This window comes from Providencia sp. PROV076 (genome assembly GCF_028483405.1).
Classification (GTDB): Bacteria; Pseudomonadota; Gammaproteobacteria; order Enterobacterales; family Enterobacteriaceae; genus Providencia; species Providencia huaxiensis.
This window is the reverse complement of sequence record NZ_JAMPRR010000016.1, coordinates 115344-173014: the sequence shown is the minus strand read 5'-3', so window position 1 is coordinate 173014 and position 57671 is coordinate 115344. Positions and strand designations below refer to the sequence as shown.

At 40.7% G+C, this 57671-nt stretch carries 52 protein-coding genes and 1 other annotated feature (2 of these 53 cut by a window edge); of the genes, 21 read left to right on the top strand and 31 right to left on the bottom strand.

Features of this window, described 5'->3' with window-relative positions:
- Both PSF67_RS10845 and PSF67_RS10840 read right to left on the bottom strand, forming a co-directional pair.
- Positions 1-314 carry the start of a hypothetical protein gene (locus tag PSF67_RS10845; RefSeq protein WP_231068652.1) on the bottom strand. It extends 367 nt beyond the left edge of the window, so the window shows 314 of its 681 coding nt (coding positions 1-314); its start codon is at positions 312-314; the stop codon falls past the left edge of the window.
- Between the two features lie 185 nt (positions 315-499).
- Positions 500-2083 carry a TerC family protein gene (locus tag PSF67_RS10840; RefSeq protein WP_210848349.1) on the bottom strand — a complete coding sequence of 528 codons (1584 nt, stop codon included), beginning with the start codon at positions 2081-2083 and terminating at the stop codon, positions 500-502.
- 242 nt (positions 2084-2325) lie between these two features.
- Between PSF67_RS10840 and gndA the strand changes: the two genes are divergently transcribed.
- Together gndA and PSF67_RS10830 are read left to right on the top strand one after the other, a co-directional pair.
- Positions 2326-3732: an NADP-dependent phosphogluconate dehydrogenase gene (gene gndA / locus PSF67_RS10835; RefSeq protein WP_166266453.1), complete on the top strand. Its 1407-nt coding sequence runs from the start codon at positions 2326-2328 to the stop codon at positions 3730-3732.
- Between the two features lie 191 nt (positions 3733-3923).
- Complete coding sequence (locus PSF67_RS10830) at positions 3924-5120, top strand: multidrug effflux MFS transporter (protein WP_166266456.1); 1197 nt, start codon at positions 3924-3926, stop codon at positions 5118-5120.
- A gap of 72 nt (positions 5121-5192) precedes the next feature.
- Here the strand turns inward: PSF67_RS10830 and PSF67_RS10825 are convergent, their stop codons facing one another.
- Positions 5193-8342 (bottom strand): M66 family metalloprotease, encoded by a 3150-nt coding sequence (locus PSF67_RS10825; protein ID WP_272676899.1) that lies wholly within the window; start codon positions 8340-8342, stop codon positions 5193-5195.
- A gap of 301 nt (positions 8343-8643) precedes the next feature.
- On the opposite strand from PSF67_RS10825, the gene PSF67_RS10820 reads away from it, so the two are divergent.
- Positions 8644-9285 (top strand): CatB-related O-acetyltransferase, encoded by a 642-nt coding sequence (locus PSF67_RS10820; protein WP_102138410.1) that lies wholly within the window; start codon positions 8644-8646, stop codon positions 9283-9285.
- Between the two features lie 48 nt (positions 9286-9333).
- Here PSF67_RS10820 and PSF67_RS10815 read toward each other — a convergent pair whose 3' ends face one another.
- Positions 9334-9831 (bottom strand): YbaK/prolyl-tRNA synthetase associated domain-containing protein, encoded by a 498-nt coding sequence (locus tag PSF67_RS10815; protein ID WP_166266462.1) that lies wholly within the window; start codon positions 9829-9831, stop codon positions 9334-9336.
- A gap of 332 nt (positions 9832-10163) precedes the next feature.
- Between PSF67_RS10815 and PSF67_RS10810 the strand changes: the two genes are divergently transcribed.
- Together PSF67_RS10810 and PSF67_RS10805 are read left to right on the top strand one after the other, a co-directional pair.
- Positions 10164-12341: a TonB-dependent receptor gene (locus tag PSF67_RS10810; protein ID WP_272676898.1), complete on the top strand. Its 2178-nt coding sequence runs from the start codon at positions 10164-10166 to the stop codon at positions 12339-12341.
- A gap of 63 nt (positions 12342-12404) precedes the next feature.
- On the top strand, positions 12405-13391 hold the full coding sequence (locus PSF67_RS10805) for an ABC transporter substrate-binding protein (RefSeq protein ID WP_272676897.1): 987 nt from the start codon (positions 12405-12407) through the stop codon (positions 13389-13391).
- A gap of 34 nt (positions 13392-13425) precedes the next feature.
- Here the strand turns inward: PSF67_RS10805 and hisIE are convergent, their stop codons facing one another.
- Genes hisIE through hisG form a run of 8 tightly spaced genes read right to left on the bottom strand, consistent with a single transcriptional unit; the run spans position 13426 to position 20502 of the window.
- Positions 13426-14037 carry a bifunctional phosphoribosyl-AMP cyclohydrolase/phosphoribosyl-ATP diphosphatase HisIE gene (gene hisIE, locus PSF67_RS10800; protein ID WP_166266470.1) on the bottom strand — a complete coding sequence of 204 codons (612 nt, stop codon included), beginning with the start codon at positions 14035-14037 and terminating at the stop codon, positions 13426-13428.
- The gene (gene hisF / locus PSF67_RS10795; RefSeq protein WP_004909328.1) at positions 14031-14807 is read right to left on the bottom strand and encodes an imidazole glycerol phosphate synthase subunit HisF; all 777 of its coding nucleotides are present in this window, start codon (positions 14805-14807) and stop codon (positions 14031-14033) included. Before hisF ends, hisIE begins: the two co-directional genes overlap by 7 nt.
- Entirely contained in the window at positions 14789-15526 is a 738-nt protein-coding gene (hisA, locus tag PSF67_RS10790) for a 1-(5-phosphoribosyl)-5-[(5-phosphoribosylamino)methylideneamino]imidazole-4-carboxamide isomerase (protein WP_272676896.1), read from the bottom strand. The genes hisF and hisA overlap by 19 nt, the downstream gene beginning before the upstream one ends.
- 5 nt (positions 15527-15531) lie before the next feature.
- Positions 15532-16125, bottom strand: coding sequence for an imidazole glycerol phosphate synthase subunit HisH (gene hisH, locus PSF67_RS10785; RefSeq protein WP_102138416.1), 594 nt, complete (start codon positions 16123-16125; stop codon positions 15532-15534).
- Positions 16125-17192 carry a bifunctional histidinol-phosphatase/imidazoleglycerol-phosphate dehydratase HisB gene (gene hisB / locus PSF67_RS10780; RefSeq protein WP_166266474.1) on the bottom strand — a complete coding sequence of 356 codons (1068 nt, stop codon included), beginning with the start codon at positions 17190-17192 and terminating at the stop codon, positions 16125-16127. Before hisB ends, hisH begins: the two co-directional genes overlap by 1 nt.
- Positions 17193-17205: 13 nt before the next feature.
- Positions 17206-18276 (bottom strand): histidinol-phosphate transaminase, encoded by a 1071-nt coding sequence (gene hisC, locus PSF67_RS10775; RefSeq protein WP_102138418.1) that lies wholly within the window; start codon positions 18274-18276, stop codon positions 17206-17208.
- A gap of 3 nt (positions 18277-18279) precedes the next feature.
- Positions 18280-19596, bottom strand: a complete 1317-nt coding sequence (hisD, locus tag PSF67_RS10770; RefSeq protein ID WP_166266478.1) for a histidinol dehydrogenase — start codon at positions 19594-19596, stop codon at positions 18280-18282.
- A 6-nt stretch (positions 19597-19602) separates the two neighbouring features.
- Positions 19603-20502 carry an ATP phosphoribosyltransferase gene (gene hisG, locus PSF67_RS10765; protein ID WP_004256451.1) on the bottom strand — a complete coding sequence of 300 codons (900 nt, stop codon included), beginning with the start codon at positions 20500-20502 and terminating at the stop codon, positions 19603-19605.
- A gap of 53 nt (positions 20503-20555) precedes the next feature.
- Positions 20556-20683 (bottom strand) — a sequence feature (His leader region).
- A gap of 268 nt (positions 20684-20951) precedes the next feature.
- Here hisG and PSF67_RS10760 point away from each other — a divergent pair.
- Positions 20952-21779, top strand: coding sequence for an SDR family oxidoreductase (locus PSF67_RS10760; RefSeq protein ID WP_272676895.1), 828 nt, complete (start codon positions 20952-20954; stop codon positions 21777-21779).
- Here PSF67_RS10760 and PSF67_RS10755 read toward each other — a convergent pair whose 3' ends face one another.
- Positions 21780-22403 carry a glutathione S-transferase family protein gene (locus tag PSF67_RS10755; protein ID WP_102138422.1) on the bottom strand — a complete coding sequence of 208 codons (624 nt, stop codon included), beginning with the start codon at positions 22401-22403 and terminating at the stop codon, positions 21780-21782.
- 217 nt (positions 22404-22620) lie between these two features.
- On the opposite strand from PSF67_RS10755, the gene PSF67_RS10750 reads away from it, so the two are divergent.
- Positions 22621-23826 (top strand): serine hydrolase, encoded by a 1206-nt coding sequence (locus PSF67_RS10750; protein WP_102138423.1) that lies wholly within the window; start codon positions 22621-22623, stop codon positions 23824-23826.
- Between the two features lie 81 nt (positions 23827-23907).
- On the opposite strand, the gene PSF67_RS10745 is transcribed toward PSF67_RS10750, so the two are convergent.
- From PSF67_RS10745 to ybjG, 3 genes are all read right to left on the bottom strand, one after another.
- A complete protein-coding gene (locus tag PSF67_RS10745; RefSeq protein WP_102138424.1) occupies positions 23908-25275 on the bottom strand; it encodes an L-serine ammonia-lyase in 1368 nt (455 codons plus the stop codon).
- A 74-nt stretch (positions 25276-25349) separates the two neighbouring features.
- Positions 25350-26666, bottom strand: a complete 1317-nt coding sequence (locus PSF67_RS10740) for a serine/threonine transporter (RefSeq protein ID WP_102138425.1) — start codon at positions 26664-26666, stop codon at positions 25350-25352.
- Between the two features lie 852 nt (positions 26667-27518).
- Positions 27519-28127: an undecaprenyl-diphosphate phosphatase gene (gene ybjG, locus PSF67_RS10735; protein WP_102138426.1), complete on the bottom strand. Its 609-nt coding sequence runs from the start codon at positions 28125-28127 to the stop codon at positions 27519-27521.
- A 196-nt stretch (positions 28128-28323) separates the two neighbouring features.
- On the opposite strand from ybjG, the gene PSF67_RS10730 reads away from it, so the two are divergent.
- Entirely contained in the window at positions 28324-28752 is a 429-nt protein-coding gene (locus PSF67_RS10730; protein ID WP_102138427.1) for a secondary thiamine-phosphate synthase enzyme YjbQ, read from the top strand.
- A 247-nt stretch (positions 28753-28999) separates the two neighbouring features.
- Here the strand turns inward: PSF67_RS10730 and PSF67_RS10725 are convergent, their stop codons facing one another.
- Positions 29000-29263: a GrxA family glutaredoxin gene (locus PSF67_RS10725; RefSeq protein ID WP_272676894.1), complete on the bottom strand. Its 264-nt coding sequence runs from the start codon at positions 29261-29263 to the stop codon at positions 29000-29002.
- A gap of 160 nt (positions 29264-29423) precedes the next feature.
- Here PSF67_RS10725 and PSF67_RS10720 point away from each other — a divergent pair, with 160 nt between their 5' ends.
- The 3 genes from PSF67_RS10720 (at position 29424) to rlmC (ending at position 31548) form a co-directional block, all read left to right on the top strand.
- Positions 29424-29750, top strand: coding sequence for a YbjC family protein (locus PSF67_RS10720; protein ID WP_102138429.1), 327 nt, complete (start codon positions 29424-29426; stop codon positions 29748-29750).
- A gap of 139 nt (positions 29751-29889) precedes the next feature.
- Positions 29890-30405, top strand: coding sequence for a YbjN domain-containing protein (locus tag PSF67_RS10715; RefSeq protein ID WP_102138430.1), 516 nt, complete (start codon positions 29890-29892; stop codon positions 30403-30405).
- 9 nt (positions 30406-30414) lie between these two features.
- The gene (gene rlmC, locus PSF67_RS10710; RefSeq protein ID WP_272676893.1) at positions 30415-31548 is read left to right on the top strand and encodes a 23S rRNA (uracil(747)-C(5))-methyltransferase RlmC; all 1134 of its coding nucleotides are present in this window, start codon (positions 30415-30417) and stop codon (positions 31546-31548) included.
- Between the two features lie 71 nt (positions 31549-31619).
- Here rlmC and artM read toward each other — a convergent pair whose 3' ends face one another.
- From artM to PSF67_RS10680, 6 genes are all read right to left on the bottom strand, one after another.
- The gene (gene artM / locus PSF67_RS10705; protein ID WP_102138433.1) at positions 31620-32288 is read right to left on the bottom strand and encodes an arginine ABC transporter permease ArtM; all 669 of its coding nucleotides are present in this window, start codon (positions 32286-32288) and stop codon (positions 31620-31622) included.
- On the bottom strand, positions 32285-33025 hold the full coding sequence (gene artQ, locus PSF67_RS10700) for an arginine ABC transporter permease ArtQ (protein ID WP_272676892.1): 741 nt from the start codon (positions 33023-33025) through the stop codon (positions 32285-32287). Before artQ ends, artM begins: the two co-directional genes overlap by 4 nt.
- A gap of 12 nt (positions 33026-33037) precedes the next feature.
- Complete coding sequence (gene artJ, locus PSF67_RS10695; RefSeq protein ID WP_272676891.1) at positions 33038-33781, bottom strand: arginine ABC transporter substrate-binding protein; 744 nt, start codon at positions 33779-33781, stop codon at positions 33038-33040.
- A gap of 18 nt (positions 33782-33799) precedes the next feature.
- Positions 33800-34528, bottom strand: coding sequence for an arginine ABC transporter ATP-binding protein ArtP (artP, locus tag PSF67_RS10690; RefSeq protein ID WP_004256404.1), 729 nt, complete (start codon positions 34526-34528; stop codon positions 33800-33802).
- Between the two features lie 98 nt (positions 34529-34626).
- Entirely contained in the window at positions 34627-36108 is a 1482-nt protein-coding gene (locus tag PSF67_RS10685; RefSeq protein WP_272676890.1) for a DUF2867 domain-containing protein, read from the bottom strand.
- A 51-nt stretch (positions 36109-36159) separates the two neighbouring features.
- Positions 36160-37059: a lysine exporter LysO family protein gene (locus PSF67_RS10680; protein WP_210843624.1), complete on the bottom strand. Its 900-nt coding sequence runs from the start codon at positions 37057-37059 to the stop codon at positions 36160-36162.
- A gap of 405 nt (positions 37060-37464) precedes the next feature.
- Between PSF67_RS10680 and PSF67_RS10675 the strand changes: the two genes are divergently transcribed.
- The 3 genes from PSF67_RS10675 to macB all read left to right on the top strand — a co-directional run bounded on the left by PSF67_RS10675 (position 37465) and on the right by macB (position 42385).
- Positions 37465-39129: an ATP-dependent nuclease gene (locus tag PSF67_RS10675; protein WP_272676889.1), complete on the top strand. Its 1665-nt coding sequence runs from the start codon at positions 37465-37467 to the stop codon at positions 39127-39129.
- Between the two features lie 203 nt (positions 39130-39332).
- A complete protein-coding gene (macA, locus tag PSF67_RS10670) occupies positions 39333-40439 on the top strand; it encodes a macrolide transporter subunit MacA (RefSeq protein WP_166266496.1) in 1107 nt (368 codons plus the stop codon).
- 2 nt (positions 40440-40441) lie between these two features.
- Positions 40442-42385, top strand: a complete 1944-nt coding sequence (gene macB / locus PSF67_RS10665) for a macrolide ABC transporter ATP-binding protein/permease MacB (RefSeq protein ID WP_272676888.1) — start codon at positions 40442-40444, stop codon at positions 42383-42385.
- A 63-nt stretch (positions 42386-42448) separates the two neighbouring features.
- Here the strand turns inward: macB and PSF67_RS10660 are convergent, their stop codons facing one another.
- The 3 genes from PSF67_RS10660 to PSF67_RS10650 form a co-directional block, all read right to left on the bottom strand.
- Entirely contained in the window at positions 42449-43513 is a 1065-nt protein-coding gene (locus tag PSF67_RS10660) for a mannonate dehydratase (protein ID WP_195698390.1), read from the bottom strand.
- A 29-nt stretch (positions 43514-43542) separates the two neighbouring features.
- Positions 43543-44805 carry an MFS transporter gene (locus tag PSF67_RS10655; RefSeq protein WP_166266502.1) on the bottom strand — a complete coding sequence of 421 codons (1263 nt, stop codon included), beginning with the start codon at positions 44803-44805 and terminating at the stop codon, positions 43543-43545.
- 67 nt (positions 44806-44872) lie between these two features.
- A complete protein-coding gene (locus tag PSF67_RS10650; protein WP_239979190.1) occupies positions 44873-45556 on the bottom strand; it encodes an RraA family protein in 684 nt (227 codons plus the stop codon).
- A 199-nt stretch (positions 45557-45755) separates the two neighbouring features.
- On the opposite strand from PSF67_RS10650, the gene PSF67_RS10645 reads away from it, so the two are divergent.
- The 5 genes from PSF67_RS10645 (at position 45756) to PSF67_RS10625 (ending at position 51006) form a co-directional block, all read left to right on the top strand.
- Entirely contained in the window at positions 45756-46451 is a 696-nt protein-coding gene (locus tag PSF67_RS10645) for a FadR/GntR family transcriptional regulator (RefSeq protein WP_166266506.1), read from the top strand.
- Positions 46452-46885: 434 nt separating this feature from the next.
- Positions 46886-48232, top strand: a complete 1347-nt coding sequence (locus tag PSF67_RS10640) for a purine-cytosine permease family protein (RefSeq protein WP_102138442.1) — start codon at positions 46886-46888, stop codon at positions 48230-48232.
- Between the two features lie 10 nt (positions 48233-48242).
- Positions 48243-49076, top strand: a complete 834-nt coding sequence (locus PSF67_RS10635; RefSeq protein WP_102138443.1) for a nitrilase-related carbon-nitrogen hydrolase — start codon at positions 48243-48245, stop codon at positions 49074-49076.
- Positions 49073-49831 carry an IclR family transcriptional regulator gene (locus PSF67_RS10630; RefSeq protein WP_102138444.1) on the top strand — a complete coding sequence of 253 codons (759 nt, stop codon included), beginning with the start codon at positions 49073-49075 and terminating at the stop codon, positions 49829-49831. Before PSF67_RS10635 ends, PSF67_RS10630 begins: the two co-directional genes overlap by 4 nt.
- A 236-nt stretch (positions 49832-50067) precedes the next feature.
- Positions 50068-51006: a DUF1177 domain-containing protein gene (locus PSF67_RS10625; RefSeq protein WP_272676887.1), complete on the top strand. Its 939-nt coding sequence runs from the start codon at positions 50068-50070 to the stop codon at positions 51004-51006.
- 82 nt (positions 51007-51088) lie between these two features.
- Here PSF67_RS10625 and cspD read toward each other — a convergent pair whose 3' ends face one another.
- Positions 51089-51331 (bottom strand): cold shock domain-containing protein CspD, encoded by a 243-nt coding sequence (gene cspD, locus PSF67_RS10620; RefSeq protein WP_102138446.1) that lies wholly within the window; start codon positions 51329-51331, stop codon positions 51089-51091.
- Positions 51332-51724: 393 nt separating this feature from the next.
- Between cspD and clpS the strand changes: the two genes are divergently transcribed.
- Positions 51725-52045, top strand: coding sequence for an ATP-dependent Clp protease adapter ClpS (clpS, locus tag PSF67_RS10615; protein WP_102138447.1), 321 nt, complete (start codon positions 51725-51727; stop codon positions 52043-52045).
- A gap of 31 nt (positions 52046-52076) precedes the next feature.
- Positions 52077-54359, top strand: a complete 2283-nt coding sequence (clpA, locus tag PSF67_RS10610; protein WP_102138448.1) for an ATP-dependent Clp protease ATP-binding subunit ClpA — start codon at positions 52077-52079, stop codon at positions 54357-54359.
- A 60-nt stretch (positions 54360-54419) separates the two neighbouring features.
- Here clpA and infA read toward each other — a convergent pair whose 3' ends face one another.
- The 4 genes from infA to cydD form a co-directional block, all read right to left on the bottom strand.
- Positions 54420-54638, bottom strand: a complete 219-nt coding sequence (gene infA / locus PSF67_RS10605; RefSeq protein WP_004244560.1) for a translation initiation factor IF-1 — start codon at positions 54636-54638, stop codon at positions 54420-54422.
- A 140-nt stretch (positions 54639-54778) separates the two neighbouring features.
- Positions 54779-55480: a leucyl/phenylalanyl-tRNA--protein transferase gene (aat, locus tag PSF67_RS10600; RefSeq protein WP_272676886.1), complete on the bottom strand. Its 702-nt coding sequence runs from the start codon at positions 55478-55480 to the stop codon at positions 54779-54781.
- A gap of 7 nt (positions 55481-55487) precedes the next feature.
- Positions 55488-57230 (bottom strand): heme ABC transporter ATP-binding protein/permease CydC, encoded by a 1743-nt coding sequence (cydC, locus tag PSF67_RS10595; RefSeq protein WP_272676885.1) that lies wholly within the window; start codon positions 57228-57230, stop codon positions 55488-55490.
- A 2-nt stretch (positions 57231-57232) separates the two neighbouring features.
- Positions 57233-57671 carry the final stretch of a heme ABC transporter permease/ATP-binding protein CydD gene (gene cydD / locus PSF67_RS10590; RefSeq protein WP_272676884.1) on the bottom strand. It continues 1328 nt past the right edge of the window, so 439 of the gene's 1767 nt are visible here — the last part of the coding sequence; the start codon falls outside the window, past its right edge; it ends in the stop codon at positions 57233-57235.

The window sequence follows — 57671 nt, the reverse complement described above, 5'->3', positions numbered from 1 at the left end:
GTATCACTTCTCAAGTTTTTTATCTTATCAGTGGTGACAGTTTTTTCAGATGTGTTTGGTAATTTCTTTCCAGTTAAAACATCAACCTTATTAGCTTTTGATATTTCTTTAGGTTCAATGCTACCATCGAACACTTTTACTTGCCTGACGTCTGAAAAGCAGACTTTCTTTTTAGAGGTTACTGGGCATTGTTCCGCATTATTTTGAATGCGACTTGCTGTAACTGCAATTTTTCCTGATGATTTATCAGCACTTTTATTAATATTTGATGTTTTTAATGTATTTACATTTAGAGGCGGGGTATTTACTCGCATAGCATGACCTTTATTAGAGTTTGGGTGTATTTAATTGCTATGAATTATTCAGCATTTCAATGTTTATTTCTTTTAAAAAACGATGGCAGTTTTTTATTTACAGTTATTAAATCGTCATTTTTCTCTAAGAAAAAGACAAAAAAATACCGACGCAGAGGCCGGCATTTTTGTATTAGTGCTAAAGGTTAGTCATCTTCAAACTCATAACCATCCCCTTCAGGGGCTGGTGGAGTGATTAGCACTTTATTGACTCGGTGGCTGTTAACCTCAAGAGGTTGGAAGATACAACCATTGATGGTGACTTGTTCCCCTACTTCTGGAACGCGCTGTAAGTGCTCCATTAAAAGACCTGCGATAGTTTCATATTCACGCTTATCGTCTAATTCCATAGGGATAAACATGATCAAGTCTTCAAGTGGCATAAAACCATTGGCAATCCAGGTACCGTCATCCAGTTTTTGAATGTCGTGGCGAGAGTCATTTTCTTCATCACCCACTGGCAAGTTACCTGCGATGGTTTCCATTACGTCGGTCAATGTCACGATACCTTCGATAGAACCAAACTCATCGACAACGAAGGCAAAGTGAGTATGCGCCTTACGGAACTGCTCTAACGCTTTTAATAGTGATAACCCTTCAGGGAATATTAATGGTTGGGTAATTAGCGCACGTAAGTTTAATGGCTGGCCTTTTAATTGCTGCTTAACCAAATCCATCACATGCACAACACCGACAGGTTCATCGCTGATAGTTTCATCGATGACAACTAAACGTGAGTGTGGGTTCTTCTCCATTAATTGCAGTAAATCTGCAGAAGATTTATTAATGTCGAGATAGTCCACATCATGGCGCGAAGTCATGATGCTTTCAACGTTGCGCTGGGCCATGCCAAGTACGCGAGCAATCATCAAACGTTCTTGAGGGTCAAAAACCGATTGATTATCTGCGATAAGGTTTGAGGTGTGAGGGTCTAATTCCCCACGCTCATTATTACCGCTAAGAATACGTAATACTGCTTCTGCCGTACGTTCACGTAGTGGGCGAGAGCCTGTTAGGAACTTACGACGGTTAAATTGGGCAAATTGGTTTAAGACTTCAATCATGATAGAGAAGCCAATTGCAGCGTATAGATAACCTTTAGGAATGGCATAACCAAAACCTTCGGCAACTAAGCTGAAACCAATCATTAGTAAGAAGCTTAAACACAGTATGACAATGGTTGGGTGCTGGTTAACAAAGCTAGTTAACGGTTTACTTGCCCAAATCATTAATACCATTGCAATGGTTACAGCAGCAATCATTACACCGATATGGTCAACCATACCGACAGCGGTGATCACAGAGTCCAATGAGAATACGGCATCAAGAACAATAATTTGTGCAACAACAGCCCAGAAATTCGATGTCTTTCTTTGGGTATTGGTGTGTTCGTCTTTCCCCTCCAAGCGCTCGTTTAACTCCATTGTGGCTTTAAACAAGAGGAATAAACCACCCACTAACATGATCAAGTCTCGAGCACTAAAGGCGTGATCAAAGAGAGTTAATATTGGTTTCGTGAGGGTAATGAGCCATGACAGGCTAAATAGAAGAACTACACGCATAATCAGGGCTAATAAAAGTCCAGTTACACGGGCTCTATCACGCAGCTTTGGCGGGAGCTTATCGGCCAGAATGGCGATGAAGACGAGGTTATCAATACCAAGAACGATTTCTAGAACGATAAGGGTAGCGAGGCCCGCCCAAATCGAAGGATCTGCGATCCATTCCATACAGTTTGTTTTACCTTCTGATATGACGGCTTATACCGACGAATGAATAATGCGGTTTGTTGAATGAAATATCAATAAAAAATCACGTTAATTGGACAATTCTTGACAAAAATGGCCTTGTATACGTCATCGATTGCATCAATAACTACCATGCTGTCCAATCCTAGGTTAATATGTGATCCCGTTAACAGAATGTCAGCACGGTCGAGGCTGACTTAGTCCTAATCAGACAGGAGTTGTTCATGTCAAAGCAGCAGATTGGTGTTGTCGGAATGGCAGTCATGGGGCGTAACCTTGCGCTCAATATTGAAAGCCGTGGTTACTCAGTGTCTATCTTTAATCGTTCTAAAGATAAAACAGACGAAGTGATTGCCGAAAATCCAGGGAAAAAATTAGTTCCCAACTATACGATTGAAGAGTTTGTTGACTCTCTGGAAAAACCTCGCCGCATCTTGTTGATGGTAAAAGCGGGTGAAGCAACGGACAAAACAATTGCCTCGCTGACTCCTCATCTGGACAAAGGGGATATCTTAATTGACGGTGGTAATACCTTATTCACTGATACTATCCGTCGTAATCGTGAATTATCCGAGCAAGGTTTTAATTTCATCGGTACTGGTGTTTCTGGTGGTGAAGAAGGCGCACTGAAAGGCCCTTCAATTATGCCAGGTGGCCAAAAAGAAGCTTATGAATTAGTTGCGCCAATCTTAAGAGAAATTGCAGCGCAAGCGGAAGGCGAACCTTGTGTGACCTACATTGGTGCAGACGGTGCGGGCCACTATGTGAAAATGGTTCACAATGGTATCGAATATGGTGACATGCAGTTAATCGCAGAAGCCTATTCATTGCTAAAAGGGTCATTGAACCTCAGTAACGAAGAATTAGCGGGCATCTTTGCTGAGTGGAACAAAGGTGAACTGAGCAGCTATTTAATTGAAATCACTGCAGATATCTTCAAGAAAAAAGATGAAGAGGGGAAATATCTGGTTGACGTGATCCTCGATGAAGCTGCTAATAAAGGTACTGGTAAATGGACTAGCCAGAGTGCGCTGGATTTAGGTATCCCTCTAACTTTAATTACTGAATCTGTCTTTGCGCGTTATATTTCTTTCTTAAAAGATCAGCGTGTTGCGGCATCCAAAGTATTAACGGGTCCAACCTTGAAAGCCGTTGAAGGCGATAAAAAAGACTTTATTGAAAAAGTTCGCCGTGCGCTGTATTTAGGTAAAATTGTGTCTTATGCACAAGGCTTCCAACAGCTGAAAGCGGCATCGGAAGAATATAACTGGGATTTAAACTACGGTGAAATTGCAAAAATCTTCCGTGCAGGTTGTATTATTCGTGCGCAGTTCCTGCAAAAAATTACGGACGCGTATAACCAAGATGCGAAAATTGCCAATTTACTGTTAGCGCCATACTTCAAACAAATTGCTGATGAATATCAGCAAGCACTGCGTGATGTTGTTTGCTACGGCGTACAAAATGGTATCCCAACACCAACATTCTCCGCGGCTATTTCTTATTATGATAGCTACCGTTCAGCGGTATTGCCTGCAAACTTAATCCAAGCACAGCGTGACTACTTCGGTGCTCACACTTATAAGCGTACTGATAAAGACGGTGTTTTCCATACTGAGTGGATGGAATAAAATTCGTTATCATTAATTTTTGATAACCCAAAGGGCGCTAGGTTTAGCGCCTTTTTTCACTTTTGAAGAGCCGTAAAATGTTTAATTTATAATTATAAGTAACTCATTAATTATACGGTGATTTTTGTTTTTTTATTATTTATTACATCTAATATTTTCTAAACTACATTTATCGAGTCTAGGCATGGTTTATGCGTAATTTTCTTATCTTAGTACTTTTATTAGTATTACTTGGCCCATTAGGGATTGATTTATATTTGCCTACAATACCTGATATTGCGAAGGATTTAGGAAGCCGTGAGTCGGTGATCCAATCTACAATTGCCTTGTTTATTTTAGTTTTAGGCTTAGGGCAGTTAATTTCAGGCCCATTAGTGGATAGGTATGGCCGAAAACCTATCGCGATTTTGGGTATAGTGCTGTACATCATTGGGGCAGGTGTTGCTATTGCAGCAACAACCCCCGTGGTATTTATTGCCTCGCGTTTATTGCAAGGGGTTGCAGTCTGTTGTACTTCGGTAGTGGCATTTAGTTGTGTGCGTGACCGTATGAATGGCACGGAAGCGGCTCGTGCTTTCGGTTTTTTGAATGGAACATTGAATATTGTTCCTGCGTTAGCTCCGTTGCTCGGAGGCCTGTTAGCAGAAGCGTGGGGCTGGCGAGCACCGTTCTGGTTTCTTGCTTTGTATGCGTTAGTCATATTAGTGCTGATTGTTGCCTTTTTACCTGAAACTCGCCCGGCTAATTTGCCAAAAGCAAAAGTTATCCCGCTGAAAACCTATGGCCGAATTTTGGGGGATCGCCACTTTATGGTGTTTGCCTTAGTCAATGCGGGTACGATGGGAATGGCGTTGACTTATGTTTCTCTTGCACCTACTGTGCTGATGGGGGATGCCCAGTTAACTCCGCTCGCGTTTTCTATTGTATTTGGTATTAATGGTTTTTGGATCATGTTTGCCAGTTATATCGCTAATTATTTTATTCATAAAATAGGGCGACCAACTTGTTTATTAGTTGGTAGTTCAATGATGGCATTTGGCTGCTTAGGGTTATTGCTAGGTTTTGTCGTATTACCGATAGAAATACAAAGCCATTGGTTAGTTTATATGTTACCTGTCGCTTGCGCTTGTACAGGGCTGGCCTTTATGATGGGAACGGCAACCAGTTATGCTTTAGAGCCGTTTGGTAATGAAGCAGGCACCGCATCCGCCTTAGTGGGGTTTGTTCAAATGGCAGGGGGAGCGACACTGGGACTTTGCGCTATCGGTTTGCCTATCGCGCCAAAAATGTCATTGGCGTTAGTTATGTTAGTTGGATGTTTATTCGGTTTACTTGCAAGAAAAACGAGCTTATTGCTTGCTAAATCAGCCTCGACGAGAACAATTTAATATTGTTATTTCAATATGTTATATGTAGTTATCACTAATTGACTTAGATAATTAGTGATAACTTGGATAATATTATACAATCTCGCCATTAATCGTTGTCAGTAATCTGTTCTTTTTGATTTCAATTTCTCTAGAATGCACAATTTTATTATCAATATAAAGATTAGCTTTTATAGGGTTTAAACTTCGTTCAATATTAATATGGAATTTATTCATCATATCCTCATTTGAACGGAAGTTATGAAGTTGGTACTGGCTTGTTGTCCCATCTTCAAAAATAACCTCTAAATATGGAATGCGAGTATTTATTTCTTTATCGCAGTTATAAACCATGCCATATGATCCATATAATGAAGGATAGATATAGCTATCAATGACTTTTTTAGGGTCATAAAAGCCCATTAAGGTTACTACAGGTACTCCTTGTTTATAGGGAACTTTGTAGAGGATTGTTTTATTGTTATCGTTTCGATTCCAAGTGTAGCCATCTGAAATATAACATATTGAATCATTTTTCTTGATTGATTCAATTTGGTTGTTAATATGAATTTCACTATCCCAATCTGCAGATGATTGTATTCTTAAAACAGAATTCCTATTATTTTTATCTGCGAGTGGAATGTTAATTTTCGGGGCGTGATAACCATTCCCATTATAAATATTAACATTACTGCTTTTTTCTAATAGTGAATTTAAATCATTAATTTTAATGTCTGAACCATTTACTGCAGTAAACTCGATGGCGTTAAATTGTGAAAGTTCTAAATATGCATCTACCATCTCTTTTGTCTTTGGGTCCCATTTTTTATACCCTGTTTTTGATTCAGGACTAAATATATAGTTATTTTCCAATCTATTTTGAATTGCAATAAAGGAGTTAGGGGTGTAAGCAGTGTAAGCGTTGTAACGAGTATCATAAGCTTCACCTCCACTCATTGCATCATGGTTTAATGTACCATCTTGATATGTATTTGGAATAAAATAGTTATTATCTGAATCCCACAGCCAAGTTGAATTTTTTTTATTTGCGGTTGTATGGGAGCCGCCTTCATCTCCCCCATAATAATCACTTAAGCCAAAATTGTGGCCGAATTCATGACTAAGCTCGTTATTATCTGTCCTATTTAACGTCGCTTTACCTCCACCACCAGACCAGCCGTGGACGACTCTACCATTTTTATACATTCCAACAGAGTTATAGGCAGTTATCTGGGATGTTGGAACAAAAGAATCAGAATCTGGAGCCGAGCTATTTACACCATAATTTGCCATATTAACGCCATTAGCATAAAAGTCTTTAGTGATCGACTCCCTCATGCTACCACTATGGCCTCCTCCTTCATCGGGGGCTTTATCTGTAAAAACTTGACCGTCAGGCATAACCACTTTTAATAAATGGATAGGTTCGTAACGAGAAACAATGAGTTTTTTGACTGGGATCGTTTGATAATATTGACGATTCAGTTCAAATTTATCTAGAAAAAGAAGTGTGTCTCTTGGTGGTGTAAGCAACCCAATATCAAAAGTATTAATGAGTAACTCATTTGGCGCACCTACATCAATGTGAGATAACATGCTTTTTTGACCTTGATAAATAAATTCAAGTTTTATCTCTGGATGGATATATTCCTTGGGGACTGTAGTAGACCATGTATTTTCGATATATTCTAAGTTATTAATAAAACTTTCTTTACTATTTTGATTAATAGGAACCCATTTTTTATCTAAGTCATAGACAAAAAGGATGCTTTCACCTGTTTGTAACTGTAAGGTGTTTTTTCCATAATGAATGTAGCTGCTATATGATGCATTCGAGCTAAACAGTATTTTTTTATTATGAAATGCATCATTTTTATCAAGAGTGAAGTCATGGCTCCAATTACCATCACTCGTTGATATTTTCATCGAATTATTGTTTTTTATTAATTGGTTGAAATGTTTTTGATTTTTAGAAATTTCAATAATCGCTTTATTTTCATCTAGAGTGATAGCGAATTTACTAGGGTGTGAGTTGTTAATTCTTGATTTGTTATCAGTAATTGAAATGTTTTTCCATACTCCATTTAAATCACAATGGAATAGTAATAACCCGTCTTTTTTTAGCTCATAAACTTTATTTTTAGTTTGGATGAACGTGGATTCTTCAGCTTTTGATGTAAATATGATTTTTTTAGATGCAAAATTTTTATTCTGCGATAGTGTGAATTTTTTGATTCTATCATAATCCATTTTAGTTATTTTTATGGTGGAGTTTTTTTCTAAGATATCCTCAAAGAACTCTGCATCTATTTTTTCTCTATCTATGTCGGGTAGATTACCAATTTCAAAATCGGTAACTGGAAGCGTATTTGGGTGTGCCTTTTTAGGAGGGCTGTAATATTTTATTTTTTTTACATCATTTTTTGTTAGCCAATATCCATTTTCATCGCAGATAAAACGAGTGGCTGATTTTGCCGGTAGTGTTAAGGTGTTATTACCATAGTTAACTTCAACTTCATTATTATTAGTATTGTGTAATGCTATAGTTTTACCTTTATAGCTGATATTGTTATGAAGAATAAATGGTTTTTCTATACTGTTATGGTTGAGCTTTAAATTTATTTTATTATTATTTAATATCGTTTCATGTAAGTGGTTTTGATTTTTCGATATTTCAATTAATTCACTATTAGACCTAATGATGAGGTCAAATTTTACCGATGATTTAAAATCATGAGATGATAAATTAGTTTCTCTTATGCTGTTATTGGCTACTTTGGGTAGTTTGGAAGGAGGGGATAATGGCTTGTTCATTATTAAATAATTATTTTTATCATAAATGTTTAATTGAATATCATTAGCCTCAGGGATGTATGCATGTGGCTTAAACATAATTAAAGTTTTTCGTTCTTTAACTAATTTAGGTTTACAGTCCCCTTCGATATGGATCTTGGCTGGAAGAATATTAGCTTGAGCGAAAAATACATTTCCTTTTAACTCCCCCTTTACATCACTAGTATGTCGGTTGTTATTGAAATAATGTTTTGTTTTTTCACTTTGTAAAAATGAGAGGTTATCGAAGGATTTATTTATCTCGGATATTAAATGAAAGTAATCGATAATAGAATTAAATTCATTTTTAGTATCTGTAAATGAATAATTGTCTTTAATTGATGGTGTGTAGTTATTTAAGCTATTAATAAATAATAAAGGAGAGGCGGGGCTTAAGTGTTTATTCAGCATGCAATATTATCTTCTCTATCTATTGTTTCGTGGAAGCAGCTAGAAGTTGTAATTGATGGTAAAATAAAATATCTTTAAAAAAAAGATTAATTGCTTAATAGTTACTCCTAAATGATACTCTAAGCATTGGAAGGCTAACCATTAGTTAGAAAACTAAATTTATTAAAATTAGTGAGGTTAAAATGAATAACTCATTACTAAAAAAACCAATGATTACTCAGTGTGATGTGTTTTGAACGCGGATACATCACCATAGAAAGCGTTCTATGGTAACGATAAACAAATTAAGGGTTTTATTACCATGAATCAAAAACATTGGTCAAAATATCAACTGCTACACGAAGTCGTACAAAATCCTAACATTCATGTTAAAGGCCAACATAGCTACTATAGTGACTGCTGGGATGGTGGGTTTGAAAATTCAGTTGTGCGCTATTTACAGGGGGACGAACAAAGTCGAGATTGGCAATTAGCGTGGGATGTCGACCAACTCTATATTGGTGATTACGTTTGTATTGGTAGCGAAGCTGTTATTTTAATGGGGGGAAACCATACACATCGCATGGATTGGTTTTGTTTGTATCCATTTCTTGAATATATTGAGGAAGCTTATATAGGAAAAGGGGATACAATCATTGGTGATGGGGTATGGGTAGGCATGCGTGCCTTTATTATGCCTGGTGTTAAAATTGGTGAAGGCGCAGTTATCGCAACGAATAGCGTGGTAATTAAAGATGTTGAGCCTTATTGCATCGTCGGTGGAAACCCTGCAAAGGTAATAAAACATCGTTTTTCGCCAGATATTATTACTGAATTACTTGCATTGAAAATTTATGGTTGGCCAGAAGAGAAATTTATTGCACTAAAGCGGTTTATTTGTGGTTCCGATTTTGTGGCATTAAAAAATGCCAGTCAGGAATATGATCAGCGATTGATTAGTTAGTTTTTTTATTGAAGGGTATTCTGTGGAATACCCTTTTTTAATACAAAACTAATTTTCTTCTGTGCGAATAAACTCAACTAAAGTCGGTGTGGCTATTCTTTGATAATCTTCTGTATTTAAAATAATAGAGCGCTCTAATGTACCTGCATTAAAGGCGAGTTCTTCAAAACGTTCAAATAATAGCGGGTCAGCAATTAATTTTAAGTTGGGGTGAAAACTAAAAGGTGGAATAGCCCCGAACACACATTGAGTGAGCTCATCGACTTCCTTTGGGCTTGCTAAAGATGCGCGGGTTCCACCAATTGCTGTGGCAACCTTACTTAAATCAGCTTGTTTATCAGCAGGTAAAATTGCCAATACGTGTTGGCGGATCCCATTTCCTTTTACATGGCATACTAGCCCCTTTGCCCCTTGCCCAAGTTGCGTACCGCGTATTTTTGCCACTTCTTCTGATTTACCTGCCGTAGGATGCTCCATCACCCGATATTTTGCATTATTTTTATCAAGTAATTGTGTGAGTTGCAAAAAAATAGAATTTTCAGACACCGTTTTTTCCCTTTAAAACCACATCAATAGAAGGGAATGATATCAAGTTCATTGAGAGATACAATCGTAAAAAGAAATGAACTAAAAATCATAGGGTTGGGAAATTTTTTAAATTGCACATCAGATACTGTTTTAATCTGTATTGCTATCTGAATGGTGATTTTATCTATTGGATATTCTGTCTGCTATTTTATTTTTAATAAATTCAAATAATTATAAAACAATATTTCAATAGGATAATGAGAATACATATTGTTAAGAATTGAGTTTGATCATTTACGGTGCATTTTATTCTCGGTAATATAAAGTTTTATATAACGAAAACAGATAACATGAAACGTAAAATAAATTTATATATTCTAATACCTCTTATTGCAGGGATCGCCCCATCAATTGTTGCTGCGCAAGTCTCTGAGCAGCTTACAAGCTCCAAGCAAGACAAAATGTTGGTGACAGCGGCTTCAGGGGATGTCACAACAGAAGCTCAAGCCGGAGCGGGCTTCTTTACCTCTCAAATTGATTTAGGCCCGTTAGGGGATTTGGATTGGATTGATACTCCCTATTCCACAACAACAATCAGTCGTGAAATGATTGATAATCAGCAAGCGAAAAGTATCAGTGAATTACTTAAATATGCCCCGAGTACCCAAATGCAAGCACGTGGGGGTATGGATGTGGGACGTCCACAAAGCCGTGGGATGCAAGGAAGTGTCGTAGCTAATAGTCGGTTAGATGGCTTGTATGTCGTCTCAACGACGGCATTTCCGGTTGAAATGTTGGATAGGGTGGACATTATTAATAGTCTCACGGGGTCTTTGTACGGCCCTTCTAGCCCGGCTGGTCAGTTCAATTTCACGGCAAAACGCCCTGAAGATATTCAACGCTTATCTTTAGGTTATCAAAGCCGTAATGCCTATAGCGGCCATGTTGATCTTGGGGGGTATTTTGATACAGATAAGCGCTTTGGTTATCGTTTAAACTTAATGGATGAAGAAGGAACGGGAAATTTAAAGGATAGCACTCTACGTCGTAAGTTGGCTTCTGTTGCCTTTGATTGGAACATTCAACCGGGGACACAGTTACAGCTCAATGCTAGCCACTATAATTTTGTACAAAAAGGTTATGTGGGGAGCTTCAGCTATGGCCCTAAAATTAATTTACCAAAAGCACCGGATCCGCAAGATAAAAATTTAGCTATGCACACTGCGGGGAATGATTTAACTACAGATACAGTGAGCACTCGCTTACTTCATGATTTTAATGAAGATTGGACATTGAATGCCGCAGTCGGATATCAACAAGCAGATAGAGCGATGCGCACGGTGACCAGTATGTTGGTCAATGATAAAGGTGATATTAAGCGCTCACTCCGTGACTCTCCGGCTTCTGGGCGTTTTCGTGTACTTAGTAATTCAGTGACACTTAATGGCCATGTAGACACGGGGTCTATTGGACACGATTTGTCATTCGCGACGAATGGTTATGTTTGGTCTATTTATAGTGCAAAGGGAGCTGCTACGGCTTATGACCTTGGCTCAACGAATATGTACCACCCATCTTCATTGATAGAACCTGCAAATGGTAAAATTTACACGGGTGGCTCACGCTATAAATCTGCGGAAAATAGTCAACAAAGTATCACTATCGGCGATACCGTTACATTTGACCCACAATGGTCAGCGATGTTTTATCTCAGCCAAAGTTGGATAGAAAGTCGTAGTTTTGACAAACAGAGCCATAAAACCAGCCAAACTAATTCCAAAGGGTTAAGCCCAAATGCTGCCGTGATGTACAAAATTACCCCACAATTGATGACTTATGTAAGTTATGCAGACTCATTGGAGGAAGGGGATACGGCTCCGATAGGACAAGGCGTTAAAAATGAAGGGCAGACTTTAGACCCATATCGTAGTAAGCAATATGAAGTTGGGGTTAAAGCTGATGTGGCTGATTTAAACCTTGGTGCGGCACTGTTTCATTTAGAGCGGCCATTTGCTTATGTGGATAGTCATAGTGTGTTTCGTGAACAAGGTAAGCAAGTGAATAGGGGGCTTGAGTTAACCGCTACAGGTCATGTGTGGCAGGGGTTAAACGTTTATAGCGGCATAACATTTTTAGACCCTAAACTGAAAGACACAGGCTCTCGAACCACTCGGGACAAACGAGTGGTTGGAGTTCCAAAAGTCCAAGCTAATATGCTAGTTGAATATGCGCTGCCAGCTATGCCTGAGTTGGTTTACAGTGCAAATGTACATTACACCGGTAAGCGAGCGGCAAATGATACTAACTCAAGTTGGATTGGTAGCTACACGACGTTAGATTTAGGAACTCGCTATAGTACAAAAATCAACCAGGTTCCTACCACTATTCGCCTATCTGTCGATAATGTCACTGACGAACGTTATTGGGCGTCTATTTTCCCATCAGGTAATAACGGCCAAGGTGGTGGAAATAGCGCATTCTTAGGCTCTGGCCGTGAAGTCCGCGCAACCATCACATTTGATTTTTAATGGTCGTAACAATAAACGTAAGGAGCACCCTTCTTTATTATGAAGTAAAGAAGGGGCATTAAGATGAGAAAAATAACTTTCTTACAATCCATTATTTTGCTTGCCGGGCTACTAGTCAGTAGCTTGTTAAATGCAAAAACGGATAACCCCGAGTTGCGTATTGCAACACCGTGGCCAGCACAAAATACCATTATTATGATGTTGGGTTATGGCGAGCAAATCGTTGGTACATCGGTGATAGCGAAAAGAATTCCACTATTTCGTCAAATGTTACCCAATATTGATAATGTTCCAGTTATCAGTATTAGCAACCAATTAAATCCAGAGCAAATAATTTCTTTGCGTACACAATTATTGTTTGTGGCGAAAGGCATGGAAGTCCCTCAACGGGACATATTGGAAAGTGCAGGGGTAAAAGTTGTAGAGTACCCTGCAAATTCATTGCAAGCTTTACAAGCTAGAGTTCAAGCGACAGCAAAAGAACTAGGACCAGATGCACAAAATAAAGCGCTCGAATATCAACGTTATTTTGACCGTAATGTCAGGTTGGTAAATGAACGCTTAGTCGGGCTAACAGATGCAGAAAAACGTAGGGTTTATCATAGTATGGGAAATACGTTATTTACCTCGGGGCGCCCTTCGTTAAATCAAGATTGGATGGATTTGGCGGGAGCCAAAAATGTGGCTGAAACTTGGTTTTCGGATAAGAAAAATAACTCAGGTGAGGTATTACTGGAGACGATTATTGCGGCCAATCCCGATGTAATCGTTGCAATGAATAAAGAAGATGCCAATATCATCCGAACGTCTTCCCAATGGAAAGCCATTAGCGCGGTAAAAAATCAACAGGTGTATGTCAACCCAAAAGGGATGTTTTGGTGGTGCCGTGAAACCTCAGAAGAAGCATTACAGTTTCTGTGGTTAGCGCAAACTCTTTACCCAGAGCGCTTTGCGGATATCGATATGAAACAAGAGACAGCAGATTTCTACCTGAAGTTTTTTGGGATTTCGCTGAGTGATGCACAAATTGATAATATTTTGCACCCATAAAATAAAACTGCCAGCGAGGCTGGCAGTTTATCGATTACTGGTGACGCTCTTTTAATCGTTTGATTATCGTACTTAAATCAAGTTCTTGGTCTTGCAGTAATACCATTAAATGGTACATCAAATCAGCCGCTTCATTGGTTAATTCTGCGCGGTCATTAACGGTTGCCGCTAATGCGGTTTCAACACCTTCTTCACCCACTTTTTGCGCAATACGCTTAGTACCACTTGCATATAAACGCGCGGTATAAGAGCTTTCAGGAGAAGCAGTTTTGCGCTCTTTGAGCAAGGTTTCTAGTTCAAACAAAAAGCCCCAGTCACTTTGTGCGGGTGCGAAGCAGCTTTGTGTGCCGTTATGGCAAGTTGGGCCATCCGGTAACGCGAGAGCTAGCAGCGTATCGCTGTCACAGTCTGGGTAGATATCCACTAAATTTAAAAAATTATTGGAGGTTTCGCCTTTCGTCCACAAACGTTGCTTTGTGCGAGAGAAAAAGGTGACTTTACGGCTGTCTAAGGTGACATTTAATGCTTCAGGGTTCATATACCCAAGCATTAGCACATCACCTGAAACGGCGTGTTGTACGATAACAGGCATCAGGTTATCGACTTTTTGCCATGCAAGTTGGCTACATTGTTCTGTGGTTAACATACTCTAATTTGAACTCCGTTTTCGGCTAGGTATTGTTTTAAGTCACCGATATTAATAATTTGTTTATGAAATACAGAAGCGGCTAAAGCACCGTCAACACCTGCGTCAGTGAAGGCATCAAGAAAATGCACTTTTTCGCCTGCACCGCCAGAGGCAATCAAGGGCACTTGGCAGACTTCGCGGACTTTCTTGAGTTGTTGTAGATCATACCCTTGGCGTACACCATCTTGGTTCATCATATTTAACACAATTTCACCCGCGCCACGTTGTTGCACTTCTTTTACCCAATCAAGGGTTTTCCACGTGGTTTGTGTGGTACGTTTTTCATCACCGGTAAATTGGTAAACGAGATATTCACCTGTGCTTTCATCAAACCAAGTGTCAATACCAACAACGATACATTGTACGCCAAAGCGTTCAGCTAAACGGCTGATTAATGTAGGGTCAGATAATGCCGGGGAGTTGATGGAAATTTTATCAGCACCAAAAGAGAGAATTTGTGCGGCATCATCGACACTTTTAATACCACCCGCGACGCAAAAAGGAATATCAATTACTTCAGCGACTTTGGCAACCCAGCTTTTGTCTACCACTCGGCCATCAGAAGAGGCGGTAATATCATAAAACACCAGTTCGTCTGCGCCTTCTTGGGCGTAGCGTTGTGCTAATGGAACAATATCACCGATGATTTCGTGATTGCGAAATTGGACACCTTTAACCACTTGGCCGTCGCGAACGTCCAAACAAGGAATTATGCGTTTTGCCAACATTTGATTGCCTCCGCAACGGTGAATTTACCTTCTAATAATGCACGGCCAACAATTACGCCAGCTGCACCAGATGGCGGAATAGCCGCGATATCATTTAAATCACCAATACCGCCCGATGCTTGAAAAGCAATATCAGGGAATTTTTGGCTAATTTCTTGGTATAAATTCACATTAGAACCCGCCAATGTTCCATCTTTGGAAATATCCGTACAAAGGACATGTTTTAAGCCATAAGGACGATATATTTCAATGGCTTGTTCTAACGTTAGATTTGAATTCTCCTGCCAACCGCTAATGGCGATTTCTTTTATGCCTTGGTCATTAATACGTACGTCTAAGGCAAGGACAATGGCTTCGCCACCATAGGTCTCAAACCACGTTTTGACCAGCTCAGGCTTAGTGACAGCCTTTGAGCCAATGACAACACGGGTCGCTCCAGCTTCCAGTAAGGCTTTAACATCTTCTTCGGTACGAATACCACCACCAACTTGTACTGGAACACTGACGCCTGCTAATAATTTTTTGAGTAGTGAAATTTGGCGTTTTTGTGGGTCTTTAGCTCCCGTTAAATCCACGAGGTGCAATAATTTTGCTCCTTCTTTTTCATATTGCTGCAAACGTGGGAGCGGGTCATTGCCATAATCAGTTTGCTTGGCGTAATCCCCTTGGTGCAACCGCACCACCGTGCCATCAATTAAATCTAATGCAGGAATGATCATGGTAATTACATCTCCAAAAAGTTTTGAATCAAGCGTGAGCCTGCGGTGCCAGAACGTTCTGGGTGAAATTGGACACCATAGAAGTTATCGCAATTCACTGCGCTGCTAAACGGATTGCCATACTGAGTTTGCGCAATGGTATGACTGGAAATTGGCATCGAATAACTGTGTACAAAATAGAAATAGGCGTTATCTGGGATATCCCGAAACAGTGGGTTTCCTGCTAGCGCTTTGACTTGGTTCCAGCCGCTATGTGGAACAGGAAGCCCATTGGCATCCATTTTTTGTACAGGGCTATCAATTAACCCCAGTAGTGGCACCGTAGATTGGCCTTCTTCACTAAAAGAACCGAGTAATTGCATACCTAAACAGATACCTAATACTGGTTGGGTCAGTGCTTTGATTAACGGTACTAATTCGCGTTCAGTCAGCTTTTCCATGGCTGCGCTAGCCGTACCGACACCGGGCAAAAAGACTTTGTCGGCTTGTAAAATGGTGTTGGTATCGCGGCTCACCACAGGGTCATAGCCTAGGCGTTTTACCGCATAGGCTACAGAGGCTAAATTTGCACAGCCGGTATCAAGGATGACAACGTTCATTACAGAACCCCTTTCGAGCTAGGTAACGTATCCCCTTCAACACGAATTGCTTGGCGCAGTGTGCGGCCGAAAACTTTAAATAAGCTCTCTGCTTTGTGGTGATCGTTTTTCCCTTTGGTTTTCAGGTGTAACGTGCAGCCCATCGCATAGGAAAGCGAGCTAAAGAAGTGCTCAATCATTTCTGTGCTTAAGTCACCGACGCGTTGGTATTTAAACTCGGCTTTGTATTCAAGGTGTGGGCGGCCAGAAATATCCAGCGCGCAGCGCGCTTGGCATTCATCCATTGGGAGAACGAAACCAAAACGTGCGATACCGCGTTTATCTCCAAGTGCCACTTTCAGCGCTTCACCTAGTGCAAGACCGGTATCTTCAACGGTGTGGTGGTCATCGATAAACAAGTCGCCATTGACCTCAATGTTTAACCGGAAACCACCGTGAGTCGCGATTTGGTCTAACATATGGTCAAAGAAGCCCACGCCAGTGCTAATCTTGCTGCCGCCTTCTTGGTCCAGCCAGACTTCGACTTGAATATTGGTTTCTTTTGTGACGCGTTTGACCAGTGCATGGCGGTCGCGTTTAGTTAATTGCTGGGTGATAGCTTCCCAGTCAAGTTCTGTTGGGCTATAACGTAACCCTTTGATACCCATGTTTTTAGCGAGTTGAATGTCTGTTTCACGGTCACCAATCACATAGCTATTTTCGCTATCTAACACGTTGCTATCTAAATAGCGTTCGACTAACTGGAGCTTAGGTTTACGACAAACGCAGTTATCTTCAGGCTTATGTGGGCAAATTAACACTTCATCAAATTTAACGCCTTGGGACTCAAATACCTGCATCATTAAATTATGCGGTGGCTCGAAATCTGCGGTTGGGAAGCTATCGGTGCCTAAGCCGTCTTGATTGGTTATCATCACTAAGCGGTAATTGGCTTTTTGCAGAGCAAGTAAGCTAGGAATAACCGCCTTTTCAAAGGCGAGTTTACTTAAGCTATCAACTTGGAAGTCGGTTGGCGGCTCGGTAATTAATGTTCCATCACGGTCGATAAATAAAATTTTCTGGCTCATGAGTCATTCCTAATTAGCAAAGTGCTGCAATAGCTTCAATAACACGGGTATTTTCTATTTCTGTCCCAACAGTAATACGCAGGCAATTAATGAGACCGGGTTGTTTGCTCTGGTCACGTAAAATAATGCCTTGGTCCCACAGGGCTTTAAACACTTTATTACCATCGGTAAAACGTACCAAAATATAGTTAGTTTCACTCGGATAAACGTGTTCAACCACCGATAAGTCGCGCAGCGCTTCACGAAGTGCAATACGGTTTTCTGTTATCGTTGTTACGCGGCTTTTCATTGTCTCAATGCCTTGTGGTTCAAGAGCTTGAGCTGCAATCATCGCAACAGGGGTTGATAAAGGATAAGGGGCGATAACCTTTAATAGCACTTCAATTACTTCAGGGGTGGCTAAGGTGAAACCACAACGTAAACCGGCCAATGCAAAGGCTTTGGATAAGGTTCTTAAAATGACCAAGTTTGGATATTGTGCTAACCAGCTTGCTACACTGTATTGTGGGCAGAACTCAATATAGGCTTCGTCGACGACGACTAACGCACGGCCCGCAGCCATATCTAGCACTTCGCGTAAATCTTTATTGTCGATGATATTGCCTGTTGGGTTATTCGGGCTGCAAATATAAATCAGTTTGGTATTGGATAGATTTTCACGGATCGCATTAACGTTTAATGCCCAGTCTGGCAACGCCATGATTTTCTTTTGTTCAACACCAAAGGTTTCTGCACTGACGCTGTACATGCCATAGGTTGGCGGGCAAAACATTACCGCATCTTTGCCTGGTTCACAAAATGCGCGGATCAGCAACTCAATGGACTCATCGGCCCCACGGCAAACGAGCACTTGTTCTGGTTTAACTTTGGCATAAGCCGCATAGTTATTGATCACCGCAACCGGTTGGCATTCAGGGTAACGGTTAAGGTTACGTTCACTGAATTGGTAATCAGGTGCAATCGGGTATTCATTGGCATTGAGCCAAACGTCTCCATTTCCCCCTAGACGTCGTGCAGACATATAAGGTGTCATGGTTTTAACATTTTCACGTGCAAGACTGGCGGCATTAAATGGTTGGCTCATGACTTACTCCTGATTTTGTTTTTTTAGTTCGTTAACGCGTAAGGTAACGGCATTTTTATGAGCCGTGAGTTGCTCTGCTTGAGCTAACGTTTCGATGGTGTCGGCTAAGCCTAATAAGCCTTGCTTTGACAGCTTTTGGACTGTCATTCGCTTCATAAAATCAGCGAGCCCAAGGCTTGAATAGGTTGAGGTATATCCATAAGTAGGCAATACGTGATTGGTGCCTGATGCATAGTCGCCAGCCGACTCTGGCGACCAGTCGCCAACAAACACAGAGCCGGCACTTGTGATAGCATCGACCAGGTCATCGGCATTGCGAGTTTGCAGTATTAAGTGCTCAGGGCCATAACGGTTGCTAATTTCAACGCATTGAGCGATGGAGTCAGCGATGATGACACGGCTGGCACTTAGGGCTTCTCTCGCTATTTCTGCACGTGAAAGTTGCGCTAATTGTTTTTCTGTTTCTTCAATCACGCGTTGGGCAAAGCTTTCATCGTCAGTTAATAAAATAACTTGTGAATCAGGGCCATGCTCTGCTTGAGATAGCAAATCAGATGCGGTAAATGCGGGGTTTGCACCGTTATCAGCAATGACCAACACTTCGGAAGGACCCGCAGGCATATCAATGGCTGCTCCATCATGGCTTTGGCTGACTTGGCGTTTTGCTTCAGTGACATAGGCATTACCGGGGCCAAAAATTTTATCAACCGCAGGAATGCTTTGGGTACCAAATGCCATTGCAGCAATCGCTTGCGCACCACCTACTTGGAAAATATCGCTGATGCCGCACAGTTTCGCTGCATACAAAATTTCATCGGCAATAGGTGGAGGTGAACATAAAATGATTTTGCGACAGCCAGCGATATTCGCAGGGGTTCCCAACATCATGACCGTTGATAACAGAGGGGCCGACCCCCCTGGAATATATAAACCGACTGCATCTATTGGGCGCGTGACTTGTTGGCACACGACGCCTGCCTGTGTTTCCACTGTAATCGGAGTGGGTTTTTGGGCTTCGTGAAAACGACGAATGTTGCCAATCGCTGTTTTCATTGCTGTTTTGATTTCATCACCAAGACGAGCCTCTGCTGCGTCAACAGCATTTGCAGGAACACGCACCGTTTCGACTTCAGTTTTATCGAAACGACGGCTCAGTGCTTTGAGGGCGGTATCGCCCTCGTTACGGACTTGGTCAATAATTTGGCTAACCGCAGTACTAATGCTACCAGAAGCCGCTATTGCAGGGCGCAGCAGCAAAGCGCTTTGCTGCTCTTGGTTACAAGCCGACCAGCGAACAGGTTGGTTAAATCCCATTTTCATGACGGCTTACTCCATCATTTTTTCAATTGGCAGGACAAGAATAGAGCTTGCCCCTAACGCTTTGAGTTTTTCCATGGTTTCCCAGAATAGCGTTTCTGAGCTCACCATGTGCATCGCCACACGGCTTTGTTCGCCTGCTAACGGTAAAATAGTTGGGCGTTCAGCACCCGGCAGTAAGGCAATGATTTCTTCGAGTGTTTCACTTGGCGCGTGCAACATGATGTATTTGGACTCACGCGCTTGGATGACACCTTGGATACGGGTCATCATACGGTCAATAAGCTGTTGTTTTTCAGGCGACATTTCGCCATCGCGTTGAATTAAACAGGCTTTAGAACGGTAGATGACTTCCACTTCTTTTAGGCCGTTTGCTTCAAGTGTTGCACCTGTAGAGACGAGGTCACAGATGGCGTCGGAAAGGCCAGCGCGCGGAGCGACTTCGACGGAACCATTTAACAGACATGATTTAAATTGAATGCCTTTTTGGTCGAAATAGCGTTTTAACAAGTGTGGATAGGAGGTTGCAACACGTGAGCCATTTAAGCACTCTGCGCCGGTATAGTTGAAATCTAATGGGGCAGCGAGAGATAAGCGGCACCCACCAAAATCGAGGCGACGTAGTGTTTTGTATTGTGGGTTTTCACCTTGAGCACGACGATTCAATAACTCTTCTTCAAGAACGTTTTCACCGATGATCCCTAAGTCAACGACACCGTCCATGACCAGCCCTGGAATATCGTCATCACGAACGCGAAGTAAATCAATAGGCATATTTTCTGCATAAGCAATCAAACGTTGTTGTTGTAAATTGATTTTGATGCCACAGCGAGAAAGTAACTCTCTTGATTCTTCACTCAGACGACCTGATTTCTGTATTGCAATACGTAAACGTGATTTATCCAACATGACTTTACCCTTATCCCTTTAAAATTTTTTGTTTAGTAACTCTTTGTTCAAGAATAAAAAAACCCTCGGAAGATTATCTTCCGAGGGTTCTCTCAATTCGCATTTCAGCCACCGGAAGATTCGTTGAACGTCTTCCAGCACACATCGCCCGAAAGACTAGTCAGGATGATGGTGATGATGATGGTTGCGTGAAATACGATTCATAATGTCTTCCGTTCTGTTATTTAAGTGAATGACTAAACATTCATTGTGCTAACTAAATACTCATTGGTATTCAACCTATCCGATTTCCCCCTATGAATGCAACCTTTTTTTTAAAAATAACCAATAATAATTAGTTGTTCACTTTTTATAGTGATAAATCCCTCAGAAATTGTATTCGGAAGTTTTATGGTTTTCAGCTACTCTGTGATTAATTTCAGTCAGTTGAACGATTGGGGAGTTATCATATGAAGAAAGTCACTATCATCGGGTTAGGGTGGGTTGGGTTGCCCCTTGCTCAGGCCTTATTGTCTCAAGGCATTCATGTGGTTGGAACTAAAACAACACCAGATGGTATTGAAGCCGCTCAAGCGGTAGGAATAGAGTGCTATGCATTGAAATTAACCCCAGAACTTGAATGTGATGACGATGATTTAGCACAATTGATGGAACAAAGTGATGCTATCATCATTTTGCTACCTCCATCTAAAATTAATACTGAATACTATGTGACCGCGGTTGAAGCACTGGTAAATAGCGCGATAGCATTTCAGGTGCCTAAAGTTATTTTCACATCATCTACGGCAGTTTATGGGGAACAAAATGGCGAAATGGCTGAAAATAGCCCATTGGATGGAGTGACGGAATCAGCTAAAGCCTTGGTGGCGACAGAGCAGTGGTTGCATCAGTTACCGAACATATCGGTGGATATTCTGCGATTAGCGGGATTAGTTGGTGAAAAACGACATGCAGGGCGTTTTTTAGCGGGGAAAACCGGGGTGAAAGGGGCAAACCAACCTGTGAATATGGTGCATCAAGATGATGTGATTGCCGCCATTTTATTATTGCTCCAGCAACCGCAAGGGGGACATATTTATAACCTCTGTGCGCCAGTCCACCCAACACGAGCCGAATTTTATACTCATGCAGCACAATCTATCGGGCTAGTTCCGCCTGAGTTTATTGAGGAAGAGAATGCGTTAGCGGGAAAAGTCATTAACGGTAATAAAATTTGCCAAGAACTCGGGTTTGAATACCAGTACCCAAACCCAAGTTTGATGAATATGACCCTGTGATTATTTAATTGGGATCATGACAATTTTTTGGAACGCAGGGCGTGTGGTCAGTTGCTGGTACCAGCGCTCCAAATTTTTAAATTCAGGGCGCTGCGTGACAATTTCATGCCAAGGGTAAAATAGTGGTGCGATAGCAATGTCAGCGATACCAAATTTGTTACCACTGAAATAGGCTTGGTTAGCTAATGCATTATCAGCAATGGTTAGTAACCGGTTGATATTGCCATAAATAATTTTAGCTTGTTCTGGGTCTCTATCTGCTTCTGGGACACGAACAATTTTGTTCATCATCTGTTTAATGTGGTCGAATAAATTAGCACCACTCCAATCCATCCATTTATCAGCGGCCGCTCGTTCTTGTAGGTCTTGTGCGAGTAATAAGTGAGAATGATCAAATTTTTCCGTAAGGTAACGTAAAATCGCATTCGATTCCCACAGCGCAAAGTCATCATCCTGTAGAGTTGGAATTGTGCTGTTTGGATTCATTTTTATATATTCAGGTGTATCTAGCCCACCAAATGGGCCACCCACATCTTTTTGATTGTAAGCGATATTTAATTCTTCTAAGCACCAAAGTACTTTTTTGACATTGGAAGAGTTGACGCGTCCCCAAACAGTTAACATGGCAGTCTCCTAAATTGATTTTTTGGCATCGACCATGGTTAAGATAGATTAAATTTACTCAGAGGCAAATGTTTATTTGTTATCAGTGGCCTCAGTGAAATTAAAGTCTTATATTAGGTCTAGTTATCAAATTTTGTCACAGCGATGGGTTCTCGTTTAGTGATGTTGAGTCAATGACAGTAATTTAAATGTACAGAATTAAGTGAAGGAATAACCGATGAGTAAGAAAATGTTGTCTTTAAAAACCCGCCGAGCTGGAATTGGGTTGAGTCTTTTGGTTGCCGTAAGTTCCAGTGCTTATGCGGCGCAGACACCGGTTGCTCCTCAAGTCGATGCAAAAGCGTTTGTTTTGATGGATTATAATAGCGGTAAAGTTTTAGCTTCTGGAAATCCAGATGAACGTTTAGACCCCGCCAGTTTAACAAAAATTATGACCAGCTATGTGATTGGCCAGGCCGTCAATGCAGGGAAAATCACGCCACAAGACATGGTCACAGTAGGGGAAGATGCTTGGGCGACGGGTAACCCTGTTCTTAAAGGCTCCTCTTTGATGTTTCTAAAGCCTAAAGACCGTGTTTCTGTGTTGGATCTAAATAAAGGGATTGTGATCCAGTCAGGGAATGATGCCAGTATCGCCCTTGCTGATTATGTTGCAGGGAGCCAAGACTCATTTGTGAGTCTAATGAATCAGTATGTGCAAAAGATTGGTTTGAAAAATACCCATTTTAAAACGGTTCATGGCCTAGATTCAGAAGGGCAATACAGTACAGCGCGGGATATGGCATTGTTAACCCAAGCAATGATCCGCGATGTGCCTGATGAATACGCACTACACAAGGAAAAAGAATTTACCTTTAATAAAATTCGTCAACCAAACCGTAATCGTCTGTTATGGAACCAAAATTTAAAAGTGGATGGCGTAAAAACTGGGCACACGAGTGGAGCAGGCCATAACTTAGTCGCCTCTGCAACAGAAGGTGATATGCGCTTGATTTCAGTCGTGTTGGGGGCGCCAAGTGACCGTGTACGTTTTTCTGAAAGTGAAAAATTACTGACATGGGGCTTCCGATTCTTTGAAACTGTCACGCCAATTAAGGCTGATGCTACACTGAAAAAACAACGCGTTTGGTTTGGTGATATTTCAGAAGTTGATTTAGGTGTTGCCGATGATGTTTCTGTTACTATTCCTAAAGGGCAGCTGCAAAACTTAAAAGTGGATATTCAACTGACCAATGATTCACTTGAAGCGCCACTGGCTAAGAACCAAGCGGTAGGTACGATTAACTTTATTCTTAATGATGAAGTCATCGAACAGCACCCTTTAGTCGCAAAAAGTGCCGTTGAGGAAGCCGGGTTTTTCGGCCGTATTTGGGATTATATCATGAAAACGATTAGCGGCTGGTGGAGTGCCATTTTCGGTTAATGATTGATTAAGTAGAAAATGATGTGAACACAAAAATGCCTGCATTAGCAGGCATTTTTATCGAGGAGATTAAGACACAAACTATTCGCAGTGAGCCAGTTTAATCGCTAAGCCGCCTTGGGAGGTTTCACGATACTTAGCGTTGATGTCTTTACCCGTTTCATACATGGTTTCAATGACTTTATCGAGGCAAACTCGTGGGTCACTGACGCGACGCAGTGCCATACGGGCTGCATTGACGGCTTTAACGGAAGCAATGGCATTACGTTCAATACAAGGTACTTGTACTTGTCCACCAACAGGGTCACAGGTTAAGCCTAAGTTATGCTCCATGGCAATCTCTGCCGCAATACAGACTTGCTCAGGGCTACCGCCCATTAGCTCGGCTAATCCCGCAGCGGCCATCGAACAAGCAACACCCACTTCCCCTTGGCAACCGACTTCTGCACCAGAAATTGACGCATTCATTTTATATAACGCACCAATGACACCGGAAACTAAAAAATAACGGGTATAGGAATTTTCATTCACCGGGCGAATGAATTTATCATAGTAAGCTAAAACGGCAGGTATAATGCCACAAGCACCGTTAGTTGGCGCTGTTACAACACGACCACCCGCTGCATTTTCTTCGTTAACAGCAAGGGCATACATGTTGATCCAGTCTATTACCGCCATTGGGTCCATATTAGTGCTATCTGTTGTGACCAATTGGCGACGTAGAGCCGCTGCACGACGAGGAACACGCAATGGGCCGGGTAATAAGCCTTCAGTTGTGACACCGCGCTCAATACCCGCTTTCATCACATCCCATATGGATGAGAGATATTGCTGAATTTCTTCTTTACTACGCAATGCTAATTCATTCTGCATCACGAGTGCGGAAAGCGATAAACCAGTTTCTTTACAGTGTTTTTGCAGGTCAGCCGCATATTTAAATGGATAAGGGACTTGAACGGCATTTTCGTCTGACTGGCCAAAATGTTCTTCATCGACAATAAAACCACCGCCGATAGAATAGTAATTTTTGCTGTAAATAACATCATCACCACTGAATGCTGTAATACTCATTCCATTTTCATGGAGCGGTAGGTTGGTAGTATGAAAATTCATGCCACCTTCAGTAGGGAAATCAACTTCATGTTGCCCATGAGCAAGGGAGAGCCTTTCAGTTTGCTCAACATTACGCATAAAAGCAGGAATAGCGTCAATATCAATGGTATCCGGTAAGTTACCCGCAAGGCCCATAATAATTGCCATATCCGTTGCATGGCCTTTACCTGTTAAAGAGAGCGAACCATAAACATCAACTGCAATTCGTGTTGTGCGAGTGAGTATTTCTTGCTGGATAAGGTCGTCAACAAATTGTTTGCCCGCTTTCATTGGGCCGACGGTATGGGAACTTGAAGGGCCGATGCCAATTTTGAAGATATCAAATACACTAATCATATTCAGTGCTTCCTTTTGTAGAAAGTCATTGAAATTAGGTAGCTTCCATTTAGGACGCTACCTAGTGGCTTCAATTAGAAGAATAACTTATATGTTGCCGCAGAGATAGCGACCAGACCCATAATTACAATAAATATATTACTGATTTTACCTGAGTATTTACGCATCGCAGGTACTTTGCTAATTGCATACATTGGCATTAAGAACAGTAAAATTGCGATTACTGGGCCACCGAGGCTCTCGATGATATCTAGCACACCTGGGTTTAATGTTGCTACTATCCATGTTGTGACTAACATGAAGATAGCAGTACCACGGTTTAACTTGCGAACATCAATTGTTTTACCTTTTGCACGGTAAGCACGCTCAACCAAGCCATTGAAACCTTCACGTGCGCCTAAGTAGTGACCTAGGAAAGATTTAATAATTGCGATAAAGGCAATGATTGCAGCTGCATATTTGATGAATGGCTGGTCAAAATAGCCAGACAGGTAGTCAAGAATACTGATATTTTGTGCTTTAGCTTGTGCAAGATCTGCTGAAGATAAGGTAAAGACACAGCTGATCACGAAGAACATAACGGTCAGCACCATCAGAATGTGTGCAGAAGCAAGAATTCGTGAACATTTTTGTTCAGCTGCATCACCGTATTCTTCACGTTTTGCAACGGAGAAAGCAGAAATAATCGGCGAGTGGTTAAATGCGAATACCATCACTGGGATTGTCAGCCAAATAGTGACCCAGATGCTTTGTCCGCCGGTATTTTTTGTTGCTTCAGTGATACCTTCCCAAGTTAATGTATTCAGTACATCACCAGACCAATGTGGGATCATATACAGTGAGAATGCAACCAGCACGGCGATAAATGGAAACACTAACATACTCATGACTTTTACGATGTATTTCTCACCGAATGCCACAATCGCCATCACTCCGCCTACAAGGATCAAGGCAAGTAGCCAGCGTGGTGGTGCGCCAACGCCTAATAATTCGGTTAAGAATTTATTTACGTTATTGGTAATGGAAACACCATAAACAAGAAGAATAGGATAAATAGCAAAGAAGTAGAGTAGGGTGATCCAGTTACCTGCTGTGCGACCAAAATGCTCCTCCACGACCTCAGTAATATCACCGTCCGGTTTTGAACCAGACAGAACGAAGCGTGTTAACCCACGGTGAGCAAAAAATGTCATTGGGAAGGCTAATACCAGCATCAGTAAAACAGGTAATAAACCACTCATACCTGCGTTGATGGGCAAAAACAGTACCCCAGCACCGATAGCTGTACCATATAAACCCAGCATCCATACTGTGTCAGTTTTGCGCCAAGCATTGCTAGTTACTGTTTGCGAGGCTGTTTTGTCGATGGAACCAACTTTTGTTGCATCCATAATAGTCTCCGAAAATATAAGTCAAAAAAAATCATTTAGCGTAACGGCAAATGCATTACGAACTTTTAATCTTTTGGTACGAACAATTACTCAATAACAATTGTTTTCTTTTGCGTAACAATCTGATTGGAAATAAAACTAATATTAGGTCTAAATTTATTTTCAATCAGTTTTGCATTTTTATCATAAATTTTTAAAAGTGGATTTTGAGGGTGTGAATTTATAGTTTACCAGAATAAAATGCCGTGATCATTATCTCAAAAGAGAAATATCTCCTTAGATTGCGATAGATAATCATATTTTATAAAAATGTTAAGGAAATTTGCGTTAGGCTTGCTTTTATTAGAGGCTAAATGCTAATTAAATAAGTTTAAATTTTCTTAATTTTTGACAGAATTAAATTCTGCTGAAAAAATATTATTATATTAATGATTAAAATTGAGCTGATTAAAATATCATCCATATCAATATAAATATTGAACTGTACTGTAATGGAAGTACGATTCAGTCGATTTTATTTCTCAGTAATATGTTGATAATTATGGTTATTATTTTGGTTTTTAGAATGATTCTTTGCGTGATTAATTAGTTTGGGAGTTGGAAGAGATAGTGCTATATATTAATTAATTTGAATTTTTTTCATGCTTATATTTGCCACTTTTTTCGCAACGAAAAAAATAATTAAAATAGGTAACAAAATATTTGTTAACTGATTGTTTTAATAATTTTATTGATAACTTCAAAAAGATTTTAATGCTGAATATAAAAATAAACAGAAACTTTGATCTAGCTCAGTTTTTATCATGGGAAATGAACTGGCATTAATTAATGCCAGTATTTGGATATAGGTTGTTATGGCTGAAACCAACCTTTACGAATAAGAGGGGCACAAATGAAACTATATAGCTGAGTAATAGGTGATTGAATTTTATTCGCACCAATAGACCAGAGAATTTGAGCCAAACCGCATGCGACAATCGCAAGTATAAAGGCGCCTGCCATATCTAAAGGCCAGTGAACACCGAGGTAAATACGCGACCAAGCAATGACAATAGCGGGGATCATCATGACAAGCCCTACCCAGGTCCTTAGCCAGAAAAGAAACGCGAAAGCGAATGTAAAGACAATCGTGCCATGGTTGCTCGGGAATGAAGGCGTGGCTTTATGTTCAGAGAAATTGGTGCCAATTCCCATGACAAATGGGCGGTCATGCGGCGCGAAATAGCCTACTAACCACGAAATTGCTAAACCAATGACAATAGCAATGGCCGCTTTGCAGGCAAAGGCACGTTGGCGAGTCATATTTGGCTGGGCGCCCCAAAACCAACAAGCAACAGTAAATAGTGGAAATAACAGAATTAAGCGTTTTGCAATCACGTTAGCTACAGCAATGGTTCCACTTGCAGTTTCTGGAGTAGCATTGATCAAATTGAATAGATCAAGGTTAAGTTGTTCCAGCACAGTTCAGTACCTCGGACAGATAGTTAGTAAGACAGAATAGGTATTAAAGGGAGATTAAAGTTTCTTAATGAGCAGGTAAAGTCCCTTTGTCTTATTATTGAAAGCTTTGTGCGACAAATTTACTTGCGGTTTAACTATTACTCAATAATTATTTAGTGCAGTAACAGACTTAGATAAGTAAAAGGGAGAAGAAGTGATGTGGTGGCAAAAAGAGATACAACTTAGCGCAAAAGTAAGAGGGTTTCATTTAGTGACAGAAGAAATTCTCAAGCAGCTTCCTGAACTTAGCTTAATTAAGGTTGGTTTAGCCAATATTTTTATTCAACATACATCGGCATCTTTAACGATCAATGAAAATGCGGATTACACTGTCAGAGAAGACTTCGAGAGTTTTTTTAATCAGGCTGTTCCTGAAAATGAGCCTTATTATAAGCATGATTATGAAGGAAGTGATGATATGCCTGCGCACCTAAAAAGCAGTTTATTGGGTGCAAGTTTAACGATTCCGATTACGAAAGGGCGTTTAAATTTGGGAACGTGGCAGGGGATTTATTTATGTGAACATAGAAATCATGGTGGAAAGCGTAGGTTAATCATTACATTGCAAGGCGAACCCAGCCGTTAGAAACAAAAAACCCGATAGCATGAAAACAAACAGTTGGCTATCGGGCTCCTCAATATGGGGACATCAAAGAAAAGCAGTGGCACTAATTAAGACCCCGTCTAAAAAAGAAAGTTCTCACTTAGATGAAAAAAAGTGCAATATTTTTATTAAATTTGGCTTAAATAGCACAAAAAGAACAAGCAAAGTGTTAACACCTATAAATAAGTGAACAACTTTGCTTGTTGGGATGAAAAACGGATGTGACTAATTACTTGTATAGATTCAAATTTTCTTTAGCGTAAGCTTCGAAATCTGTGCACCCACCGATGTGTTGCTCATCAATGAATATTTGTGGAACGGTTTCAACAGGTTTACCGACAGTTTTAGATAAATCTTCTTTAGAAATACCTTCAGCTTGAATATCAACATAGCGGTAGTCAAAATCTTCACGCTCATTTTTCAGTTTTTCAGCGAGTTCTTTTGCACGAACACAGTATGGGCAGCTAGGACGACCAAAAATAACAGTATACATAGTATCTCCTTTTTATCTTGAGCTCAGATTCTAATTGCAATGCTCAATACTATGCCTATATAACTTATGAAATAAAAGTCGAATTTTCCTGTTATACCTATAGGTATGGCATATAATTCACAGTTTGAGAAAGAGACACAATAATGAGAGGAGAAAAAGAATGAGTCATAAACCTCAATCTAAAGGGACAATGCGTTCATTGGCTGATATGCCAAAGCCCATTATCGTGTTAGAAGGTGTGGGGATCATTCTGCTTATTATTGTTTTGTTAGCACTAAATGACTACATCACACTGCCAGAGCCTTTAATGCAGTCAGGGGTGATCGTGAGCATGATTATGGTCGGTATTGGTTGTTTGGTGCCTGCAATGATCAACATTGTCTGGCGAGCAATTCATGGTCTGAGTTTTTTGGGTATTGATCATAAACAGCCAGAAAAGAGCGCATCTAAAAAGTCAGACTCTGCAGATAATAAACCTGATGAATAAGTAGATTAAGCGCAGTTTTACTGGTGTTTCGCCCTACAATATGTGAGAATTATTCGTTTTTTTCGTTAGGGGGAAATGTGCCAAAACCCTAACAAATCGATATTGCACGACTATTTTGAGTTGAAGAAGGTTATTGCCCATGGATTCTATTTGTTACCCTGACATCACTAAGCTACGTGAATGGCTAGACCAACTCAAAACCTCTTATTTCGAGTGTGATTCCTGCTCTGCATTACATTTACCTCATATGCAAAATATCGACGGTATTTTTGATGCGAAGCTCGATATTTTAAATAATGTTTTGGTGTTATCTGCATTAGCTGAGCTTAAACCGACAGCGATTGTGACGTTAGTGGCGAATATCAGCCAAATCAATGCCAGCTCATTAACAGCGAAAGTTTTCCTTGAAATAAACAATGAAAACTTGCCTAAATTGATTGTTAGCCAATCATTTTCATTAGAAGCAGGGATGACGTATCGTCAATTCGGCCATTTTTTACAGCAAGCAGAAGACCAAATTTCAGCCATTGTATTTGAAATCTTTAGCAATAATTTGCTGTATGCGAGTCAGGATGATTTCAGCGAAGATGATGACAATGTTGATGAAGACTCTGAGCATTCCCTTGACGACAAACCTTCGATAATTATCCACTAAGTCTCTGTTATGCACTGTGAAAAATATGCCGCAGGGCAGTGCCATTCATGCCAATGGTTGACATTAACGCCTGAACAGCAAGTTATTGAAAAACAGAGCCAACTACAGGCTCTTTTGCCAGCTATTGATATCTCTCTATTTCAGCCTCCAGCCACAGGGCCACTGATGGCTTTTCGCAATAAAGCCAAAATGGTGGTTAGTGGTAGTGTTGAAAAACCTGTTTTAGGTATTATCGGCCATGATGGACAGGGCGTTGACCTGACTGACTGTCCTTTATACCCAGCTGAGTTTTCTGACGTATTCGCATCTTTAATTCCTTTTATCGCTAGGGCTGGCCTGACGCCTTATAACATTGAGCGCAAACGCGGTGAATTAAAATACCTATTATTAACCCAAAGTCATCACTCTGGAAAATTCATGCTACGGTTTGTTTTGCGCTCAGAGAAAAAAATTGAGCAATTAAGAAATGCTCTCCCGTGGCTACAAGCACAGTTGCCACAACTTGAGGTGATTACTGCCAATATTCAGCCAGTGCATATGGCGATACTGGAAGGTGAGCAGGAAATTTTTCTGACGAAAGCGCAAACACTACGTGAAGAGTTCAATCAAGTGCCGTTGTTTATTCGCCCACAAAGCTTTTTCCAAACTAACCCTGTTGTGGCTGCAAAATTATACCAAACGGCTAGGGAGTGGGTTAGAGCGTTAGATATACATAGCTTGTGGGATCTGTTCTGTGGTGTGGGTGGGTTTGGTTTGCATTGTGCAGAAAAAACAACCTATTTAACGGGGATAGAAATCAGTGCTCCAGCGATTGCGAGCGCACAGCAATCAGCGAATGAACTTGGATTAAAGCATGTTGAGTTTAAAGCCCTCGATTCAACGCGTTTTGCTACAGCGAATCAAGATATCCCGCAGCTTATTTTAGTCAATCCACCACGTCGAGGGATTGGTAAAGAATTATGCGATTACCTTACTCATATGCAGCCTGAATATATCCTGTATTCTAGCTGTAACGCGCAAACCATGGCGCAAGATTTACAGTTGTTAACGGGGTATCACGTATGTAAGGTGCAGTTGTTTGATTTGTTCCCTCATACGTCTCATTATGAGGTATTGACCTTATTACAACGGGTAACTAATTAGTCAATTGTATAAAAAAGCTTGGTATTAATACCAAGCTTTCTATTTTTTAAGCCATCTAAGTTGAGATAAAGTTAGCCTCTGTGCTCAAATTCCAATGCTTTGCGTTCAATTAAACGCATTAAAATAGTTAAGATTGCATTGACCACTAAATAAATAATACCCGCAGCAACAAATGCCATGACATCCCATGTTTGACCAAAGATAAGCTGGCTGTATCCCATGACATCTAGCATGGTAATGGTACTGGCCAGTGAGGTACTTTTGAAAATTAATACCACTTCGTTGGAATAGGACGATAACGAGCGTTTGAAGGCATAAGGCAAAATAATTCGCATGGTTTGCATTTTACTCATCCCAAGGGCTTGGCAAGACTGCCATTGACCTGAGGGAATGGCTTTAACTGCGCCGTGGAATAATAAAGTGGAATAAGCTGCACTATTTAAAGCTAAGGCTACCATTGCACAGACCCAGGGTGTGGAAATAACCTCCCACAGCATAGGATAATCTTGCAAAGATTTAAATTGGCTTGGGCCGTTATAAATTAAGAAAAATTGTACCAATAACGGCGTACCAGTAAACAGTGTAATGTAGACCTTCACTGCTTGAGAGATCACTGGCGTTTTTAGCGACAAAATTAGGGTGAATAATATGGCTAACAGAAAAGCCACAATGAGTGCGCTAAACGTCAGAGACAAACTGGTTGGAAGTCCCGGTAATATTTTTAATATTAAATCTATCATTTCGATTCACCTCGCTCAAAGCGGGTGGTACGTAGCTCAATACGCTTTAGGACTAGCTGGCTGACTAACGTAATTGCAAGGTAAATCAAACCGACAATGGCATACCAAGTAAACGGTTCCTGAGTACGGTTAACGATGGTTTTAGTTTGTAACATCAAATCATTGACGCTGATGAGTGAAACTAATGCGGTGTCTTTCAATAATACCAGCCATTGGTTACCTAGCCCTGGAAGGGCATGGCGCCACATCTGTGGCATGATAAACCGAAAGAAGATCGTGCGCTTTGTTAAACCTAATGCAAAACCTGCTTCCCACTGACCATAAGGGACGGCTTTCAATGCGCCCCTAAGCGTTTGAGATGCATAGGATGCATATAATAAGGCTAGCGCAATAACGCCACAAACAAATGGGGTATAGTCAAATTCGCCGCTATTAGCAAAGAAAATACTTGGGTCGATTTGGATGGTGGTTTGCCAAAAACCGAGGTTCAGTTCAAAACCATCACCGAGTAGATTGATGAATTGCAATGTACCGAAGTAGACAAATAAAACCACTAACAATTCAGGTAAACCGCGGATCAAAGTGACCCAGCAGATCCCTAAAAAGGCAATTGGTTTAAAGCGGACAGACTCCCATGCAGTAAACAGCATGGCCAGAACCAAACCCAAAATCAGCGCAGAAACAGCAAGGCCGACGGTGATACCGGCGGCACTTGTTAAAAATAGAAAGTTGCTCATTAATTATATCGATTACTGTTGAAACCATTTTTTGTGGATAGCATCATAAGTGCCGTCTGCTTTAACTTCTGCTAAGGCTTTATTCATTTTATCCAGCAGCTCTTTATTTCCCTTACGAACGGCAATACCTAAACCAATACCGAAGTATTGTGGATCAGTGACTTTCTCGCCAACTGCACCTAAGTTTTCATTACCTTTCCCTTTTAACCACTCGTCAGCGACTGCGGTATCACCGAAAACGGCATCGATACGGCCATTTTGTAAGTCTAAAATAGCAGATTGGTAGTTATCATAAGGAACGGTTGTCATCCCTTTATGTTGTTCCATGATGTATTTTTGGTGAGTGGTTCCGTTTTGTACGCCAATTTTTTTATCTTTTAATTGGTTTATTGAGCTGATTTTTTCTTTAACGGCAATAAATTCCGCTGAGTTAGGGTAGTAAGTCTCAGTGAAATCTACTTGCTGTTGGCGCTCAGGGGTAATATCGATACCTGCCATTAATGCTTCAAAGCGACGGAATTTTAAGCTAGGAATTAAGCTGTCGAAAGATTGGTGAGTAAATGTACAGGTTGCATTCATTTTTTCACACATTGCATTGGCTAAATCAACGTCAAAGCCAACGATTTGGTTATTCTTATCGAACATTTCAAAAGGCGCGTAAGTCGCTTCTGTTGCAAAACGAATAGTTTCTTTTTCCGCAGCAGTTGCAGATAGGGTTACAGCGCCCAGCAGTGCAGCTAATATAATTTTTTTCATTGCTTAATCCTATATCTATTAGTGTGACAGATAATTTGCAAATGCTTCTGTTTGAGGTGCAGTGAAATGGCTTGCATCCCCTTGTTCTACTATATGGCCGTTTTCCATATACACGACACGGCTAGCGGTTTTTCGCGCAATTTCCACTTCGTGAGTAACGATGACTTGTGTAATCCCAGTTGCAGATAGTTCACGTATGATATCAACAACTTGAGCGGTGATTTCTGGGTCAAGTGCAGCGGTTGGTTCATCAAATAATAAAACTTTTGGTTCCATCATTAGCGCTCTTGCAATCGCAACACGCTGTTGCTGCCCACCTGATAAGTGTAATGGGTAGCGGTCAGCAAATTGCGACAACCGTAAGCGTTCTAATAGTTTAGAGGCTTTTGCTTGCGCTTCTTGTTTTGACAATTTTAATACGCGACAAGGTGCTTCAATTAAGTTGTCCATGACACTCAAATGAGGCCATAGATTATATTGTTGAAATACCATCCCCACATTTTGACGCAGCTCACGGATCGCTTTCGCATCTGGAGCGGAAGAAAAGTCAAATTGCTGACCCACAATGTTTAAGTGGCCTGAACGTGGCATTTCTAATAAATTGAGGACACGTAACAACGAGCTTTTACCTGCTCCGCTTGGCCCGAGTAATACCATAGTCTCACCAGCAGAACACTCTAGATTGATATCAAAGAGTGCCTGATGGGAACCATAGAAACAGTTGATGTTTTTTAATTGAATGCTCATGTGTACCAATAATATCTTTTTTCACTACCTGCGATATTAATCCTATGAGCATATTTATGCAATAATTTCTGCATAAAAATTTGGTTTTTACGCTAAAATTAGTCTGATTTAACGGTCAGTTGCTCTGCTTGCTGTTCTTTAGCGAGTTGTTTATCTCGTTCAAAAGCCAGTTCACTGATGCGTTTTGCCATGCCTTTAAAAATAAATAAATGGGCAGGCATCATGGCAAACCAATAGAGTAGGCCGCAAAAGCCAGCTGGATGCCACCATGCCCGAACATCGATTGAACGGCGGTTCCCGCTATCATGAATAGTAAAAGTTAAGCGGCCAAGCCCTGGGGCTTTCATACCAAATAACAAGCTAAGTTGTTTATTTGGTTCAAGATTAATCACGCGCCAGCCATCAATTTCATCACCGAGTTGGAGCTCTTCACGGTCGGGGCGGCCGTACTTCACTTTATTCAGCATCATGTCATCCATGATGGCACGGGTTTTCCACAGACCATTGGCATAGAAATAGCCGTTTTTTCCACCGATTTGTTGCACCGTATACCAGAGCGATTCTGAACTGGCTGTTGTTCCAAGGGTTGCTCCCGCTTGTTTTGGGTAATAGCCATAACCGGGGCGCCAGCGTTTTCTGACTTCTGGGTCATACCCCCAATCTGCGTTATCAACGGCATCGGCTTCTTCTGCTAAAGTCGTTCTAACGGCATCATCAAAAGAGATTAAGGTTTGTGGGATCAGCTCTCGTAACGCTTTATCATCTGCCGGGAGGTCGTGCTGCAAGCCTTGGATTAGCTCCTTAGCAATTGATGGGGGTACGGAGGTGATCAAGCTGATGAAATGCACCGAGATCATACTAATCGGGATCGGGATAGGAATAAGTAAACGACGTTTACCACTGACCTTAATAAAGCGCTTAAATAGCTCTTGATAGCTAATAAACTCAGGGCCGCCCGCATCGAAAATTCGGTTCTCGGTTGTTGGTATTTTCGCCAATTGCGTTAAATAATATAAAATATTCGACAGGGCGATGGGTGATGATTTAGAACGAACCCAACGTGGCGGGGTTAAAATGGCTAAGTTGTAGACCATATCGCGCATAATTTCGAATGCGGCAGAACCAGATCCAACGATAATAGATGAGCGGATTTCGGTAACTGGGATTTGGCTTTCACGTAAAATATCGCCAGTTAAACGTCGTGCAATTAAATGTGGTGAATAGGTATGCCCATGCTGTAATGCACTAAGATAAATAACATGTTTAACGCTTGAACCTTCAAGGACTTGTTGCACGTTACGAGCGGCGGTGCGTTCACGCTCGACCAAATTGGCTTGGTCGGCCATGCTATGAACGAGGAAATAAACAATATCAATGTCTTGCATGACATCTTTTAATGTTTCAGGGGCATGGAGATCCACATAAATGCATTGGGTATCTTGCCAGCCTTGGGATAACATCCAATCAACACGGCGTGCGCCTGCTGTTACGTCATATCCTTGTTCAATAAGTTTAGGGATCAGATTTTGACCAATATAACCACTAGCGCCCAACACTAAAACACGTTGTTTATCTGTCATGTTAATTTCCTGTTTCACGCAAATTAACGGCTATTGTGACTGAAATTTTACCTATGTAAAGAAGGCCATGAGAATTGGCGTAATAAGACTAAGTACGAAGCCATGAACAATGGCCGCAGGGACAATTGAAACCCCACCGCTGCGTTGTAAAACAGGCAGTGTAAAATCCATTGACGTTGAACCACAAATGCCAAGAGCGGTTGAACGGTAACGATTAATAATAATTGGAATGAGCATGATTGCAGCAAGTTCCCTTGCTAAGTCATTGAAAAAAGCGGCGCTCCCCATGACTGGGCCATAAGCATCGGTGATGACAATTCCTGTTAATGAGTACCAGCCAAAGCCTGAGGCGACTGCTAACCCCATTTTAACTGGAAGACCGAGTAATAACGCGGCTAACGCACCGCCCGCGAGCGCACTGACCCCCATGACAAATGCAATGGTTGTTCCACGTCGATTGATTAAGATCTGTTTAATACTCATTCCACTATTGCGTAATTGAATGCCAACAAGTAGCAACAGCAGCATTAATGCAACCTGACTGCCTTTATCGGCATAGTGTAAGAAATTAAAACCCGTTAACCCGACGACAAAACCCAACAGTAACACCCCACAAAGTTGCAGAGACTCTAAAACCATTTTGACCCTAGATGGCGGCTTTTCTTGTTTGTGTTGTGGGATTTTCCAAGGGTCCAATTTATCAAGTAATAACAAAGAGATAACATTTAATGAAAATATACAGCCAAAAAAGGTAATGGCATAAATTAAAATAGAAATTAAGTGAATACTTAAGTTTTCAAGCAGTGCGAGAGTTATTCCCATTAGAAATAAAATAACATATACCATCGAGTTAAGTGATTGGTGTACTCGATGGAGAATTTGTTTATTTCTAATAGTAATAAGGTAACCAAGTGTTAATGGTAGCAGTATAATCAAAAGTCCTGAATACATGGCCGGATCCTTAAAGGTTAACCCATAGACTAGGTAACTATAAACAAAGAGTTATGCTTATCTTTTTTATTTAGGTTATCGAAGCATAAACCTGATATAGCGCCGAGTAAGAAAAGAATTTTTTGTGATAAAATTTTTTTATTGGCGTCTCAATGAAAAATAGGTCAAAAACACTAAAAATGAAAGTTTTCCTATTTTATAACACTGCCATTGGATGCTCAATATAGTTCTCTGTTTTGTTATGAATAATTTTTATTTAGCATATATTGTGATAGTAATGAATGTGGTTAATCGGTAAGCTTTGGTTATTATTCTTTTATATTTTCACTTGGCATAATCATTCAGTACGTAATGGTAACTGATGAAATTGAAGGGGGAATATAAATACTTCAAGGAGAGAGTAATATGTACCTGGAACGTGTGGAAATATACGGATTTAGAGGGATTAACCGGCTTTCTTTAGAACTAAATAATAGTACGGTTTTAGTCGGTGAGAATTCCTGGGGGAAATCGAGTTTACTTGACGCACTTGATCTTCTTCTTTCCCCTGAACATACAAATTACCAATTCAGTCTTCATGATTTTCACCACCCAGCAGGGAATGATGAATCGCGTTACCGCTCATTACAGATCGTTCTAAAATTTGGTGAGCGTCGAAAAGGGCGTCATCAATCATATCGTTTTCATAATCTTAGCTCTGTTTGGGTCGATAACGGAGATGGGCTTAAACATATTTTCTATCGTGTTAGTGCAGAGCTTAAAGATGATGGCACAATCGCCGTCGATAAAAACTTTTTAAACGCAGGCGGCAATAAGCTTTCTTTGGATAATGTAGGTAAATATATCAAAGAAATTATTCGGTTATATCCGGTTATTCGCCTACGAGATGCTCGATTCTTACACTCGCTTAACCCGGAAACGATTGTTTCAGGGCAAAAAGAGGTACGTGACTTATTTAATGCCCGTATTAAGGAACTAACCAGTGCATTGGTCAACAACCCTGAACGCTTAAGTGATGAAGACCTTGGTGATGGAATTGATGCGATGCAACAATTGCTTAGCCATTACTTTTCAGGGCAAAGTTCCCATATTATTCGTTCAGATAATTCAATTGTTAAAATAGAGCCACGTAAGCGCGGCTGGAAAGCGCTTGATAATATTAGTCGCTTAATTGCTAAACCAAACCAACGCAATATTCGATTAATTATTCTAGGAATGTTTTCTTCGTTATTACAATCAAAAGGTAATATTCACTTAGATAAGCATGCTCGGCCATTGATTATTGTTGAAGATCCAGAAACGCGTTTGCATCCGATTATGCTCTCCATCGCATGGGGCTTATTTAGTTTATTTTCTCTGCAGCGGATTACCACAACGAACTCAGGAGAGCTGCTTTCATTAGCACCTCTGGAAGACTTGTGCCGTCTGGTTCGCAATACCAATAAAGTTTCAGCTTATCGTTTGAATGAAAATGATTTAAGTGCTGAAGAGTTACGTAAAATTTCTTTCCATATTCGCTTTAATCGTCCGTCAGCCTTGTTCGCTCGCTGTTGGTTATTAGTTGAAGGGGAAACTGAAATTTGGCTGATGAATGAATTCTCGCGCCAGTGTAACTATTACTTTGAAACAGAAGGAATAAAAGTTATTGCATTTGCGCAAAGTGGTTTGAAACCACTGCTAAAGTTTGCCAATAAAATGGGAATTGAATGGCATGTTTTAACTGATGGTGATGAGGCTGGGCGTAAATATGCGGCAACTGCGACGCATTATGCTAACAAAATTGATTCCTCAAATAGGGATAGGCTAACGATGCTGCCAGCACCAGATATGGAACATTTCCTATATCGAGAAGGGTTTAGAAGCCTTTATCATGAAATTGCTGATATTCCAGATAATGCAAAGGTTTCAACTAGGCGGGTGATTATTAAGGCAATTTCTCGTACATCGAAACCGGATTTAGCGCTAGCCACTGTTAATAGAGCCGCAGAATTAGGGCCAGATAGTATCCCGCTGCAATTGAAAATTATGTTTTCTCGTGTGGCATGGTTGGCAAGAGGTAAAGCAAACTAATAGAGATATTGATAAATTTTACTCGTTGTTGATTGAGTATTGAAGAATGGCTATCTCATGTTGAATCAATTGATAACTTAAGTGATATATAATTTGATGATTGTTTTTTAGCTGGCAATAAATTGGGGATCCACCTCCTTTAACAAGTTGTCAGCAATTTTAGAGGGCAACGCCCTCTTTTTGTTCATAGGAAGCAAGAAAACATGAAGGCAAAGCCTAAAAAAAAGTGGCCGATTTACTTGGTAATCATTATGTTAGCCCTAGTCACCGCAGGGTTTCTTTTAAATCGTGAAAAAGAAGCGGTTTTCCAAACCGTAGATGTCATACGAGGCGATTTAGATAAACAAGTACTGGCAACGGGAAAACTCGATGCTGTACGTAAAGTCGATGTTGGGGCTCAGGTGAGTGGGCAGTTACAAACACTGTATGTTAAAGAGGGCGATTATGTTAAAAAAGGCGACTTATTAGCGGTTATTGACCCCAAAAAAGCCCAAAATGATGTTATTGAGTCAGAAGCAACAACACGTGAACTCGAAGCCAATTTATCATTAGCTCAAGCGGAGCTTCGCCTTGCTCAAGTGACTTATCAACGTCATTTAAGCCTAGCGAAACAGCAAGCAGTTTCTCAACAAGAACTTGATAAAGCTAGAACAGATGTGGAAGTAAAAAAAGCGCAAGTCGCCACTTATCAAGCTCAAATTAAGCGTAACCAAGCCACCCTTGATTCGGCAAAAACAAATCTAAAATATACGCAAATTACGGCTCCAATGGATGGCATCGTCACCTTTATTAAAACATTACAGGGGCAGACGGTTATTGCGGCTCAGGAAGCACCAACGATTTTAACGCTTGCGGATTTGGACACGATGCTAGTCAAAGCCGAAGTTTCTGAAGCCGATGTGATTTATTTACAACCGGGTCAAGATGCCTCTTTTACTGTTTTAGGGGCTCCAGATAAAAAATTTGCGGGGCAATTAAAAGATATTTTACCGACACCTGAAAAAATCAATGATGCCATTTTTTATTATGCGCGTTTTGAGGTACCCAACCCGCAACATTTATTGAAATTACAAATGACGGCTCAGGTCACTATTGAATTAGAGTCACGTAAAAATGTGCTGTTACTACCGCTATCTGCATTAGGCAATGAGATCTCACCACAAACCTATGAAGTGGATATCCTTCAAGGCAATAAAGTCGAGAAAAAACAAGTTGAAATTGGTGGCCGAAACGATGTGTATGTGGAAATTATCAAGGGCCTAAATGAAGGTGACAAAGTGGTCATTGGGCACAGCGAGACGGAATACTAACTATGTCTGCGTTAATTGTTCTTCAAGGGATCACTCGCCGCTATGGGGAAGGTGAAAACCAAGTTACGGTCTTAAAAAACGTTTCACTGCAAATTAATGCAGGTGAGATGGTGGCGATTATTGGCGCTTCGGGGTCAGGGAAATCTACACTCATGAATATTATTGGGTGCTTAGATAAACCAACAGAAGGGAATTATTGTATTGATGGCCAAAGCGTCGCAACGTTAGATAACGACCAATTGGCAGAACTGCGCCGTGAACATTTTGGTTTTATTTTTCAACGTTACCATTTATTAAACCATTTAAGTGCGGAACAAAATGTTGAGGTGCCTGCGGTATATGCAGGGGCCGGTAAAAACCACCGTCGCGAGCGAGCTGCTCAACTATTGCAGCGTTTAGGGCTCGGAGAGCGGGTTGATTACCGCCCAAGCCAGTTGTCTGGTGGGCAACAACAGCGCGTGAGTATTGCCCGGGCTCTAATGAATGGTGGGCAGATAATTCTAGCAGATGAGCCAACAGGAGCACTGGATAGCCATTCGGGAGAAGAGGTCATGAATATTTTAAAAGACCTTTGTGCCCAAGGACATACCGTAATTATTGTCACGCATGACCCTGAAATAGCTCAGCAAGCGGAACGTATCGTAGAAATTAAAGATGGCGAGATCTTGAATGACTCGGGTAGCAAAGCCACGACACGAACAAATTCATTACCAAAAGCCCCGGCAAGAAAACTTACATTAAACCAAATGTATGGTCGGTTTAGCGAAGCTTTGTTAATGGCTTGGCGTGCCATGGTTGTCAATAAAATGCGCACATTACTGACGATGCTTGGGATTATCATTGGTATTGCGTCGGTGGTATCAATAATGGTGATCGGTGATGCGGCGCAAGGTATGGTCCTTAATGATATTAAATCGATCGGAACCAATACCATTTCTATCTATCCAGGGAAAGATTTCGGTAGTGACGATGCGGAAAATAGGCAATCATTGAAATCTTCGGACATTGACGCGATTGCTAAGCAGCCTTATGTCCACGCTGTCTCTGGGGAATTGAATAGCTCAACTCGGTTAAGAAAAGGCAATTTAGATGCATCAGCTCAACTTTTAGGTGTTGGGCGTGAGTATTTTAATGTTTATGCTTCGAAGTTTTCAGAAGGAATGGGGTTTACTCAAGATATGGCGGACAGGCGAGCCCAAGTGGTGGTGATTGATGCCAATACCAAACGCCGGTTTTTCCCTAAACAAGAACATATTATTGGCGAAACTTTGCTCATTGGTAATATGCCTGCAACGGTTATCGGTGTGCTTGAAGAGAAAAAATCTGCTTTTGGCTCTAATAAGTCATTATCCATTTGGTTACCAGATACCACGGTAAATAGTAAAGTGCTTAATCGACCCTATTACGACAGTATTACTGTACGGGTTAAAGACGGTTATGACGCTAAAACTGCGGAGCAGCAACTGATCCGTTTACTGACATTACGCCACGGTAAACAAGATATTTTCACCTATAACCTCGATACCTTTATTAAAACGGCAGAGAAAACAACCCAAACAATGCAGTTATTTCTCACACTAGTGGCCGTTATTTCATTAGTGGTCGGAGGAATTGGTGTGATGAATATTATGTTAGTTTCCGTTACTGAAAGAACGCGAGAAATTGGTATTCGAATGGCAGTAGGTGCTAGAACTAGCGATGTGATGCAGCAATTTCTCATCGAAGCCGTGCTGGTATGTTTGATGGGAGGGCTAATGGGGATTGGACTATCGTACGGGATTAGCTTATTGGCTCAAATGGCGTTACCGGGCTGGACATTTTCTTTTGATCCTGTGGCGTTAGTCAGTGCCTTTGTTTGTTCAACGGCCATTGGTATTATTTTTGGTTTTTTACCTGCTCGAAATGCGGCTCGCTTGAACCCAATTGATGCGTTGGCGAGGGAATAAATTGTACATATAAAGTACTCCATGCACATTTATCAAAATAGTGCATGGAGTATTATTTATATATTATTTCAGTACTTTAAGTAATGCTTGCATATATCCCATCGCATAGGCCATACCTGCGTGCCATGGGGCACCACATGACATTTGTGGCGTATGGTCAGGGATTAATACACCGGTATAATTATTTTCTTTTAATATTGTTAATACCTTCAACATATCAATATCGCCTTCATCAATGAAGGTTTCATGATAGTGTGGCACTTTACCTTTGACGTTCCTAAAATGGACGTATGCCATCGCATCTTGACTTGCATAGTGTTGCACGGCTTCGTAAACGTTACCCTCAGACATTTCAGCGATGGTTCCAAGACAAAACTCTAGCGCATTTGATTTGCTTGGTTTTATATCTAATAATTTTTGATATAAGTGGGGTTGATTGACGAGCCTTGGCTGGCCTCTGACAAACTCTAGTGGAGGATCATCTGGGTGAGCAGCTAGGCGAACGCCTGCTTCTTCAGCGACAGGGATAATATGGTTTAAGAACCAAGTTAACCTTTCCCAGAGTTGCTCTGTTGTTGTTTCAGGGCGGTAACCATCACTATGGTTATTGATTTTCATATTCCATGCCATATTATCTGGCATTGGCTCTAGAATGTCTTCGTTGATGCCAGATAAACCAACAGTTTGAGCTCCTCCTCGTGCTTTATTTTCGATAACTCGTCCTGCGACTCCTGCCAAACTGAAATTATATCCAAAGACAGGAATGCCTGCTTTCCCTACATTTCTAATAATGTTTTTGACGACTTCAAGCTGTTCTAATTTTTTAGGGCCGTCGAACAAAATATCATCCCAATGGCAAGGGTCAAAATTTTCAATTGCATAAAATGTTAAGCCAAACTTTTGCATCTGATCACGGATTTTTACTAACTCATCTACAGTCCAGACGTCTCCAATAGCTGTTCCCCAGCCATCATTATCACCGATTGGCTGGTCACTGCGTGAAAATCGTTCATTACTGTTAAAGTAGTCGACCATATGAACAACGATATGAGTTGCTCCACATTGTTTTGCAAAAGCATAATGTTCATCATTAAGCATATGTCGATATAAACCAAATCCTAGTTTCATAATTATTAACCTTTTAATTTGAAAGTTTCTTAGTTAGTGAGATTTAGTGGTTTTACATATAATGCGACACTGATTGCGCCAACAATACCTATTCCTCCTGCCACAAAAAATGCGATGCTATACATTCCAGACCATTCAATGATATAACCTGTAATTATTGGGCCTAAAATACCGGCGATATTTGCCATTGCGTGCACAAATCCACCAACTGCACCAATATTATTTTTTGCAACGGTATCTTGTAGGATTGCCCAATAGGTTGTAGCAGATAAATATAAGAAGAATATTCCGAATGCCATGAGTGCTACAGCACTTTCAACACTAGTTACATTACCGACAAGAAAGACAAGGATTGCAGATATTCCTAGACAACTAACCAATACAATTTTTCTAGAGAATAATGGTCTATTTGTTTTCTTTAAAACAAAGTCACAAAGTATCCCACCTAAAGCCATTCCAATAGCACCTAATAGCCAAGGTATAATACTCACTATACTCATATCTTTTATACTGAGATTTTGAACGTTAGATAAGTAACTTGGAAACCATGATAGAAAGAAAAACAAAATGTAATTTAGACTAAAGAATGCAAGCGTTGTTGCTAATATAGTCGGGCTCTTTATATAAAAAGATAATGGTTTCGAAATCGTACTTGTATTTTTTGATTCTACATTATTATCGTCAGATAAAATATATTCTAATTCCTCTTTAGATATTTTCTTATGTTGTTCTGGCTTGTCTTTAGCAATTTTTAACCATCCAAGTAGCCATATAAAACCTATTGCAGCCAGTATAAAGAATGCAACTCGCCAACCAGTTGTAATTATTAATATTCCCATTATAGGGCCTGCAATAGCGCCGCCTATCGGGTTACCTGCAGTTGCTACACCTATAGCAGTGGCAACTTCTTTTTTAGGGAACCAGTTATTAACCATTTTATTGAGTGTTGCTGCAAAGGGGCCTTCAGCTGCACCAAATAAAGTACGGATAATAAGCATAGAAATAAAACCAATTGTTACCCCGATCATGCCGCAAAAGATAGACCAAAGAGCCATACTTACGGCAAAAACTTTTTTAGGACCATATTTATCTGATGCATATCCACCAATGAAATTAAATAAAGCATACCCAATAGAAAAACTACTGAAAAGTATGCCCATTTCACTTGGTGTTAAGTTTAAATCTTTAGAAAATACAGGGGCTGCGATAGCAAATGCAGAGCGATCCATATAGTTTATCATCCCTCCAAGAGAAATGAATAAAACTAAATTCCATCTTATTTTTTTAAACATAAATCACCTTTGATATAATGATATGTTTATTATTTAATTTAATAAGACATATCTATTTTTATGTTTATCACATGACACCAAATTTATTATATGCTTCTACAGCACCCATTCCATTTGCTATTTCTTTTTGTACTTTATTCTCCATTTTTTGTTTTTCAAATGCATTCTCAATAACGTAAGACTCTACACTTTTAGGAATAATTAATACGCCTTCTTCATCAGCAACAATTAAATCACCTGGTTCAATTAAAATATTATTAATTTTGATTGGAACTCGATAGTCTAATACTTTCCCTCTTATTTTTTGATCCTGTGCATAGCTACCTAATGAAAATACAGGGAAATCAAGTTCTAGTATTTCTCTTTTATCTCTCGAATAGCCGTAAATAATAGCGCCCGCAGCGTTAAGTTTTTTAGCTCTTGTCGTCATTAATCCACCCCACAGGGCGTAGTTATGCGAGGAACCTGAAGCGATATAAACTTCACCTTCTTTTAAATTATCTAATGCTTCAAACATAATTCCGAAATCTTGATTTCCTAATGGTCCATTAGATGTAACATCAGGTGGCAACATATAGTCCGCTTCTAGTACAGGCATTGCTCGACCTACAATCTTCATATCCTCAGTCAACGGTTTGAGGATAGGAGGCAAAAACTGATGGTGTAATCCAATTTCATCTAGGATATCGCCTAAAAGAGCTACGGGTAATTCTTTCTTAATCTTATTAAACAAATCATTATCTTTATTCATCTTATATTCCTATATTCACGATCCTAATCTTCCTGTTGGGCTGTCAACCTGTCATACAGGCTAGCAGTCTAGCCTTAATATTAAAAGAGGGTTAATATAGGAATTGTGATATGACTCTAGTTTTATTATTGCTTCAATCACAGGAAGATTATTTTTTTGATTTTAAATCAAATGGATATTGCTAATTTTGGGGGTTAGATTGCATCCTTTAATTGAAAAACAAACACTTTCAGAACAAGTTAGAAGCTATGTTCTATCTTTAATTTCTCAATCAAATCTAAATCCAGGTGATGAAATACCGAGTGAAAAAGAGATTATTGAACGTTTAGGGGTTAGCAGGGGCGTGGTTCGCGAGGCTTTTCAGAGTCTTTCTATATTAGGTATTTTAGATATCAGTAGCGGTAAAAAACCGAAAATACAAAGGCTTAACTCAAATCCATTAGAAACTATTTTTAATCATGCTATTGTGACTCAACAAGTTAATTACCAGCAAATTTTAGGCCTTCGACGTGCGATTGAAGTTGATTCTGCAGTATTGGCAGCTATGCATGGAAATAAAAATGATTATATCAAGTTAAGACAAATTGCAGATAAAATGCAGAAATCCCTTCTAATTTCTAATGACTGGGATTTATTCATCGAGAGTGATATTGATTTTCACTTAACATTAGCTGAAATGTCGCAAAATCCTCTGTATGCATTGATGTTAAAAGCATTAAGAGGCGCATTAGGAGGCTCTATTTCAGCCGGTTTATTGAACCAAAACAATCAAGATGAACATAAAAAAATTATTGATATTCATTTTGATATTTTAGAATCAATTGAAAAGCAAGATTTTGTGGAGACTGGGTTAAAAATGGATACTCACTTTAAATTAACCATGGACAGTTTTTAGAACAGCCACCCATAATAATTTTTCTCAGTGAGATGTTTGAGTGGCGAAGGATAAACTAAATTCCTTCGCTCTATTTTTTGTGTTACTCAGTTTTGCGAACAACGATAAATGTATATGCATGTATCGTAATAAATTTAGGTTAAATTCAGTCCCATTTTTTGGAACTGAGTTCCTCAATTAAATTCTGCTAATTAAATGCGTTATTTTTAACTCCTTAATTTTCTAATAATATTTTTTTTAATCTATATATTCCCTCGTTTCTTAAAATATTTCATAATAAAAAACTGTCTGAAAAGATAAATTCTGCTTGCGAATTGGTATCGATCATAGATATGATTTGCCCTGTAGAATAAATGAAACCCGGTTCCATATAATGGAACTTATAATAAAGCCAGTAAAAAACTAAGCAAAGACAACCACACAGCAGGTGCGATATGGCGAATAAAGCAGGTGAAGATTATTCTTTGGCTCGAGTACCCCAAAGTGCTCGTAGGCCGTTCTATGAAGTGTTAATTCTACGAATTGGTGCGCTAGCTTGTGTTTCTCAAGTGATGTTAGGTGCGGCTCTTGGTTATGGGTTAACTTTTTGGCAGGCGTTTTGGGCAACAATGCTTGGCTCTGTAATTTTACAGGTTGTCAGCTGGGGGCTTGGAGCAGCTGCATGCCGTGAAGGAATGTCGATTAGCCTACTGTCTCGGTGGGCGGGTTTTGGTAAGTTAGGCTCAGCTCTTATTGGTGGCGCGATTGCCATCTCCTTAATGGGCTGGTTTGGCGTGCAAAATGGTTTCTTTGCGGATGGTATGTATAAAGCGACTAATGTGCTAACACCAGGGACTTGGTCACTTATTACAGGTATTGCGGTGACGGTTATAACAGTATATGGGTATCGATTTTTATCTATTACTGCCAATATCTCAACACCGCTATTTTTATTTGCGTTAGGCTGGGCGACATATAATTTATTATCAGGTCAAGATATTGGTACGCTTATCAATGACACTGAACCCGCCGGGCCATTAATGACTATGCCTGCGGCCATCACAATGGTTGCTGGTGGTTTTATTATTGCAGCAGTAACAACACCTGATATCAGCCGCTTTATGAAAGGGCCTAAAGATGTATTTTGGATGACGCTCATCGGCACATTTTTCGGTGAGCTACTGGTCAATATGATAGCGGTACTGATGGCGCTGTCATTACGTACAAGCCAAGTATTTGATTTAATGATGGCGCTGACAGGCCTATTAGGTGCATCGATTGTTATCTTCTCAACAATAAAAATGAATGATATCAATCTGTATTCATCATCGTTAGGTTTTTCAACACTGTTAAATGCCATATTTAATAAGCATTTTGACCGCCGTTATTTAACGTGGGTGATTGGTATTTTTGGGACTATCGCTTCAATGTTAGGGATCTTAGATAACTTTATTGGTTTCTTAATTTACTTAGGAATAGCCATTCCGCCTGTCGCAGGGATCATGGTTGTTGACTATTATTTGTTGAAGCGTGACCGCAAAGAGCTAGATATCACTCGAGAACAAGGCATATTACCACCCAGCTGTGAAGCATATAACCCAGTAACACTTGTGGTATGGGTGATCGCAGTACTGGTTGGGTGGGGGACATCAGAATTAGGTCCGCTGCACGCTGACTATGGCATTCCTGCGCTTAACTCTTTAATTACTGGTGCTGTCGCTTATTGGATCGGAATGCGCTGGCAGGCGAAAGCGAAAGGTGTTGAAACGGTACACTTTCGCAAAGTGTCTCATTTAGATTAAGGATTAAACCATGTCAGGTACAAAAGTTAAAGTTGCTCTGGCTCAGTTTGATTCAGAACTTGGCAATAAAACTAATAACTTACAACGTATGGCACAATTGTGCCAACAAGCCGCGGATTCAGGAGCAAAATTGATTTGTTTCCCTGAACTGGCGACAACGGGTTACCGTGGTGACTTATTGACTACCAAGCTGTGGGATTTAAGCGATTCCATCGGAAGTGAAACTTATACGCTATTTAGCGAACTTGCTACTCGTTTAAATATCACTATTGTTAGCGGTTTTGTTGAACGCGGTGAATATTTAGGTGATATCTATAACTCTGTCGGTGTTTGGAACCCGGGGTGTGATGGTATTAGTGGCGTTTTTCGTAAAGTTCATGCCTTTGGTATAGAGAAACAGTGGTTTGGACGAGGTGATAGTTTTCCGGTGTTTGAAACCCCCATTGGTAAAATCGGTGTCATGATTTGTTATGACATGGGGTTTCCTGAAGTCGCACGAATTTTAACATTACAAGGCGCGGAATTATTATTAGCGCCTTCAGCTTGGTGCGTTCAAGACCGAGATGTCTGGGATATTAACAGCGCCTGTCGAGCATTAGAAAATGGAACTCACTTACTTGCGGTGAACCGTTGGGGCCATGAAGAAGATCTGCATTTATTTGGTGGTAGCAAGGTTTTAGGTCCTCGCGGCCAAGTACTTTGTGAAGCGGGCTGTGAAGGTGAGGAGCTATTAATTGGTGAGGTTGATTTTTTAAACCAAGCCCATACACGCTTAAATGTGCCTTATCTAAGAGACAGAAAGCCACAAAGTTATAGTGTATTAACCCAAGGTTCAGGGTCATGAGTATTTTATCTAGCGTTGTTGATGTTTACCAACTGTTCCTGCGTTCAGGGAACGAACTGACTGTGACAACGTTAGTTAATGAGTTAGGTATGCCTAAAAGTTCAGCCTCCCGTCTTTTAAAGCAAATGGCTGAACTCGGATTGCTTGAAAAGAAAAACAATGCACCGATATATCGACCGGGTTTGTTGATTATGGAATTAGCGCATCGGGCTAGAGGGATGAATCCATTAATCGATATGATGCTTGAAGCACTTGATGAACTTGCGAAAGATAGCGGGTTTACCAGTTATGTATCAGCACTTGATGATGATATGGTTCGTGTCGTTCATGCGCGCTTTGGCAATAGCATGTTACAAGTGATCACTCAGCCGGGTACGCGGTTGCCCATACTGGGGACTTCAACGGGACGTGCGTTATTAGCAAGGTTACCGCTAAATGAGCGGTCAAAAATCATCGGCCGCGAACTAAAAGAAGAGCAAGAGCAGGCTAAATTAGTTGAGCGTTTGGACATAGTGGCTGAGCGTGGCTGGGAATTTTCGATGGATGAATCTGTTGCTGGCGTCGCGTCAATATCAAGTACAGTTTTCGACCCAGCGCAAAATACGTTATATGCCCTGTGCTTAAGTTTACCTGCAACACAAATGAATGATGAGGTTATGGCACAGTTATCCATGAGTCTTTGCCATAAAGCTGCTTATCTTGGTTGTATGGTGGGTGACCCGTATTGGTTACAAAAAAGCATAAATAAGTCATGAGTTTATTTTGTTCATAAAAGTAAACAGTAGTAAGAAGTAGGTAGTAGTAGTAAGTAGTAAATTATAAATATTTATATTGTTAGTATTTTAAGTGCGTGAATACGCCTTCATCAGGAAAAATGAGATCTCAATTACGTGAGGTTTCATCTAGAGCGAAATGAGGTTAACTCGTTATTTTAGGCGAGTTAACCTCAAAGTAGCTCTTCACTCCCATAAAAAAAATTAAAGGAAGTACAATGAGTCTAAAACAAACTCTTTGCGTATATGAGCTAATCGATTGCGCTAGTGTTAAAGGTGAAGACATTGTTGCATTGTTCCAAGATTTCTCACACATTGAAGTTATGTCTAAAACGGTTAAGGATCACAAAGGACAAAGCGATTTTGTTCGCATTCTTATTCCTGGAACACAAGGTAAATCACAGCATAAAGATGCGCCAACACTGGGGATCATCGGGCGTTTAGGTGGAATAGGTGCTAGGCCTTCTCGAATCGGTGTTGTGTCTGATGCAGATGGCGCAATTGCCGCACTTGCAGCAGCGCTTAAACTGGCACAAATGCATGAGAAGGGCGACCGATTACTCGGCGATGTCGTGATCACAACCCATATTTGCCCAAATGCACCAACACGTCCACATACACCTGTTGATTTCATGGACTCCCCCCTTGAAGATGCCACGATGAATCAACATGAGGCGATCCCAGAAGCGGATGCTATTTTGTCCGTAGATACCACAAAGGGAAATCGCTTACTCAATCATAAAGGGTATGCACTGTCTCCTACAGTAAAAAATGGTTGTATTTTACCCGTATCAGAGGATTTAATTCGTTTGATGGAGTGGAGTAGTGGCCAAAAAGCGGTGACATTCCCACTATCAATTCAAGACATCACGCCATATGGCAATGGCCTACATCATATCAACAGTATATTGCAACCTGCGGTATCAACATCTGCTCCAGTGGTTGGTGTCGCTATTTGCTCAGAGACTGTGGTGCCAGGTTGCTCTACAGGAGCTAGCCATGAGGTTGATATTGCGGCTACAGTAAAATTTATGATAGAAGTTGCGAAAGAGTTTACAGCGAATCAGTGTGCATTTTATGATGTTGAACAATATGCATTATTAACTGAACTGTATGGTGATATGTGTCATCTGCAAACAGCGGGTAATCATACTTAGTCATTTCAGAGAATAGCCACAGTTAATTATTAGCCTCATCAATGTAATTGAAATAATTAACTGTGCTCTATTGAGTAAAAGCTTAGCTCGATTCGCTGTTATTAGCGGAATTGTCTTCAGCTTCAATAGGGATGATAAGCTCAGCGTGGTTGCCTTTTGGCCCAATGGTTAAACTGAACTGAACTTTCTGGCCCGCTTTTAGTGTCCTGTAACCGTCCATTTGGATACAGGAATAATGTGCAAAAATATCTTCTCCGCCATCAGCTGGGCAAATAAAGCCAAAGCCTTTTGCGTTATTGAACCACTTAACGATACCTGTCTCCATATTTCATCCTTCAAATTTACCAATATTTGCGTTTAGAGCTATGTATAAAAAACATACACCGAATAAGTATAAATACCGTGTTATTTGTTTACAAAATATACTGTAATAAATTGCCTTCTAAGGTCAAGAGGTGAGGCTCAGGAATTAGTGGAAAGTGTTCAGAATTCGCTAATCAATCGCGCTCATTTTTTGTAATATTTGATATGGTTCACAGATTGCTAACCATGGAAGCAAAGATGATTCCCATGCTACACTGTCATTTAATGCAATATAAACAAAAAATATCATAGTGACTAAATGGTATAGTTTTATGACGTTATCAATATGATTGATAGAAATCGTTGATAATAAAGACTATGCTTAAATTGAAGTTAAACACTGAGCAAGCAAGTAATGAGTGATTTTCTGGGCACATTTAAAACTGACGTCATTTTTAAAGATGAAATAGATCAAACCTTACAGCCACCATCGATGTATAAGGTGCTATTAAATAATGACGATTATACTCCGATGGATTTTGTTGTCGAAGTGTTACAAAAATACTTTTCTTTTGATGAAGAACGCGCTACACAGATAATGTTAGATGTCCATATTCAAGGAAAGGGAGTTTGTGGAATTTTTACTGCAGAGGTTGCTGAAACTAAGGCGGCACAAGTCAATACTTTTGCTCGTGAACATGAGTACCCTTTGCTTTGCACTATAGAGAAAGTCTAATTTGGCTTAATATCAATTTTGGGAGGTGCTTATGCTCAATCAAGAACTGGAGCTTAGTTTAAACGTAGCTTTTACGAAAGCGAAAGACAGTCGCCATGAGTTTATGACTGTAGAGCACCTATTGCTAGCGTTACTGAGTAATATCTCTGCTCGCGAAGCTTTAGATGCTTGTAAGGTTGATCTTGTTGCATTACGTCAAGAACTTGAACACTTCATCGCGCAAACTACACCTTTGTTACCCGAAAATGATAGCAGAGACACCCAGCCTACGTTGAGTTTTCAGCGTGTATTACAGCGTGCTGTTTTTCATGTGCAATCATCTGGGCGCAACGAAGTCAGTGGTGCAAATGTATTAGTGGCGATTTTTAGTGAGCAAGAGTCCCAAGCTGCGTACTTATTACGTAAGCATGATGTTAGCCGCTTAGATGTGGTTAATTATATTTCTCATGGCACGATAAAAGGCGAAGAGTCGTCATCAGAACAAGATATCTCTTCTAATAGCGTGCAGAATGAAGAGCAGCCGGTCTCAGAAGACCATATGGACAACTTTACGAGCAACCTGAACCAACAGGCCAAGAAAGGGAATATCGACCCACTGGTAGGGCGTCAGGCCGAATTAGAGCGTACTATTCAAGTATTGTGTCGCCGTCGTAAAAATAACCCATTATTAGTTGGCGAGTCTGGTGTCGGTAAAACCGCTATTGCTGAAGGGCTAGCGTGGCGTATTGAGCAAGATGATGTACCTGACGTCATGAAAGGTTGCACAATTTATTCATTAGATATTGGTTCATTACTGGCAGGAACCAAATACCGTGGTGACTTTGAGAAACGCTTCAAAGCATTACTGAAAATGTTGGAAAAAGATCCAAAAAGTATTTTATTTATTGATGAAATACACACGATTATCGGTGCAGGAGCAGCATCTGGTGGGCAAGTTGACGCGGCTAACTTAATTAAGCCGTTGCTATCAAGTGGCCGAATTCGTGTTATTGGTTCTACAACATACCAAGAATTTGGCAGTATTTTTGAGAAAGACAGAGCTTTGGCGCGTCGCTTCCAGAAAATTGATATTGTAGAGCCAACTCCAGAAGAAACAATTCGCATCATAAATGGGTTAAAACCTAAATATGAAGCGCATCATGATGTTCGTTATACCGCAAAAGCAATTCAAGCCGCGGTGGATTTATCTATTAAATATATCACTGATAGGCATTTGCCAGATAAAGCCATCGACGTGATTGATGAAGCAGGGGCGCGAACGCGACTGGTTGCACCAAGTAAACGTAAAAAAACCATTGGTGTACCTGAAATTGAAACTGTCGTGGCACGCATTGCCCGCATCCCTGAAAAAACCGTTTCCTCCAGTGATAAAGACAAACTCAAGACACTTGATTCACGTTTGAAAATGTTAGTTTTTGGGCAAGATAAAGCGATAAATTCGTTGTCTGAAGCAATCAAAATGAATCGCGCAGGCTTAGGGCTAGAAAATAAACCAGTGGGCTCTTTCTTATTTGCTGGGCCGACGGGGGTGGGTAAAACGGAAGTCACGGTCCAGTTAGCTAAAGCACTGGATATTAAACTATTACGTTTTGATATGTCTGAGTATATGGAACGCCATACTGTTAGCCGTTTAATTGGTGCTCCTCCTGGCTATGTTGGCTTTGATCAAGGTGGCTTACTGACGGATGCAGTTATTAAACATCCGCACTCAGTGGTATTGCTAGATGAAATCGAAAAAGCCCATCCTGATGTGTTTAATATCCTCTTACAGGTCATGGACCATGGTACTTTAACGGATAACAACGGTCGTAAGGCTGATTTCCGTAATGTTGTAGTGGTAATGACAACCAACGCAGGGGTACAAGAAACTCAGCGTCGTTCTATTGGTTTTGCAGAGCAAGATAATAGCACTGATGCGATGTCTGAGATCAAAAAGGCGTTCTCACCAGAGTTTCGCAACCGCCTTGATGGTATCATTTGGTTTAACTCATTAACTCCAGAAATTATTACGCAGGTCGTTGATAAATTTATAGTGGAATTACAAGTTCAACTTGATGAGAAGGGCGTCTCAATTGAAGTCAGCGCTGCGGCTCGCCGTTGGTTATGTGAAAAAGGCTATGATAAAGCGATGGGTGCCCGACCTATGGCTCGCACCATTCAGGACAACCTGAAAAAACCATTAGCAAACGAGCTGCTATTTGGTTCATTAACGAATGGTGGCTCTGTAAGTATCGGGCTTGATGAAAAAAGTAACACACTGACATACAGCTTCAGTAGCGTGCACAAGGCCTCTCCGGAGGATGCGGTATTCTGACGAATAGACCACAGGTGTATTAATGCACCTGTGGTTGTCAGGCCTTGCCTGAAGAGAATATCAACGGCTACGGAAAATGATTCGGCCTTTGCTCAGGTCATAAGGTGTTAACTCTACAGTTACCTTGTCGCCTGTCAGGATGCGGATATAGTTTTTACGCATTTTTCCAGAAATATGAGCAGTCACCACGTGACCGTTTTCCAGTTCAACACGGAACATTGTGTTTGGCAGGGTATCTAACACAGTGCCCTGCATTTCAATATTGTCTTCTTTGGCCATCTAATCCTCTAAGTTTAATAACCTGATTTTTAACGGGCAAGATAATGCCCAAAAACCCACACTAAGTAAAGAAATGTCGCATTTTAACGCGATCTTTATTTTTACATGAGGGTATAAATTTACTATAAAACCAAAATTCGTTACTCGAAAATTGGCGGTATTTCAATCGATTGCGGTAACCAGCAGGCGGGGTCAATCGCTTTGTCACGCCACCGGTAAAGAATATGTAAAAAATCCCTACGGGATATCTCTTTTGCGCCCATTGAGGCAGTATGGTGGTTAAGTACCTGACAATCAAAAAGCTGCCCATTATAGCGCAAAAAATGAAAATAGAATGTAATAAAAGCAAATTTGGATGCATCATTCATTCTGCTAAACATGGATTCCCCACAAAATAGGTGCCCCATGTTCACGCCATACAGGCCTCCAACGAGTTTACCGCCATACCAAGCTTCAATGGAATGCGCCATCCCCGCTTGGTGTAATGCCAAATAACCTGCTTGCACTTCGGGTAAAATCCAAGTGCCCTCTTGGCGTATAGAGCAAGCTGCAATAACTTGCTCGAAAGCATGGTTAATAGTAATGCGATAAGTCTGCTTTTTTAATACTTTTTTCATTGACCGGCTAATATGTAATTCACCAACCATGAGTACGGCTCTAGGGTCTGGAGACCACCATAAAGGCATCTCTCCAAGATTAAACCAAGGAAAGATACCATCATAATAGGCAGCTTGCAGCCTTTTTGATGAAAGATCTCCACCAATCGCTAATAAGCCATTGGGTTCCCGCATCGCTTCAGACACGGGAGGAAACAAATAGGAGTCATCATCTAATTGGTACATATACGCCTCAGAGCGGTTGCTGTGCCCAGTGGCGCTGGCGGAACTGGTAATATTGGCCTTGCATACTCAACAGCGCTTGATGGGTACCTTGTTCGATGATTTTACCATTATCTATCACACAAATGTTATCCATTTCCTCTAAGCCTTGCATACGGTGAGTAATGACAATTAATGTCTTATCAGCACATTTTTCCTTGAGCAGCGCTAAAATCTGCTGTTCAGTATGCGCATCAAGCCCTTCCGTTGGCTCATCCATAAGAATTAATGGTGTGTTATGTAACAACGCACGGGCAATGCCTAAGCGGCGTTGTTCCCCGCCAGAAAGTTGTCTACCGCCTTCACCCATCCACGCATTAAGCTTTAATTCGTTTTCTAATAAATTACCTAAGCCAACTTGCTGTAATACTTCGCTTAATTGGATATCAGAGGCTTGCTCATTGGCGAGCAATAGATTATTGCGCAATGTATCACTAAAGACATGAACCCGTTGTGGCACAACAGACATCATATTGCGTAACGATTTTTCGCTAAATTCGTTAATAGGCGTGCCATTTAAGTAGATGGTTCCGCTATCAACATCCCAAGCACGGGTTAATAACTGCAGAAGAGTGGATTTACCACAACCTGTTTTGCCTAATAAAGCAAGGTGTTGGCCTTTATTTAACGTTAAAGACACATTGTGAAGAACAGCAAATGGCTGTTCTGGATAGGTAAATGAAATATTATCGACAGTCAGATTTTCTAATGTTGTGATTGAAGGGCTTTCACTTGGGAAAGTGACCTCTGGTTTCGCGGTCATTAATTGGGAAACGCGAGTAGCAGATGCAATCACTTGACCCATATGTTGGAAGGCAACAGCAACAGGGCCTAATGCTTCGAAAGCCGCTAGCGCACAGAACACAAATAAAGCAATCAGTGCTCCCGGTTTTGTGTCGCCCCCTACATGGTCGGCAGCCATCCAAAGAAGTAGTGTTGCTGTAACACCAGAGGCAAATAAAATAATGGCTTGAGATAACCCAGTGAGGGCCGCTTGCTGTTGTTGACGCACTTGCCACTTATTTTCGATATTAAGCAAGTTTTGGCGAAAACGTTCAGTGGCACCAAATAATGTTAACTCAGCTTGCCCTTGCAGTGCTGAGGTTAAAATAGTGCGATAACTTCCACGTAATTCGGTTAGCTCACGGCCAATGGGCTTTCCTGCACGATAAAATATAAATGGCATCGTAAATAACAAGAACAACATGATGCCACCCAGTGTCCAAGCAAGACGAGGGTCGAGATAACTTAAACCAAAAATAAGGACAAAGGTAACAAAAAAGGCTGTAATGATCGGCGATAATACACGCAAATAGAGGTGATCTAGGGTCTCTACGTCAGCGACCAGACGATTGAGTAACTCCCCTTGGCGAAAACGGCTGATCCCCCCCGGCGAAAGGGGCAATACTTTACTAAAAGCAAAAACTCGTAAATGAGCAAGTACCTTAAAGGTCGCATCGTGGCTAACTAAGCGTTCTCCATAACGGCCTGCGGTACGAAAAATTGCAGCACCACGGACACCTGCAGCGGGTAACATGTAATTAAAATAATAAAGACCCGGAAACCCCGCAATTGCGGTTCCAGCTAAAAACCAACCGGAAAGGGTAAGTAAACCAATACTCGCCAGCAAGGTCACAATTGCTAATATGATGCCTAACGTAATTAAAAACCAATGGCGGCGGTAAAGGGCTAAGAAAGGTAATAGAATTTTCATTATCAAAGCTCCTCACTGCGATGGGCAAGTAACTGGGCAAAAGCGCCTTCTGACTGACTCAATTGTGTGTAATTACCTTGCTGAATGATTTGCCCATTATCCATTACCCAAATTTGGTCGTAATCCAGGGTTTCTTCCAGTAAATGGGTGACTAAGAGGGTCGTTTGCTGGCTTGATAGCTGGTTAAGTGTCTGCATGACACGTTGCTCACTGTGGGAGTCTAGGCTTGCAGCGGGCTCATCTAAAAGTAGCATACGAGAGGGTTTCAACAGGGTCCGAGCAACGGCAACTCGCTGAGCTTGGCCGACCGAAAGACGGGCAGCATAGTCACCGAGTTTGGTATTTAGGCCGTCAGGTAAATGAGCTAAGAATTCGGAAACATAGGCATTATCAATAGCCTGTTTAATTTCTGCTTCTGTAGCATTTGGCTTGCCTAAACAG

Bases quoted from the DNA above. Each gene is read 5' to 3' on its own strand.
- PSF67_RS10840 (WP_210848349.1), bottom strand. From the start codon at position 2,083: ATGGAATGGATCGCAGATCCTTCGATTTGGGCGGGCCTCGCTACCCTT.
- gndA (WP_166266453.1), top strand. From the start codon at position 2,326: ATGTCAAAGCAGCAGATTGGTGTTGTCGGAATGGCAGTCATGGGGCGT.
- PSF67_RS10830 (WP_166266456.1), top strand. From the start codon at position 3,924: ATGCGTAATTTTCTTATCTTAGTACTTTTATTAGTATTACTTGGCCCA.
- PSF67_RS10825 (WP_272676899.1), bottom strand. From the start codon at position 8,342: ATGCTGAATAAACACTTAAGCCCCGCCTCTCCTTTATTATTTATTAAT.
- PSF67_RS10820 (WP_102138410.1), top strand. From the start codon at position 8,644: ATGAATCAAAAACATTGGTCAAAATATCAACTGCTACACGAAGTCGTA.
- PSF67_RS10810 (WP_272676898.1), top strand. From the start codon at position 10,164: ATGAAACGTAAAATAAATTTATATATTCTAATACCTCTTATTGCAGGG.
- PSF67_RS10805 (WP_272676897.1), top strand. From the start codon at position 12,405: ATGAGAAAAATAACTTTCTTACAATCCATTATTTTGCTTGCCGGGCTA.
- hisIE (WP_166266470.1), bottom strand. From the start codon at position 14,037: ATGTTAACCACAGAACAATGTAGCCAACTTGCATGGCAAAAAGTCGAT.
- hisF (WP_004909328.1), bottom strand. From the start codon at position 14,807: ATGTTGGCAAAACGCATAATTCCTTGTTTGGACGTTCGCGACGGCCAA.
- hisA (WP_272676896.1), bottom strand. From the start codon at position 15,526: ATGATCATTCCTGCATTAGATTTAATTGATGGCACGGTGGTGCGGTTG.
- hisH (WP_102138416.1), bottom strand. From the start codon at position 16,125: ATGAACGTTGTCATCCTTGATACCGGCTGTGCAAATTTAGCCTCTGTA.
- hisB (WP_166266474.1), bottom strand. From the start codon at position 17,192: ATGAGCCAGAAAATTTTATTTATCGACCGTGATGGAACATTAATTACC.
- hisC (WP_102138418.1), bottom strand. From the start codon at position 18,276: ATGAGCCAACCATTTAATGCCGCCAGTCTTGCACGTGAAAATGTTAAA.
- hisD (WP_166266478.1), bottom strand. From the start codon at position 19,596: ATGAAAATGGGATTTAACCAACCTGTTCGCTGGTCGGCTTGTAACCAA.
- hisG (WP_004256451.1), bottom strand. From the start codon at position 20,502: ATGTTGGATAAATCACGTTTACGTATTGCAATACAGAAATCAGGTCGT.
- PSF67_RS10760 (WP_272676895.1), top strand. From the start codon at position 20,952: ATGAAGAAAGTCACTATCATCGGGTTAGGGTGGGTTGGGTTGCCCCTT.
- PSF67_RS10755 (WP_102138422.1), bottom strand. From the start codon at position 22,403: ATGTTAACTGTTTGGGGACGCGTCAACTCTTCCAATGTCAAAAAAGTA.
- PSF67_RS10750 (WP_102138423.1), top strand. From the start codon at position 22,621: ATGAGTAAGAAAATGTTGTCTTTAAAAACCCGCCGAGCTGGAATTGGG.
- PSF67_RS10745 (WP_102138424.1), bottom strand. From the start codon at position 25,275: ATGATTAGTGTATTTGATATCTTCAAAATTGGCATCGGCCCTTCAAGT.
- PSF67_RS10740 (WP_102138425.1), bottom strand. From the start codon at position 26,666: ATGGATGCAACAAAAGTTGGTTCCATCGACAAAACAGCCTCGCAAACA.
- PSF67_RS10730 (WP_102138427.1), top strand. From the start codon at position 28,324: ATGTGGTGGCAAAAAGAGATACAACTTAGCGCAAAAGTAAGAGGGTTT.
- PSF67_RS10725 (WP_272676894.1), bottom strand. From the start codon at position 29,263: ATGTATACTGTTATTTTTGGTCGTCCTAGCTGCCCATACTGTGTTCGT.
- PSF67_RS10720 (WP_102138429.1), top strand. From the start codon at position 29,424: ATGAGTCATAAACCTCAATCTAAAGGGACAATGCGTTCATTGGCTGAT.
- PSF67_RS10715 (WP_102138430.1), top strand. From the start codon at position 29,890: ATGGATTCTATTTGTTACCCTGACATCACTAAGCTACGTGAATGGCTA.
- rlmC (WP_272676893.1), top strand. From the start codon at position 30,415: ATGCACTGTGAAAAATATGCCGCAGGGCAGTGCCATTCATGCCAATGG.
- artM (WP_102138433.1), bottom strand. From the start codon at position 32,288: ATGATAGATTTAATATTAAAAATATTACCGGGACTTCCAACCAGTTTG.
- artQ (WP_272676892.1), bottom strand. From the start codon at position 33,025: ATGAGCAACTTTCTATTTTTAACAAGTGCCGCCGGTATCACCGTCGGC.
- artJ (WP_272676891.1), bottom strand. From the start codon at position 33,781: ATGAAAAAAATTATATTAGCTGCACTGCTGGGCGCTGTAACCCTATCT.
- artP (WP_004256404.1), bottom strand. From the start codon at position 34,528: ATGAGCATTCAATTAAAAAACATCAACTGTTTCTATGGTTCCCATCAG.
- PSF67_RS10685 (WP_272676890.1), bottom strand. From the start codon at position 36,108: ATGACAGATAAACAACGTGTTTTAGTGTTGGGCGCTAGTGGTTATATT.
- PSF67_RS10680 (WP_210843624.1), bottom strand. From the start codon at position 37,059: ATGTATTCAGGACTTTTGATTATACTGCTACCATTAACACTTGGTTAC.
- PSF67_RS10675 (WP_272676889.1), top strand. From the start codon at position 37,465: ATGTACCTGGAACGTGTGGAAATATACGGATTTAGAGGGATTAACCGG.
- macA (WP_166266496.1), top strand. From the start codon at position 39,333: ATGAAGGCAAAGCCTAAAAAAAAGTGGCCGATTTACTTGGTAATCATT.
- macB (WP_272676888.1), top strand. From the start codon at position 40,442: ATGTCTGCGTTAATTGTTCTTCAAGGGATCACTCGCCGCTATGGGGAA.
- PSF67_RS10660 (WP_195698390.1), bottom strand. From the start codon at position 43,513: ATGAAACTAGGATTTGGTTTATATCGACATATGCTTAATGATGAACAT.
- PSF67_RS10655 (WP_166266502.1), bottom strand. From the start codon at position 44,805: ATGTTTAAAAAAATAAGATGGAATTTAGTTTTATTCATTTCTCTTGGA.
- PSF67_RS10650 (WP_239979190.1), bottom strand. From the start codon at position 45,556: ATGAATAAAGATAATGATTTGTTTAATAAGATTAAGAAAGAATTACCC.
- PSF67_RS10640 (WP_102138442.1), top strand. From the start codon at position 46,886: ATGGCGAATAAAGCAGGTGAAGATTATTCTTTGGCTCGAGTACCCCAA.
- PSF67_RS10635 (WP_102138443.1), top strand. From the start codon at position 48,243: ATGTCAGGTACAAAAGTTAAAGTTGCTCTGGCTCAGTTTGATTCAGAA.
- PSF67_RS10630 (WP_102138444.1), top strand. From the start codon at position 49,073: ATGAGTATTTTATCTAGCGTTGTTGATGTTTACCAACTGTTCCTGCGT.
- PSF67_RS10625 (WP_272676887.1), top strand. From the start codon at position 50,068: ATGAGTCTAAAACAAACTCTTTGCGTATATGAGCTAATCGATTGCGCT.
- cspD (WP_102138446.1), bottom strand. From the start codon at position 51,331: ATGGAGACAGGTATCGTTAAGTGGTTCAATAACGCAAAAGGCTTTGGC.
- clpS (WP_102138447.1), top strand. From the start codon at position 51,725: ATGAGTGATTTTCTGGGCACATTTAAAACTGACGTCATTTTTAAAGAT.
- clpA (WP_102138448.1), top strand. From the start codon at position 52,077: ATGCTCAATCAAGAACTGGAGCTTAGTTTAAACGTAGCTTTTACGAAA.
- infA (WP_004244560.1), bottom strand. From the start codon at position 54,638: ATGGCCAAAGAAGACAATATTGAAATGCAGGGCACTGTGTTAGATACC.
- aat (WP_272676886.1), bottom strand. From the start codon at position 55,480: ATGTACCAATTAGATGATGACTCCTATTTGTTTCCTCCCGTGTCTGAA.
- cydC (WP_272676885.1), bottom strand. From the start codon at position 57,230: ATGAAAATTCTATTACCTTTCTTAGCCCTTTACCGCCGCCATTGGTTT.